This window comes from Burkholderia sp. FERM BP-3421, assembly GCF_028657905.1.
Lineage (GTDB): Bacteria > Pseudomonadota > Gammaproteobacteria > Burkholderiales > Burkholderiaceae > Burkholderia.
The window spans coordinates 1,438,036-1,494,850 of record NZ_CP117781.1 but is presented as its reverse complement, the minus strand read 5'-3'; the positions used below and the strand labels follow the sequence as shown (position 1 = coordinate 1,494,850).

The 56,815-nt window shown below is 68.0% G+C and carries 49 protein-coding genes and 3 pseudogenes (2 of these 52 running past the window's edge); 27 read left to right on the top strand and 25 right to left on the bottom strand.

The window, feature by feature from the left end; translation table 11 throughout:
• A protein-coding gene (locus Bsp3421_RS09570; protein ID WP_273998259.1) for a metallophosphoesterase crosses the window boundary here: on the top strand, positions 1–1,001 show its 3' portion. Its footprint begins 163 nt before the window's first position; 1,001 of the gene's 1,164 nt are visible here — the last part of the coding sequence; its start codon lies off the left edge, out of view; it ends in the stop codon at positions 999–1,001.
• 360 nt (positions 1,002–1,361) lie between these two features.
• On the top strand, positions 1,362–2,069 hold the full coding sequence (locus Bsp3421_RS09565) for an MgtC/SapB family protein (RefSeq protein WP_273998257.1): 708 nt from the start codon (positions 1,362–1,364) through the stop codon (positions 2,067–2,069).
• 19 nt (positions 2,070–2,088) lie between these two features.
• Here Bsp3421_RS09565 and Bsp3421_RS09560 read toward each other — a convergent pair whose 3' ends face one another.
• Entirely contained in the window at positions 2,089–2,808 is a 720-nt protein-coding gene (locus tag Bsp3421_RS09560; RefSeq protein ID WP_273998255.1) for an autoinducer binding domain-containing protein, read from the bottom strand.
• Positions 2,809–2,880: 72 nt separating this feature from the next.
• Here Bsp3421_RS09560 and Bsp3421_RS09555 point away from each other — a divergent pair, with 72 nt between their 5' ends.
• From Bsp3421_RS09555 to Bsp3421_RS09545, 3 genes are all read left to right on the top strand, one after another.
• Positions 2,881–3,324, top strand: a complete 444-nt coding sequence (locus Bsp3421_RS09555; protein ID WP_273998254.1) for a DUF4902 domain-containing protein — start codon at positions 2,881–2,883, stop codon at positions 3,322–3,324.
• Between the two features lie 206 nt (positions 3,325–3,530).
• Positions 3,531–4,142, top strand: coding sequence for an acyl-homoserine-lactone synthase (locus tag Bsp3421_RS09550; protein WP_273998253.1), 612 nt, complete (start codon positions 3,531–3,533; stop codon positions 4,140–4,142).
• Between the two features lie 44 nt (positions 4,143–4,186).
• Positions 4,187–4,966, top strand: coding sequence for a hydroxymethylglutaryl-coenzyme A reductase (locus Bsp3421_RS09545; protein WP_273998252.1), 780 nt, complete (start codon positions 4,187–4,189; stop codon positions 4,964–4,966).
• 5 nt (positions 4,967–4,971) lie between these two features.
• Here Bsp3421_RS09545 and ribA read toward each other — a convergent pair whose 3' ends face one another.
• The gene (gene ribA / locus Bsp3421_RS09540) at positions 4,972–5,631 is read right to left on the bottom strand and encodes a GTP cyclohydrolase II (protein WP_273998251.1); all 660 of its coding nucleotides are present in this window, start codon (positions 5,629–5,631) and stop codon (positions 4,972–4,974) included.
• 170 nt (positions 5,632–5,801) lie between these two features.
• On the opposite strand from ribA, the gene Bsp3421_RS09535 reads away from it, so the two are divergent.
• The gene (locus Bsp3421_RS09535) at positions 5,802–6,266 is read left to right on the top strand and encodes a CBS domain-containing protein (RefSeq protein WP_273998250.1); all 465 of its coding nucleotides are present in this window, start codon (positions 5,802–5,804) and stop codon (positions 6,264–6,266) included.
• 162 nt (positions 6,267–6,428) lie between these two features.
• Here Bsp3421_RS09535 and Bsp3421_RS09530 read toward each other — a convergent pair whose 3' ends face one another.
• Complete coding sequence (locus Bsp3421_RS09530) at positions 6,429–6,761, bottom strand: DUF4148 domain-containing protein (protein ID WP_273998249.1); 333 nt, start codon at positions 6,759–6,761, stop codon at positions 6,429–6,431.
• A 508-nt stretch (positions 6,762–7,269) separates the two neighbouring features.
• Between Bsp3421_RS09530 and Bsp3421_RS09525 the strand changes: the two genes are divergently transcribed.
• Together Bsp3421_RS09525 and Bsp3421_RS09520 are read left to right on the top strand one after the other, a co-directional pair.
• Positions 7,270–7,668: a GreA/GreB family elongation factor gene (locus Bsp3421_RS09525; RefSeq protein WP_273998248.1), complete on the top strand. Its 399-nt coding sequence runs from the start codon at positions 7,270–7,272 to the stop codon at positions 7,666–7,668.
• A gap of 287 nt (positions 7,669–7,955) precedes the next feature.
• A pseudogene (locus tag Bsp3421_RS09520) lies at positions 7,956–9,050 on the top strand (ISL3 family transposase).
• Positions 9,051–9,114: 64 nt separating this feature from the next.
• Here the strand turns inward: Bsp3421_RS09520 and Bsp3421_RS09515 are convergent.
• A complete protein-coding gene (locus Bsp3421_RS09515) occupies positions 9,115–10,203 on the bottom strand; it encodes a porin (RefSeq protein WP_273998247.1) in 1,089 nt (362 codons plus the stop codon).
• Positions 10,204–10,760: 557 nt separating this feature from the next.
• Here Bsp3421_RS09515 and Bsp3421_RS09510 point away from each other — a divergent pair.
• The 3 genes from Bsp3421_RS09510 (at position 10,761) to Bsp3421_RS09500 (ending at position 14,742) form a co-directional block, all read left to right on the top strand.
• Positions 10,761–11,111: a hypothetical protein gene (locus Bsp3421_RS09510; RefSeq protein WP_273998246.1), complete on the top strand. Its 351-nt coding sequence runs from the start codon at positions 10,761–10,763 to the stop codon at positions 11,109–11,111.
• Between the two features lie 1,479 nt (positions 11,112–12,590).
• A complete protein-coding gene (locus Bsp3421_RS09505) occupies positions 12,591–13,451 on the top strand; it encodes an MBL fold metallo-hydrolase (RefSeq protein ID WP_273998243.1) in 861 nt (286 codons plus the stop codon).
• 58 nt (positions 13,452–13,509) lie between these two features.
• A complete protein-coding gene (locus tag Bsp3421_RS09500) occupies positions 13,510–14,742 on the top strand; it encodes an NAD(P)/FAD-dependent oxidoreductase (RefSeq protein ID WP_273998242.1) in 1,233 nt (410 codons plus the stop codon).
• A gap of 19 nt (positions 14,743–14,761) precedes the next feature.
• On the opposite strand, the gene Bsp3421_RS09495 is transcribed toward Bsp3421_RS09500, so the two are convergent.
• Together Bsp3421_RS09495 and Bsp3421_RS09490 are read right to left on the bottom strand one after the other, a co-directional pair.
• Positions 14,762–15,202 carry a DUF2867 domain-containing protein gene (locus tag Bsp3421_RS09495; RefSeq protein ID WP_273998241.1) on the bottom strand — a complete coding sequence of 147 codons (441 nt, stop codon included), beginning with the start codon at positions 15,200–15,202 and terminating at the stop codon, positions 14,762–14,764.
• Positions 15,199–16,443, bottom strand: a complete 1,245-nt coding sequence (locus Bsp3421_RS09490; protein WP_273998239.1) for an MFS transporter — start codon at positions 16,441–16,443, stop codon at positions 15,199–15,201. Before Bsp3421_RS09490 ends, Bsp3421_RS09495 begins: the two co-directional genes overlap by 4 nt.
• Before the next feature lie 124 nt (positions 16,444–16,567).
• Here Bsp3421_RS09490 and Bsp3421_RS09485 point away from each other — a divergent pair, with 124 nt between their 5' ends.
• The 5 genes and pseudogenes from Bsp3421_RS09485 to Bsp3421_RS09465 all read left to right on the top strand — a co-directional run.
• A complete protein-coding gene (locus Bsp3421_RS09485; protein ID WP_273998236.1) occupies positions 16,568–17,527 on the top strand; it encodes a LysR family transcriptional regulator in 960 nt (319 codons plus the stop codon).
• A gap of 487 nt (positions 17,528–18,014) precedes the next feature.
• Positions 18,015–20,204, top strand: coding sequence for a glycoside hydrolase family 3 C-terminal domain-containing protein (locus Bsp3421_RS09480; protein WP_273998233.1), 2,190 nt, complete (start codon positions 18,015–18,017; stop codon positions 20,202–20,204).
• A gap of 502 nt (positions 20,205–20,706) precedes the next feature.
• On the top strand, positions 20,707–20,979 hold the full coding sequence (locus Bsp3421_RS09475; RefSeq protein WP_273998232.1) for a hypothetical protein: 273 nt from the start codon (positions 20,707–20,709) through the stop codon (positions 20,977–20,979).
• Between the two features lie 35 nt (positions 20,980–21,014).
• On the top strand, positions 21,015–22,412 hold the full coding sequence (locus tag Bsp3421_RS09470) for an MFS transporter (protein ID WP_273998230.1): 1,398 nt from the start codon (positions 21,015–21,017) through the stop codon (positions 22,410–22,412).
• 187 nt (positions 22,413–22,599) lie between these two features.
• A pseudogene (locus Bsp3421_RS09465) lies at positions 22,600–22,758 on the top strand (pirin family protein); the annotation flags it as partial.
• 269 nt (positions 22,759–23,027) lie between these two features.
• On the opposite strand, the gene Bsp3421_RS09460 reads toward Bsp3421_RS09465, so the two are convergent.
• The 11 genes from Bsp3421_RS09460 to Bsp3421_RS09410 are packed head-to-tail and all read right to left on the bottom strand — an operon-like array spanning position 23,028 to position 35,241.
• Complete coding sequence (locus tag Bsp3421_RS09460; protein ID WP_273998229.1) at positions 23,028–23,417, bottom strand: DUF4150 domain-containing protein; 390 nt, start codon at positions 23,415–23,417, stop codon at positions 23,028–23,030.
• Between the two features lie 11 nt (positions 23,418–23,428).
• On the bottom strand, positions 23,429–24,064 hold the full coding sequence (locus Bsp3421_RS09455) for a DUF3540 domain-containing protein (protein ID WP_273998228.1): 636 nt from the start codon (positions 24,062–24,064) through the stop codon (positions 23,429–23,431).
• A 49-nt stretch (positions 24,065–24,113) separates the two neighbouring features.
• Positions 24,114–25,193: a pentapeptide repeat-containing protein gene (locus Bsp3421_RS09450; protein WP_273998225.1), complete on the bottom strand. Its 1,080-nt coding sequence runs from the start codon at positions 25,191–25,193 to the stop codon at positions 24,114–24,116.
• Positions 25,190–27,610, bottom strand: a complete 2,421-nt coding sequence (locus Bsp3421_RS09445; protein ID WP_273998223.1) for a DUF2169 family type VI secretion system accessory protein — start codon at positions 27,608–27,610, stop codon at positions 25,190–25,192. Before Bsp3421_RS09445 ends, Bsp3421_RS09450 begins: the two co-directional genes overlap by 4 nt.
• 31 nt (positions 27,611–27,641) lie before the next feature.
• Positions 27,642–29,912, bottom strand: coding sequence for a type VI secretion system tip protein TssI/VgrG (gene tssI / locus Bsp3421_RS09440; RefSeq protein ID WP_273998222.1), 2,271 nt, complete (start codon positions 29,910–29,912; stop codon positions 27,642–27,644).
• A gap of 53 nt (positions 29,913–29,965) precedes the next feature.
• The gene (locus tag Bsp3421_RS09435) at positions 29,966–31,081 is read right to left on the bottom strand and encodes a type VI secretion system protein TssA (protein ID WP_273998220.1); all 1,116 of its coding nucleotides are present in this window, start codon (positions 31,079–31,081) and stop codon (positions 29,966–29,968) included.
• Complete coding sequence (gene tssG, locus Bsp3421_RS09430; protein ID WP_273998218.1) at positions 31,078–32,157, bottom strand: type VI secretion system baseplate subunit TssG; 1,080 nt, start codon at positions 32,155–32,157, stop codon at positions 31,078–31,080. The genes Bsp3421_RS09435 and tssG overlap by 4 nt, the downstream gene beginning before the upstream one ends.
• A complete protein-coding gene (gene tssF / locus Bsp3421_RS09425; protein ID WP_273998215.1) occupies positions 32,157–34,046 on the bottom strand; it encodes a type VI secretion system baseplate subunit TssF in 1,890 nt (629 codons plus the stop codon). Before tssF ends, tssG begins: the two co-directional genes overlap by 1 nt.
• 25 nt (positions 34,047–34,071) lie before the next feature.
• Positions 34,072–34,644: a type VI secretion system baseplate subunit TssE gene (gene tssE / locus Bsp3421_RS09420; protein ID WP_273998213.1), complete on the bottom strand. Its 573-nt coding sequence runs from the start codon at positions 34,642–34,644 to the stop codon at positions 34,072–34,074.
• Positions 34,631–34,783, bottom strand: a complete 153-nt coding sequence (locus Bsp3421_RS09415; protein ID WP_273998211.1) for a hypothetical protein — start codon at positions 34,781–34,783, stop codon at positions 34,631–34,633. Before Bsp3421_RS09415 ends, tssE begins: the two co-directional genes overlap by 14 nt.
• Complete coding sequence (locus Bsp3421_RS09410; RefSeq protein WP_273998210.1) at positions 34,780–35,241, bottom strand: TagK domain-containing protein; 462 nt, start codon at positions 35,239–35,241, stop codon at positions 34,780–34,782. Before Bsp3421_RS09410 ends, Bsp3421_RS09415 begins: the two co-directional genes overlap by 4 nt.
• A 649-nt stretch (positions 35,242–35,890) precedes the next feature.
• Here Bsp3421_RS09410 and tssH point away from each other — a divergent pair.
• The 10 genes from tssH to Bsp3421_RS09360 all read left to right on the top strand — a co-directional run bounded on the left by tssH (position 35,891) and on the right by Bsp3421_RS09360 (position 50,076).
• Positions 35,891–38,572, top strand: a complete 2,682-nt coding sequence (gene tssH / locus Bsp3421_RS09405; protein ID WP_273998208.1) for a type VI secretion system ATPase TssH — start codon at positions 35,891–35,893, stop codon at positions 38,570–38,572.
• Positions 38,573–38,608: 36 nt separating this feature from the next.
• Positions 38,609–39,151: a type VI secretion system contractile sheath small subunit gene (tssB, locus tag Bsp3421_RS09400; RefSeq protein WP_273998206.1), complete on the top strand. Its 543-nt coding sequence runs from the start codon at positions 38,609–38,611 to the stop codon at positions 39,149–39,151.
• Between the two features lie 38 nt (positions 39,152–39,189).
• Positions 39,190–40,686 (top strand): type VI secretion system contractile sheath large subunit, encoded by a 1,497-nt coding sequence (tssC, locus tag Bsp3421_RS09395; RefSeq protein WP_273998204.1) that lies wholly within the window; start codon positions 39,190–39,192, stop codon positions 40,684–40,686.
• A 105-nt stretch (positions 40,687–40,791) separates the two neighbouring features.
• Positions 40,792–41,277 carry an Hcp family type VI secretion system effector gene (locus Bsp3421_RS09390; RefSeq protein ID WP_273998202.1) on the top strand — a complete coding sequence of 162 codons (486 nt, stop codon included), beginning with the start codon at positions 40,792–40,794 and terminating at the stop codon, positions 41,275–41,277.
• A gap of 80 nt (positions 41,278–41,357) precedes the next feature.
• Positions 41,358–41,861, top strand: a complete 504-nt coding sequence (gene tssJ / locus Bsp3421_RS09385; RefSeq protein ID WP_273998201.1) for a type VI secretion system lipoprotein TssJ — start codon at positions 41,358–41,360, stop codon at positions 41,859–41,861.
• A 21-nt stretch (positions 41,862–41,882) separates the two neighbouring features.
• The gene (gene tssK / locus Bsp3421_RS09380) at positions 41,883–43,229 is read left to right on the top strand and encodes a type VI secretion system baseplate subunit TssK (RefSeq protein ID WP_273998199.1); all 1,347 of its coding nucleotides are present in this window, start codon (positions 41,883–41,885) and stop codon (positions 43,227–43,229) included.
• A gap of 47 nt (positions 43,230–43,276) precedes the next feature.
• Positions 43,277–44,563, top strand: coding sequence for a type VI secretion system protein TssL, long form (gene tssL / locus Bsp3421_RS09375; RefSeq protein WP_443111504.1), 1,287 nt, complete (start codon positions 43,277–43,279; stop codon positions 44,561–44,563).
• 30 nt (positions 44,564–44,593) lie between these two features.
• Entirely contained in the window at positions 44,594–48,520 is a 3,927-nt protein-coding gene (tssM, locus tag Bsp3421_RS09370; protein ID WP_273998194.1) for a type VI secretion system membrane subunit TssM, read from the top strand.
• Between the two features lie 132 nt (positions 48,521–48,652).
• Positions 48,653–48,955 (top strand): ArsR/SmtB family transcription factor, encoded by a 303-nt coding sequence (locus Bsp3421_RS09365; protein WP_273998193.1) that lies wholly within the window; start codon positions 48,653–48,655, stop codon positions 48,953–48,955.
• A 59-nt stretch (positions 48,956–49,014) separates the two neighbouring features.
• Positions 49,015–50,076 (top strand): alkene reductase, encoded by a 1,062-nt coding sequence (locus Bsp3421_RS09360; RefSeq protein WP_273998192.1) that lies wholly within the window; start codon positions 49,015–49,017, stop codon positions 50,074–50,076.
• Positions 50,077–50,085: 9 nt separating this feature from the next.
• Here Bsp3421_RS09360 and Bsp3421_RS09355 read toward each other — a convergent pair whose 3' ends face one another.
• Positions 50,086–50,571 (bottom strand): GNAT family N-acetyltransferase, encoded by a 486-nt coding sequence (locus tag Bsp3421_RS09355; protein ID WP_273998334.1) that lies wholly within the window; start codon positions 50,569–50,571, stop codon positions 50,086–50,088.
• A 201-nt stretch (positions 50,572–50,772) separates the two neighbouring features.
• On the opposite strand from Bsp3421_RS09355, the pseudogene Bsp3421_RS09350 reads away from it, so the two are divergent.
• Positions 50,773–51,146 (top strand): annotated as a pseudogene (locus Bsp3421_RS09350) (LysE family translocator); the annotation flags it as partial.
• Positions 51,147–51,414: 268 nt separating this feature from the next.
• Here the strand turns inward: Bsp3421_RS09350 and Bsp3421_RS09340 are convergent.
• From Bsp3421_RS09340 to Bsp3421_RS09310, 7 genes are all read right to left on the bottom strand, one after another.
• Positions 51,415–51,846, bottom strand: coding sequence for a hypothetical protein (locus tag Bsp3421_RS09340; RefSeq protein WP_273998191.1), 432 nt, complete (start codon positions 51,844–51,846; stop codon positions 51,415–51,417).
• 181 nt (positions 51,847–52,027) lie between these two features.
• The gene (locus Bsp3421_RS09335; protein ID WP_337995276.1) at positions 52,028–52,195 is read right to left on the bottom strand and encodes a hypothetical protein; all 168 of its coding nucleotides are present in this window, start codon (positions 52,193–52,195) and stop codon (positions 52,028–52,030) included.
• 209 nt (positions 52,196–52,404) lie between these two features.
• The gene (locus Bsp3421_RS09330; RefSeq protein WP_252986970.1) at positions 52,405–52,728 is read right to left on the bottom strand and encodes a hypothetical protein; all 324 of its coding nucleotides are present in this window, start codon (positions 52,726–52,728) and stop codon (positions 52,405–52,407) included.
• A gap of 161 nt (positions 52,729–52,889) precedes the next feature.
• The gene (locus Bsp3421_RS09325; protein WP_273998188.1) at positions 52,890–54,092 is read right to left on the bottom strand and encodes a porin; all 1,203 of its coding nucleotides are present in this window, start codon (positions 54,090–54,092) and stop codon (positions 52,890–52,892) included.
• Between the two features lie 131 nt (positions 54,093–54,223).
• Positions 54,224–55,168 (bottom strand): helix-turn-helix domain-containing protein, encoded by a 945-nt coding sequence (locus tag Bsp3421_RS09320; protein WP_273998186.1) that lies wholly within the window; start codon positions 55,166–55,168, stop codon positions 54,224–54,226.
• A gap of 79 nt (positions 55,169–55,247) precedes the next feature.
• Entirely contained in the window at positions 55,248–55,850 is a 603-nt protein-coding gene (locus Bsp3421_RS09315) for a DUF3156 family protein (protein ID WP_273998185.1), read from the bottom strand.
• Between the two features lie 8 nt (positions 55,851–55,858).
• Positions 55,859–56,815, bottom strand: partial view of an APC family permease gene (locus tag Bsp3421_RS09310; RefSeq protein ID WP_273998184.1) — the 3' portion only. Its footprint extends 540 nt past the window's final position; the window shows 957 of its 1,497 coding nt (coding positions 541–1,497); its start codon lies off the right edge, out of view; its stop codon occupies positions 55,859–55,861.

Sequence of the window (56,815 nt, the reverse complement as noted above, 5' to 3'; positions counted from 1 at the left end):
TGTCGCGCACCTTCGAGCGCCAGCCGCTCGGCGATCGCGTCGCCTGGATCGGCCTGCTCGCGATGGGTTTCTTCTCCTCGCTGCTGGTGCTGACGCTGGCGCGCGACGTGCTGCTCGCGTCGCTGCTGACGGTCGACACGTTCGCGCCCGGCACGCTCGCATTCGCGCATTGGCGCGCCGCCACCGCGACAGGCGTGCCGCTCGCGGCGCTGGCGGTCAGCGCGATCGGCTTCGTCAACGCACGCCGCCGCGCGCGCGTGGTCGACGTCGACGTGCCGATCGACGGCCTGCCCGCCGCGCTCGACGGTTTCACGATCGTGCAGATCAGCGACATCCACGTCGGGCCGACGATCAAGCGCGGCTATGTCGAGGCGATCGTCGAGGCGGTCAACCGGCTTCAGCCGGACCTGATCGCCGTGACGGGCGACGTCGTCGACGGCGCGGTCGAGCAGCTCGCGCATCACGCCGCCCCGCTCGGCGCGCTGCGCGCGCGGCACGGCGCGTACGTGGTCACCGGCAACCACGAGTACTACTCGGGCGCCGACGCGTGGATCGCGGAATTCCGGCGGCTGGGGCTCGACGTGCTGCTCAACGAGCATCGCACCCTCGTCCACGGCGACGGCCAGCTCGTGATCGCGGGCGTCACCGACTATTCGGCGGGCCACTTCGATCCCGCCCATCGCAGCGACCCGGACGCGGCGCTCGCGGGCGCGCCCGCCGACATCCGGATCCGCGTGCTGCTCGCCCATCAGCCGCGCAGCGCCGATGCGGCGGCGGACGCCGGCTTCACGCTGCAACTGTCGGGGCATACGCACGGCGGCCAGTTCTTCCCGTGGAATTTCTTCGTGCGGCTGCAGCAGCCGTTCACGGCCGGGCTCGCGCGACTGAACGGGCTGTGGGTCTACACGAGCCGCGGCACCGGCTACTGGGGGCCGCCGAAGCGCTTCGGCGCGCCGTCCGAGATCACCCGGGTGCGGCTGGTGCGCGCGCCCGGCGCCTGAATCCATCCCGCCGCTCACGCGGGCGCGAGGCACGCGTCCCTTTCCCGTATGCGGCCGCGCAGCCAGCCGCGCGGGTTGACGGCCGCGACGGGTCGCCCCTAGAATGCCGGCCATTCAATCATTCAGGAATCGTCGTGGACAGTAGCAGCGCAACGCCCACACGCTTCGCCGCCTGAACGCCCGCCTGCCGCAGCCGCCGCGCTGCCGCCGCCCGCGTTCCGTGCGCGCGGCGCGTGCTCCCTCCGTTTCACACAACCTGCCCCGTCCACGCGGTACATTGCTCGCGAGGACGTCGATGCGCGAGCCCCCGCGCCGCCGGTTGCTGGGAAACGGCGACGTCACATGTACGGCAGGACAACTATGACTCTCGATTTCGCACTTCGTCTTTTCACCGCGTTCGCCTGCGGCGTCGCGATCGGCCTGGAGCGGCAGATGCGCCAGCGCACCGCCGGCCTGCGCACGATCACGCTCGTCACGAGCGGCGCATGCCTGTTCGTCACGCTCGGCGTCCTGACCGGCAACGGCATCGCCGGCGTCACGCAGATCGCGGCCTATGTGGTGTCCGGCGTCGGCTTCCTCGGCGGCGGCGTGATCATGCGCGACAAAGGCTCCATCCAGGGCATCAACACGGCGGCGACCCTGTGGTGCTCGGCCGCGGTCGGCGTGCTGTCGGGCTCCGGCCACTTCCTGCCGGCCATCGCCGGCACCGGCGTCGTACTGCTCACCAATACGCTGCTGCGCGGCGTGAGCCAGGCGATCAACTCGACGCCCGTCTCCAACGCGGACCTGGTGCGCGAATACCAGATCACGGCGATCTGCCTCGCGTCCGACGAAGTGCATATCCGGACACTGCTGTCGAACTCGATGTACGCGAAGCCGCTGTCGTTCCAGAGCCTGACGAGCGAGGACGTGCCCGAGCAGCCCGAGCGGATCAAGGTGACCGCGACGCTCAAGCTGCACCCGAAGGATCAGCAGAAGCTCGAACAGATCGCGAGCCGGATGAGCATGGAGAAGAGCATCTCGAGCGTCAGCTGGACCGCCCGGGAAGCCGAACCGCTGATGGAATGACGCCGCGCGGCGCTCAGCCTCACGGCGCCTCGATCAGGCCCATCGCGATCGCCTTGACGACGGCCTGCACCTTGTTGGTCGCGGCGAGCTTGTCGAGGATGTTGTTGACGTGGAAGTTCACCGTGCGCTCGGAGATGCTCAGGATCTGGCCGATCTCGCACGCGGTCTTGCCTTCGCCCGTCCAGCACAGAACCTCGCGCTCGCGCTGGGTCAGCGTGACGCTCGCCTCCGGCGCGAGCTTCGGCACCAGGAAGCGGCTCATCAGCGAGTGCGACAGGTTCGCGAGCCAGTTGGTCTGCAAGGTCAGCATGTTGATTTCGGCGGGCGTGAGCCGATCCGCATGGCGCGCGATCGTCAGCAGACCGAACACGCCGCGCGCGGCCCAACTCGACTGCGCGACGCCGACGGCCAGCCCATGCTCGCGCGCATCGTTCCACAGGCGCGGCTGGTCGGCGGTGTCCGCGTCGGGCCAGACGATCATGTTGGTGGTGCGCGCGCCTTCGCGCACGGTCGAGTCGATGTCGAGATACGACATCTCCTGATAGCGCGCCATCCAACCTTCGGGATAGGTGTCGAAGATCGCGACGGCCGGCTTCGACACCGGCAGCGGCACCCGGATCCCATAGCAGCAATACTCGAAGCCTAGACGCTTGGTATAGGCCGCGATGAGTTGAAACAGCTGCTGCTCGTTTTCCGCAGCGCTAAATTGTTGATAGGCATCTTGCCAGCGCAGTTCCATTTGATCTCCGACAACTTCACGCTGTCATACTTGCTAGGTTTCAGCCTGCCCGCGGACTGATACATTCCGCGCATGAATTCACCACTGCTTCATCGCTTCTGCGGCCCATCCGCCGACGGCTACGTGCGCGTGCCGCTGCATACGCTCGCCGAGTTGCCGCTCGTCCATGTCTCGTCCGGCCTCGATCCCTCGCTGCTGGTCGAACTGCGCACCTCGTCGATCGACGCGCGCCTCGCCGGCTACACCGAATGGGAACGCGCGCTGCGAGCGGGTGCAGCACACATCACGGTCGGCTGGGATTGGTACATCGACAGTACCACGGGTGCGCTCGTCATCGCTTGGGGCGACGTGCGCAGCAACGTGATGGGCGTCGACCGCCTCGGCGCCGACATCGGCATGGAGCCGACGGCGGCAGCCCTGTCACGCCGCCTCGCCCAGCTCAACTGGCCGTCCGCCGTCGCCGCGGCCGCCCTCGGTCAATTCGACGCTTATCGCACCGGCTCCACCCTGCAGTGACGCGCGCTCAGGCCGCGCGTTTCCAATCGTCCGAAACATTGCTGATTTATAAGCAAATAATCCGATCTTTTCAATCTGAATCTTACAGCGACAACCCCGGCAACGGTCTTGTTTCGTACAAATTCATCCTGTAAGGGTTGACAGTTACTTGTCCTCGGGGCGCGCGATGTAATGCGCCCATCCAAAAGCATAAACACGAGGACATCATGCAGACTTTCGTTCACGGCGACGGCCGCCTACCCAGCGATCTAGCCGCTGATCTGGGCCTATATCGACACCGGATCTTCGTCGAGCAACTGGGCTGGAAGCTGCCGTCGGCGGACGAAGCATTCGAGCGGGATCAGTATGATCGCGATGATACTGTTTATGTGTTCGCGCGCGACGAAGCCGGCAGCATCTGCGGCTGCGCGCGGCTCTTGCCGACGACCCGCCCGTACCTGCTGAAGGAACTGTTCCCGGACCTGCTCGCCGCCGACATGCCGGCGCCGCAATCGACCGCAGTGTGGGAATTGTCGCGCTTCGCCGCGAACACCGACGATCCCGCGCACGCGGGCAATCTCATGTGGGCGGTGAAACCGATGCTGGCCGCGGTGGTCGAGTGCGCGGCGCGGCGCGGCGCGCGGCAACTGATCGGGGTGACCTTCATGAGCATGGAGCGCCTGTTCCGCCGGATCGGCGTGCACGCCCACCGGGCCGGCCCCGCGCAGTCGATCGACGGCCGCATGGTGGTCGCCTGCTGGATCGATCTCGATCGCCAGACCCTGGCCGCCCTCGACCTGGACCCGGAACTCTGCGCGCCGCCCGCCGCGGCCGCGTGAGCACGCCGGCCGACTTGCCCCTGCCCGCTTCTGAAGGATTTTCGATGGATCATTCGTCGCTGTTCCGCGCGATGATGCCCGGGCTCGACAGCGATCCTGGCACCCGCATCGCCGTCGCCTACCCCGGCTTCGCCAATCGCCTGCCGCTCGCCCGCATCGACCGGCACGGGCTCGTGTTCCGCGCGCACGCGCCCTTGCCCCAGCCGTGGGGCCTGCCGCGCGCCGCGACGCTGTTTTCCGGTGAAGCGCCGCTGTGCACGCTGCGCCTCGTGATCCGCCAGGCCGAGATGCTCGGCGCGGACGAGCACGACCTGACGATGCACCCCTCGACCGCGCACGGCGACACGTTGTTCTGGCACGCGCTGCGCACGCACCGCCAGCTGCGCCCGGCCGAGCCGCCGCTCGCGCCGACCAGCCGCGACGCAGCACCTGAGGCGACGCAACATCCCACGGCCGCGCCGCCGACGGCCGAGCCGGGCATGCGCCTGTCGCGCAGCGCGGCGTTCCGGCTCGCGGATCGCGGCGACGCGCTGTTTTTCGCCGACTGGCTCGAGTACCACTTCGACGAGCTGCGCGCGCTCGCCCAGACGCGCGCGCCGCGCCTGCACCTGAACCAGCTGGAACGCTGCCTGAGCGACGACGAGGTCGGCGTGCGGTTCGTGTACGACATCGACGGCCATGCCGACCGCCACGTGCTCACCGACTGCGCGCAATATGCCTGCGACTGGATCCAGGCCGAGATGCGGCGCCGCTTCGGCCTGCCGATCGCGCAGGAGCGCTTCGGGCCGTACCAGGTACGGCGCGCGGGCCAGCTGGGCGGGTAAACCGCTTATTCGTTCTCGTTGAGGTAGTGCCCGAACTTGCTTTGCTTGGTGCGGATGTAGCGCTCGTTTTCCTCGCGCACGGGCACCGCGAGCGCAACCCGTTCGCAGACGGGAATCCCGTGCCTCGCCAGCGTATCGAACTTGTTCGGGTTATTGCTCATCAAGCGCACGGACGTGACCTTCAGGATCCGCAGGATCGCGGCCGCGGAATCGTATTCGCGCGCATCGTCCGGCAAGCCGAGATCGAGGTTCGCCTCGACCGTGTCGCGCCCCTGCTCCTGCAGCGCATAGGCGCGGATCTTGTTGCTCAGGCCGATGCCGCGCCCTTCGTGGCCGCGCAGGTACAAGAGCACGCCGCGCCCCTCGGCCGCGATGTAGCGCAGCGCGAGGTCGAGCTGTTCACCGCAATCGCAGCGATACGAACCGAATACGTCGCCCGTCAGGCACTCGGAATGCAGCCGGGTGAGCACGGACGACTGCCCGGCGACGTCGCCCATCACCAGCGCCAGATGTTCGGCCTCGCTGCCGTCGACCCGGAACGCATACGACGTGAAGGTTCCGTAGCGGGTCGGCAGCGTGGCCGTGGCGATGAGCGCCACGCACTCGTCGGCGGGCGCGGCAGCGGGTTGGGGCGACGGGGAAGTCGGAGGCGTCAGCGAATGCATGGAGCGAATGAACTTTAAAGTGTGATCTGAGTGATCTTGTTCTGTATGGTAGCCCGGCAGATTTTACCGTCAATCTCTTGCCCAGACTGCGCCCGCGCCGTATGTGGATCTATACTTGACTTGCCGACGCGGATACGCGACGCGCCCACCCAGCCTAATGGAGACAGCGTATGAGCACCACCGTCGCACAGATTCTCAAATCCAAGCCTGATCACGGCAACACGATCCACCTCGTCGCGAAAACGGCCTCGGTCTACGACGCGATCAAGCTGATGGCGGAGAAAGGGATCGGCGCGCTGCTCGTCGTCGACGGCGACGACATCGCCGGCATCGTCACGGAACGCGATTACGCGCGCAAGGTCGTGTTGCTCGACCGCTCGTCGAAGGCCACGCGCGTCGAGGAGATCATGACGGCCAAGGTGCGCTACGTCGAACCGTCGCAGACCTCCGACGAATGCATGGCATTGATGACCACGCATCGGATGCGCCACCTGCCCGTGATCGATCAGGGCAAGCTCGTCGGCCTCGTCTCGATCGGCGATCTCGTGAAAAGCGTGATCGCCGACCAGCAGTTCACGATCAGCCAGCTCGAACACTACATCCACGGCACGCCGGCCACGTCGTCGACCGAGTAAGTCCGCCGCATTCCGCAAAAAATGCCCAAACGCAGGGCGTCTGGGCAAAGCCGCCGGAATGCGGCGACGGAGGTTCCGTTATCGGATTCGCGCATCCGTGCAGCCGTCGGCTGCGCGGATCGCACGCGGGCGGGCGTCGGACCGCGCTCGCCCGGCCGCTTCTCAATGACCGAAGTAGATCGAGTTCGGCGAGCTGGGCGCCACGACGATGCGACGGCCGGATTGCGTCTCGTTGACCGGCTGCACGCCATAGCCGCTGGTGTCGGCGTGGGTCAGGGTCTGCGGCGCCGACTGCGCGCGCCGCTCCGCGGCCTGGATGTTGTCGGGATACTGCGAATCGCTGGCTTCGGGCCGATAACCCTTCTGCTCCAGCTGGATCAGGTCGGCGCGCACTTCCGCGCGGGTGACGGGCTGCTGCGTGTCCGACTGGGCGAACGCCGCGAGCGGCGCGGCAAGGATCGAGGCGGCAACGGCGGCATAGACGAATGACTTCATGGTAATTCCCTCCGTGATCTTGTATTGACCTCGCCCCGGGCACCAATGTCTGAAGCGATTGAGTTGAGTCTAGTCAGCGCACGAACAAGGGGAAACCCCTAGTTTCGACATAGACTGTTGCACCAGTGGCAAATATAAATCGCCACACTCGGTATATAGCCCCTTCAATTAATTCATTTTGGCAACAATATGAAAGCTGGAGGAGGTGTCGAGGCGCCGTGCCCGCCTGAGATGTTGTATAGTCGTAAGGATCATCTGCCTTACAACTTAACGGCTTCGCTCATGCGCACCCCACCCGCTCACGCCTTCCAGCCGCGCCCGCCTGGCGCGGCGCGCGCGTGCGCGCTCGCGCATCCCCGTTTTCGACACACGGCCCCGGCACCGCTCGCCGCAGCCCGGCGCCCGACCTGACAGCCCTCTCCCCTGAACCGGAGCCGCGTCGGTCAGGCTCCGGGCGATCCTCGCTGGCCTGCCTTATCCGCCTTTGCCGATCCATTGGAGAACCGACATGAAAAAACGCATCTGCCAACTGACCGAACTCGACGTCGCCCGCCTCGAAAAGCACGCCGAACACCAACCCCGTTTCCAGGACATGCTGGACGCGCTGCTCGAACGCGCGGACATCGTCCAGCCGAGCGCGATCAAGCCGACCATCGTGACGATGAATTCGCAGATCACCTTGACCGACGAAACGACCCAGGACAGCATGACCTGGACCATCGAGTACCCTGACGCCGCCAACCTCGAAGCAGGCCGCCTGAACGTGTTTACGCCCGTCGGCATGGCATTGCTGGGCGCGCAGCACGGCGAACTCGTGAAAATCACGCTGCCGAACGGCGCGGACAAGACCATGAAGGTCGCGGAAATCGTGTTCCAGCCGGAAGCGAGCGGCGATTACACGCGCTGAGCGAACGCCGAAAGGGACGGATCAAGCAAGCAGAGAGGGCCAAGCGCCCTCTTTTTTATGCCCGGCGCGCGCGGGCATAAAAAAAGGTTCATCGCGGGAAACCGTGGAAGCTTTGGGTGCAGTTGGTAATCTGACGCCAGTGGAAACGGGCGTTGGAGGCCAAATTGCTGGATCGCAAAGCACTACAGGCATTGGGATGCTGGACGGGCTACCGGGTTGAGCGAGTGGAATGGCCGTCGGAGGCAAGCCGAACCCTGTCTCTGTATCTCAAGCCGGTCAGCAAAGTGATGGTCTGCGAGCAATGCGGCAAACGGTGCCAGCAGATTCACGAGACGACCGTTCGGCGGGTGCGGGATCTGCCCTTATTTGAATACCGGGTGGTGCTCCATGTGCCGCGCCGACGAGTCTGGTGCGACCACTGCGGCGGCCCTCGGTTGGAGAGGCTGGATTGGCTGGGGCGTTACCAACGGGTCACTGCCCGCTTTGCCAAGGCCTGCGAGATCTTGCTGAAGTCCGCCAGCGTACAGGCTGTTGCTGCGTTCTATGGTCTGAATTGGCACACTGTCAAATCGATCGACAAAGCCAGTTTGCAAGCCAGCATTGTTGAGCCGGATTGGGAACAGGTGCGGTATCTGGCCATGGACGAGTTTGCGCTCCACAAGGGCCATCGCTATGCCACCGTGGTTGTTGAGCCGATCAGCCGGCAAGTGCTATGGATCGGCCAGGGCCGCTCACGCGAAACCGCCCGAGCCTTCTTCGAGCAGCTTCCGAAGGCGTTGCCGAGCGCATCGAGGCGGTCGCCATCGATATGACGACCGCCTATGACGGAAATCAAGGCGAACTGCCCGCAGGCGGAAGTCGTCTATGACTTGTTCCACGTGGTGGCCAAGTACGGACGTGAAGTCATTGACCGGGTACGAGTCGATCAGGCCAATCAGCTTCGGCACGACCGTCCTGCGCGCAAAGTACTGAAGTCGAGCCGCTGGCTGCTGCTGCGCAATCGCCAGAACTTGCGGGCAGATCAGGCGGTACATCTGAATGAACTGCTGGAAGCCAACCAGCCGTTGCTGTGCGTCTATCTGCTACGCGATGAACTCAAGCGACTCTGGTTCTACCAGAGACCCGCCTGGGCTCAGAAGGCATGGGGACAATGGATCAGGCAGGCTCAGCAGAGCGGCATTACGCCGCTCAAACTGTTCGCTGAACGCCTGCAAAGCTACTGGCACGGCATTCTGGCTCGCTGCAAACACCCGCTCAATACCAGCGTCGTCGAAGGCATCAACAACACCATCAAGGTCATCAAGCGTCGGGCCTACGGCTACCGGGATGAGGAATACTTCTTCCTCAAGATCCGCGCTGCCTTCCCCGGTAATCCGCAATGAACCAAAAAAAAGCCGCCCGAAGGCGGCTTTTTCAAAGGCCGGACGAATCCGGCCGTCGTCATGCTTAGAAGCGGTGACGCAGACCAACCGTTGCTGCGGTTTGGTTGATCGACGAGCTGAACGGCGTGGTGACGTCGCCGTTGTAGATCGACGCGCCAGCGTTCTTCGACGAACGTTGGTACACAGCTTGCGCGTACACGTCGGTGCGCTTCGACAGCGAGTAGTCAGCCTGCAGGCCGAATTGGTTCCAGTGCGCGCTTTGCGAACCCAGCTTGGCGTTCGTGTAGGTGTAAGCAGCGCCCAGGCCCAGAGCCGGCGTCAGGTTGTACTTTGCGTTGACTTCGTAGTTGTCAGCGCGGATCGACTGTGCCAGGACCGTCGTGTTGTCCAGACGCGATTGCGTCCATGCTGCGCCGATTTGCGCCGGGCCGAATGCGTAGCCTGCTGCTGCACCGTACACGCGGGTGCGGCCTTGGCCTGCGAACAGCGAACCGGTGGTGATCGCGCCGTTGGTGTTCGCGTCGCCCGGGTTGTTCGCTTGCGAGTAAGCTGCTGCCAGCTTCAGGCCTTGGAACTGGTACGCTGCGCCTGCGCTGTACGCACGGTTGTCACCGAAGTTCGAGTTGTTCGAGAACGAGTACGTGCCGCCGAATTGCAGGCCAGCGTAGTTCGCGCTCGTGAACTTCACCGAGTTGTTCGGCGAGTAACCGTTGTTCGTGCTCAGGTTGTCGTTGTTCAGCGGGTGAGCGAAGTACGTGCCGCCCCAGCTGCCCGTTGCGGTCAGCGGTGCCAGGTAGTCTTGCACGGAGTCATACTGCTTACCCAGCGTGACGGTGCCGTAGTTGCTCGACAGGCCGACGAACGCTTGACGGTTGAACATCCCGCCACCGTTGCGGAATTGGCCGTTACCGATGTTGAAACCGCTTTCCAACGTGAAGATTGCCTTCAGGCCGCCACCCAGGTCTTCCGTACCACGCAGGCCGAAGCGGCTTTGATCAATACCCGTGCCCATCGACCACAGCGACTTGCTGGCGACATTGCTTTGGTACGTGATGCCCGCGTCCAGCACGCCGTACAGCGTGACGCTGCTTTGTGCGTGTGCGACGGTTGCGAACGATGCTGCAGCTGCTGCAACGATCAGAGTCTTTTTCATTCGTGGAGCTCCCTTTTAAAAAAGGCAGGCCTTGCGACCTCGTTTCGATAAACGGTCAGCAACCGCCCGGAAGCGCCATGTCGTACTGCTCTACTGCCTATGGCCGCGCCCGGATGGTTGCCCGTTCTGGGAACCGTGAGTTTAGGGGTGTACCCTAGGCGCGCCATTCGCAAATAAAGAAATAAGCTTTTCCAGAACTAGAAATAATAGCAATGCTAGTCTGTTATAAGTATTTGTTTTAACGGCTTTTTTTGACCTCTTGACGAGGTCTTTTTGATGGGTTCCAGCGTGCCATTCCTGTGTGTCACCGTCTTGACGGTTGCATAGAAACAACAAACGTAATGGAATGAAACAGCCAAATCAGCATTTTTTACCGACTCCCTTCGCTGCGCAAGCCCTTCTTCCGGGCGCCCCGCCGCCACGGACGGCCCGTTGCCGCCGCAACGGGCCGTCACGACATGCTGTAATGGCCGTAACCCGCGCCGTAACGTCCGGGCAGCCGCGCTGCGCGATGGTGAAGTCCATCCCCCTTCGCCTACCCATTCGCCGGGAATGCCATGAACCGTCGTCACTGCTTGCTCGCGCTGTGCGCGGCCGTCCTTGCCCTGCCGATCCGGCACGCCAACGCGCAGCGGCCGCCACCGCCCGACCATGGCCCTCGTCCCGGCCGGCCGCCGCATCCCAACCGCCCGAACCGCCCGCCACCGCCGCATCGCCATGACCGGCGTCCACCGCCGCCGCGCCACCACGGCTATCTCTGGACCGACGGCTACTGGCGCTGGCAGCACGGCCGCTATATATGGATACCCGGCCGCTGGATCGCCGTCCGCCCAGGTCATCGCTGGGTGCCCGGCTACTGGCGCCACCATGGATCCAGTTGGATCTACATCGACGGCCGCTGGCAATGATCCGTGCGGCGGACCGGCCGGCGGTCGGCCCGCCGGTCCGCGCAACGCGGGATGAACCGAAGCACGCGATCCTCGCCGTCGTCGCGGGTCGAATCGAATCCAGCTATATATAGGCAGTCCATTTCCCGCCCAGCCGGAAGTCCGCCGGCTCGCGCGAATCGACACGCCGACGGCGCACCGCTCGCGAACCCACGCGCAGCAGGTTTCGTCGAACGACGCGGCGACCGCCCGCGCGCCGTCGGAATCGCCGGGCCATACGCCCTACGCGAACACGCGTGCCTGAGTGGCGCACGACAGGGCATTCGCCACTCAGGCACGCACTCGCACCAGCCGCGCCGCGCACGAAATGCATCGGGCTCGGCCTACGTCGGCCCCGTTCCCGCGTCGCACACCCGATGCATCATGCCGATTGGGCGCTGCTGCACCCCAACCGTCCGTGCACGCCGTCGAGATCGCGCCAATAGGCCGCCAAACACATATGCCCTACGCGAGCACGCACGACTGACTCGCCCGTCACACCCGCCACCCCGTCCATGAAATGCATCGTGCGCCACCTGCCATCGATCCCATTCCCGCGTCGCGCGCTCGATGCATCATGCGGATCGGGCGCTCCCGCCCCAACCGCCCGCGCACGCTGCCGAAATCGCGCCAATAGGCTGCCAAACATATATGCCCTACGCGAGCACGCACGACTGACTCGCCCGTCACACCCGCCACCCCGCGTACGACATGCATCGTGCGACGCTCGCCACCGATCCCATTCCCGCATCGCATACCCGATGCATCATCCCGATCGAGCGCTGCCGCATTCCAACCGTCCGTGCACACCGTCGAGATCGCACCGATAGGCCGCAAGTCCATATGCCCTCCGCAAGCACGCACAACCGACTCGCCCGTCACACCCGCCACCCCGCGTACGACATGCATCGTGCGACGCTCGCCACCGATCCCATTCCCGCATCGCATACCCGATGCATCATCCCGATCGAACGCTGCCGCATTCCAACCGCCCGTGCACACCGCCGAGATCGCACCGATAGGCCGCCAAGTCCATATGCCCTCCGCAAGCACGCACGACCGACTCGCCCGTCACACCCGCCACCCCGCGTACGACATGCAACGTGCGACGCTCGCCACCGATCCCATTCCCGCATCGCATACCCGATGCATCATCCCGATCGAGCGCTGCCGCATTCCAACCGTCCGTGCACACCGTCGAGATCTCACCGATAGGCCGCCAAGTCCATATGCCCTCCGCAAGCACGCACGACCGACTCGCCCGTCAACCCCGTCACCCCGCCCATGAAATGCATCGTGCGCCGCCTGCCACCGATTCCATTCCCGCCTCGCACGCCCGATGCATCATCCCGATCGAGCGCTGCCGCATCCCCGCGCCACCTCGCGCTGAAACGGTTCCGCCCGCCGTTGCACACGGCGCGCGGTTGCACATTCCCCGCAATTGAGCGACCCTCTCGCCTCATGAAACCGACCATCGAAGCCTTCCACGATCCCGTCACCTCGACGCTCAGCTACGTCGTGCATGCCGGCCGCGCAACACCCTGCGCGATCGTCGACGCCGTGCTCGACTACGAGCCGCACGCGGGCCGCACCTCGACCCGCTCCGCCGACCGGATCGTCGATTACGTCCGCGCGCACGACCTGCGCGTCGAATGGCTGCTCGAAACGCACGCGCACGCCGACCACATCTCCGCCGCCCCGTATCTGCGCGCGCATCTCGGCGGCAAGATCGCGATCGGCGAGCAGATCCGCGCCGTGCAACGGATCTTCGGTCCGGTCTTCCACCTCGAACCGGCCTTCCTGCCCGACGGCTCGCAGTTCGACCACCTGTTCCACGAAGGCGAATGCTTCAGCGTCGGCGCGCTGCAAGCGAGCGTCATGCACGTGCCGGGCCATACGCCCGCCGACGTCGCGTACCACTTCGACGGCGTCGCGTTCGTCGGCGACACGCTGTTCATGCCCGACGTCGGCACCGCGCGCTGCGATTTCCCCGGCGGCGATGCGCATACGCTCTACCAGTCGATCCAGCGCCTGCTCGCGCTGCCCGACGAGACGCAGCTCTACATGTGCCACGACTATCCGCCCGACGGTCGCGCGCTGCGCTGGCACACGACGGTCGCCGAACAGCGCGCGGCCAACGTGCACGTCGGCGGCGCGATCGCAGAAGCGGACTTCATCGCGATGCGCACCGCCCGCGACCGCACGCTCGGCATGCCGACGCTGATCATCCCGTCGATCCAGCTCAACATCCAGGCCGGCAAGCTGCCCGAGCCGGACAGCAACGGCACCCGCTACCTCAAGATTCCGCTCGACGTCCTCTAGCCGCACGCCCGCGGACGGCCCGCGCGCCGCCCGCTTTCCCTATTCCATTCGATCGCCCATGACTTCTTCCTCCCTGACTTCCCGTTCATTCGACATCGTCGTGGTCGGCGGCGGCGCGGCCGGCATCGGCGTCACCGCCAGCCTGCTCAAGCGCCGCCGCGATCTGCGGATCGCCATCGTCGAACCCAGCGACCGCCATTACTATCAGCCGGCCTGGACCCTGGTCGGCGGCGGCGCCTACGACATCGACAAGACCGTACGCCCGACCGAATCCCTGATCCCGCGCGGCGCGCACTGGATCCGCGCCCGCGCCGCGCGCTTCGAGCCCGACCAGAACCACGTCGTGCTCGACGACGGCGCCGTGCTCGACTACCAGCAACTGATCGTCTGTCCCGGCCTGCAACTCGCATGGGATCGGATCGACGGCCTGGAGGCGACCCTCGGGCGCAACGGCGTGACCTCGAACTATCGTTTCGACCTCGCCCCCTATACGTGGGAATGCGTGCAGGCGCTCAAGCAGGGCCGCGCGCTGTTCACGCAGCCGGCGATGCCGATCAAGTGCGCGGGCGCGCCGCAAAAGGCCATGTATCTCGCGTGCGATCACTGGCGACGCACCGGCGTGCTCGATCGCATCGAGGTCGAATTCGACAACGCCGGCGCGGTGCTGTTCGGGGTCGCGGCCTTCGTGCCGCCGTTGATGGAATACGTCGAGCGCTATCGCGCGCAACTGGCGTTCAACTCGAATCTCGTCGCGGTCGACGGCCCGAAGCGCATCGCCACCTTCGACGTGAAGGACGCGAACGGCCAGGTCAGCCGCATCGACAAGCCGTTCGACCTGCTGCACGTGGTCCCGCCGCAGATCGCGCCGGACTTCGTGCGCGCAAGCCCGCTCGCGAATGCCGACGGCTGGTGCGAGGTCGACCAGGAGACGCTGCGGCACCCGCGCTATCCGAACGTGTTCGCGCTCGGCGATGTGTGCTCCGCGCCCAACGCGAAAACCGCCGCCGCCGCGCGCAAGCAGATCGTGATCGTCGCGCGCAACCTGCTCGCGGTCCGCGACGGCGCGCAGCCGGCCACGCGCTACGACGGCTACGGCGCCTGCCCGCTCACGGTCGAGAAAGGCCGCATCGTGCTCGCGGAATTCGGCTACGGCGGCAAGCTGCTGCCGACCTTCCCGCTCGATCCGCTGGTGCCGCGCCGCACCGCCTGGTACCTGAAGACCACCGTGCTGCCCTGGCTCTACTGGAACGGCATGCTGAAAGGCCACGAGTGGCTGACGCGGGTGCCGTGAGCCACGCGCCCCCGCGCCGTCACGCGCCGGACAAGCCGATCTGCGTGGCGACGTGCGCCGCGATCAGGCGGTGGAACGGCATGATCGCCGCCAGGTAGCCGCGCCCCAGCAGGTTGTGCGTGCGCACGATCGTCGTGATCGTCGCACGCCCGTCCGCAACGACGACCGCGACGCGGAAATCCAGGTGGTAGTCGTCGAAGCCCATCAACACCTCGCGCGGCGATTGCTGCAACACCGGAAAGCGCGCCCCGTGCGCGGGTTTCAACGCGACCAGCATCCCGAGCCGGTTGCGCAGCACGAGCAGCACGCGCAACCAGAGCGGGCTGTCCGCGAACATCCGGTCCGCCGCGGCAATCGCGTCGATACCGGCCGGCGCCGCCACCTGATAGGCGTCGGCGAAATCGAACCCGGGAAGGATGCGCGCGCAATCAATCTCGGGAACAACGGATCGGGCCTTCATTGAACGACTCCTGGATGATCGGTTTGACTGGCCGGCGCGCCGTTCCGCACGACGGCAAAACAGAGTAACGCAAGCGCCGCAAGCACGCCGCCCGTCATGCAGACGCCCGGCCAGCCCGCCCACGCGTACAGCCGCAGCGACAGCTGCGATCCCAGCGCGGCCCCGACGAAGTTGCAGGTCATCGCGCCCGCCGTCAGGCGGCTGCGCGCGTCGGGGCGGCGTCGATACAGCAGCCCGAGGCTGGTGACGTGCACGCCCTGGATCGCACAATCGAGCAGCACGATGCCGACCACGAGCGCCCATGGCGACACTGTGCCGCAGGCCAGCGGCAGCCATGACGCCAGCAACAGCGCGAGCCCGCCCCAGGTCGCGCGATCGCCGCGACCGCGATCGACGAGCCTGCCGAACCAGCCGACGCTCCACGCTCCGGCCGCGCCCGCGAGACCGAACAGGCCGATCGCCGCGCTCGAATAGCGATACGGCGGCGCGGACAGCAGGAACGTGAGCGGCGTCCACATCAGGCTGAACGAGGCGAACAGCATGACGCCGAGCAGCGAGCGCGTGCGCACGAGCGGCTCGTCGACATACAGCCGCAGCGTGGAAGCCAACAGGCGCGGATAGGAGGCGCCGCCCGTCGCGGCCACGCGCGGCAGCATGCGCCAGAGCGCGGCGGACAGCACGAGCATCGCCGCCGCCGCGATGCGGTACACGAGCCGCCAGTCGCCCAGATCGGCCAGGATGCCGGCGAACACGCGCGCGAGCAGGATGCCCAGCAGCAGGCCGCTCATCACCGTGCCGACGGCCTTGCCACGCGCGTCGGGCGCAGCCAGCGCCGACGCCAGCGGCAACAGCACTTGCGCCACCACCGACAGCCCCCCGGTCATCGCCGTGCCGAGCAGCATCACCGGCAGGCTCGGCGCATGCGCGGTCACGAGCAATCCCACGGCCGACAAGGCGGTCATCAGCACGACGAGGCCGCGCCGCCCGACCAGATCGCCGAGCGGCACGAGCAGCAGCAACCCCATCGCGTAGCTCAGTTGCGCAACGGTCACGATGCCGCCCGCCTCGGTGGCCGATACGCCGAAGTGCGCGCTGATCGCCTGCAGCAGCGGCTGTGCGTAGTAATTGCTCGCGACCGCGCATCCGACCGTGATCGCCATCAGCCGCACGACGGCCGCGCTCAAGTAGGCCTGGCCCTCGCCCGATGCAGGGCGGGCAGCGGGTTTCAGCTTGGATTTCATGACACTCCGTTCGTCGTGGTCGGGAGTGTCAAGTTAGAGCGGGCACGTAGGAAGCTCAATTCGCGGATATCGATATGCTTTATCTGCTTTTTCCTATAATGCCGATTTCCATTTCGAGGCCGCGATGCCGCGTCATGTCGCCCTGGAGCAGCTCGACTTCCGTTTGCTGAAGGTGTTCGTCACGTTGTATCGCGAACGTCACGTCGGCCGCGCGGCCGATCTGCTCGGCATGTCCCAGCCCGCGGTCTCGACGCTGCTCGCGCGCCTGCGGCAGATCGCCGGCGATCCGCTCTTCACGCGCAGCGCGCAGGGCATGCAGCCGAGCGCGCTCGCGTGCCAATGGGCCGATCCCATCGCGACCGCGCTCGGCGCGCTGGAATCCGCGCTCAACGTGCCGTCCGGTTTCGACCCGTCCACCTCGCGGCGCACGTTCTCGCTCTATATGACCGACGTCGGCCAGGCGCTGCTGCTCAACCGGATCGTCGCGCGCCTCGGCAAGCACGCGCCGGACGTGCGGATCCAGGTCGTCGGCGCCTGGGACGGCGCGCTCGCGGAACGCCTCGCCGACGGCCAGCTCGACGTCGCGTTCGGCTGGATTCCGCAGCTCAAGGCGAGCAAGACCAGCACGCTGTTGTTCAAGGATCGCTATGTCGGGGTTCAGGCCCCCCGCGCCCCGGCGGATGCCGCGCGGCGCTACGCGGTCGCGAACGTGCCGCACTCCGCCCATCAGATCGTGATCGAACGCATGCGCGCGCTGGGCATCCAGCCCTCGCTCGTCGTACCCAGCTTCTTCATGCTGCCGGAAGTGCTCGCGCATACCGCCCTCACCGCCGTGCTGCCGGAGCGGCTCGTCCAGCAACTCGCGCAGCAGCGCGGCGTGGCGCTGCGCGTCGTCGAATTGCCGTTCCGGCTGCCGCAGATCAGCATCCGCCTGCACTGGTCGGTCCGCACCTGGCGCGACGAAGGCATCGACTGGCTGCGCGACCAGATCGTCGCGAGCGCCGCCGCGCTTCCGCCATTGCGACGGCCGGGTGCGCGCGGCGCGACGCGCAGCGGGCCCCGGCGCGCCCGAAGCGCTCAGTAAGAATTGCCGGGCGCGTCGCCGCGGCAAAACGCCGTGCTCCGGCATGGCGATCTCGCGTCGCACCATCCTCGTCGGCGTCACGCCGCGCGCCTTCGCCGGATCGTCGATGCTGCGATCCAACATGAGCGCGTTCCGGTTGTTCCGGACTTCGATGCATTTCTCCCTCGTCAATGCATGCGCCGTTCGGTCGTACACGATCGGAAATTTTTTCATGCAAATAGTTGCGTACGCAACCTATTGATCCATTCCCGCTCCCATCCTCAATTTCCATCGACCAAGGGAAAACACCGATGCTGTAGTCAGACTACTTTCATACCATGACTCGCTATGGAGTCTGGCTATACCCACCTGAACGAGCCCGAGCCCCATCCCGCGCGCTGCGCGGCGCGCCATCCCGGCATCGACACCTCCGGCGAAGGACGTCCGCGTCCGCCGCCGGCCGCATCTCGCATCACCGCACCAGACGATCCCATTCATGGAGAGAGACATGAAGGTCAACCGTTGGCCGGCCGCCGCGTTGCTGGCGGCCGCACTCTCGAGCGCGCACGCGGACACCCCATCGAGCCCGGCCGGCTTCGACGCCGGCACGGCATCGGTCGCGCACCGGCGCGCCGCCGCGCTCGTCAAGCAGATGACGCTCGACGAGAAGCTGCGCTTCATCCATTCGCAATACGCGATGAGCGACGTCCCGGGCGGCGGCGCGGGCTATATCCAGGGCGTGCCGCGCCTCGGCATCCCCGACCTCAACATGGTCGACTCGGCAACCGGCTCGGGCAGCACCTCGCAGCCGAGCACGACCTTCCCCGCGACGCTCGCGCTCGCGGCCAGCTGGGATCGGCGCCTGTCGTTCGACTACGGCGCGCAGGTCGCCAGGCAGTTGCGCGCGCAAGGGTTCGCGATGGGGCTCGGCGGCGGCACGAACCTCGCCCGCGAACCGCGCGGCGGGCGCTTGTTCGAATACCTCGGCGAAGACCCGCAACTGGCCGGCGAGCTGCTCGCGGAACGCACCGAAGGCACGCAGCGCGAGCGCGTGATCGCGACCATCAAGCACTTCGCCGGCAACGAGCAGGAACACGGCCGCATGGGCGGCAACAGCCAGATCGACGAGCGCACGCTGCGCGAACTCTATCTGCTGCCGTTCGAGATCGCGGCGAAGCGCGCGCAGCCGGGCAGCGTGATGTGCAGCTACAACCGCCTGAACGGCGACTATGCGTGCGAGAACCCGCACCTGCTCAACGACATCCTGAAGAACGAATGGGGCTTCGAGGGCCAGGTGCAATCCGACTGGGGCGCGACGCACAGCACCGCCGCCGCGATCAATGCCGGGCTCGACGAGGAAGAGGACGTCGGGCCGACGGTCTACCTGACGCCGCAGGCGGTGCGCCAGGCCCTCGCGAGCCATGCGATCTCGTCCGCGCGCCTCGACGACATGGTGCGCCGCAAGCTCTACGTGATGATCCGCACCGGCGTGCTCGATCACCCGCCCAAGGGCGGCGCGGTCGATTTCGCCGCCGGCACCGCGTTCGCGCAAACGGTCGCCGAACAGTCGATCGTGCTGCTCAAGAACGACGGCGATCAACTGCCGCTCGCGGCATCCGCGTTGAAGCGGATCGCCGTGATCGGCGGCCATGCCGACACGGCCGTGCTGTCGGGCGGCGGCTCCGGCAACACGCGCGACCCGGTCAGCGGCGCTTTCGCGGGCTGCGGCGGGCTGAGCTTCGGCGCCGCCACCGGTTGCAGCTGGTGGCGCAATCCGTGGTTGAAGATCGACGTGCCGATCGTCGCCGCGCTCCAGGCGCTCGCGCCCGCCGCGCAGGTCGGGTTCGCCGGCAACCGCGACCAGCAGTCGCCGTTCCGCGCCTACACCGCGCAGGAAATCGCCGATGCCGTCGCGCTCGCGCGCAATGCCGACGTCGCGATCGTCGTCGTCGCGCAACCGGCCGGCGAGGACTTCGGCGATCTGTCGAGCCTCGGCCTCGCGAATCCATCGAACCAGGATGCGCTCGTCGACGCGGTCGCCCGGGCCAACCCGCGCACCGTGGTGATCGTCGAGAGCGGCAACCCCGTGTTGATGCCGTGGAAGGACCGCGTCGCGGCGATCGTCGAGGCGTGGTATCCGGGCGAGGCCGGCGGCAAGGCGATCGCGAACGTGCTGTTCGGCAAGGTCAACCCGTCGGGCAAGCTGCCCGTCACGTTCCCCGCGCGCGACCAGGACACGCCGACCTGGGGGCCGGACGGCGCGTTCCAGACCGACCCGGTTTACGCGGAGAAGCTCAATATCGGCTATCGCTGGTACGACGTGAAGAACATCGCGCCGCTCTATCCGTTCGGGCACGGGCTCTCCTATACGCGCTTCGGCTATTCGGGGCTGTCGGTGCGGCACGGGCCGGACGGCGCGCTCGAGGTCGCGTTCACCGTCCGCAACGACGGGCGCGTCGCCGGCGCGGAAGTGCCGCAGGTCTATCTCGCCGTGCCGTACAAGGACGAGCCGCCGCGCCGGCTGGTCGGCTGGGACAAGGTTGCCCTGAATCCGGGCGAGGCGCGCCGCGTGCGCATCCTCGTGACGCCGCGCATGCAAAGCGTCTGGGACGACACCCGGCGCACCTGGCGCCAGGTCCCGGGCGGAACCGTGTATGTCGGCGCGTCGTCGCGCGATATCCGGTTACAGGGAAAGTAAGCCCGCGCCGGGCGGCGCATCCGCCGCCCGGCGCGCATGAGCGCCGCAGCGCCCCTCATGCGATCGGCCCCCGCCGATCGCGGCATTCATTCCCCCGTCATCGACGTCACGCGCGTCGCGACATAGCCGCGCCCCCTCGTTTGACGTCCTTCGGATTGACCTCACATCGACACCTCCGTCGATTATCTTGCGGCTGATATCAGCACCAGGCTGACAAAGCGTAACTTCACCCAATATGCTGACGTCGAAGCAGCGTCGCGTCGAATTCCTCGGCGGGTTCGCGCCGCGCCATGCGCTGCGGGTCGCCGGGCGGTCGCGCTGATCGGAGCCGGCCTGCCGCGCCTCCCCGGGTCGGACGCCCGCTTCGACGCGGACGAGGCACGCGGCGGTGTCGTGCTCGACTCGACGCGCCTCGGCGGCGCGCCCCGATGCGCAGCGCCTGATCGACGCCCGCCCGCCGCAGCCGGGCCTGCATCGGGATCCGTCGCCGCTGCCGCGCCGCATGGCCGAGCGCGGCCTGTTCAGCCGCCTTCGCAACCACCGCGGCGACGCGCCGTTCGATACGGGCGCCATCGACGTCGCCGCCGCACCCTGCCGTCCACGCCCCGCGAACGGCGCGCCGAACAAAGGGCTGTACGTGCGCGGCATTCGCGCGGAACATACGCGCTGGCTCATGCCGATCGGCAACGGCCGCCTCGGCAAACGAGGCGACTTCACGCGCGACGCCGCCCCGATCGCCGCCGCTATCGCCAGCATGCGCGCCGCCCCGGAATGAGCGCGCCCACTTCGACCGACGAACCCACGAGGAACATGGACCGCTCCCGCTCACGCCCCGCCGCCTCTCTAACCTGGGTCACGCTCACCGCCAGCTTCGGCTTCTCGGTCGGACAGCTCGACGTGACCATCGTCAACGTCGCGCTGCCCCGCATCGGCCGTGAACTCGGGATGCCGCTGTCCGGCCTGCAATGGGTCGTCGACGCCTATGTGCTCGCGTTCGCCGTGGTGCTGTTGCTGGCCGGCACGCTGTGCGACCGGTTCGGCGCGCGACGCGCGTACCGTCTCGGGCTCGCGGGCTTCGCGCTGGCCTCGCTCGCGTGCGGCGCCGCGCAGGGCCCGTGGCAGTTGATCGCCGCGCGCGCCGCGCAAGGGCTCGCGGTCGCGCTGCTGGTGCCGCCATCGCTGAGCCTGATCAACCATGCCTGCGCGGGCCAGCCGCACCGCCGCGCCCGCGCGATCGCCGCCTGGACCGCGGCCGGCGGCATGTCGATCGCGCTCGGCCCCGTGCTCGGCGGCATGCTGCTGCAAGGCTTCGGCTGGCGCAGCATCTTCCTCGTCAATCTGCCGCTGTGCGCCGCCGGCCTCGCGATGACGCTGCGCGTGCCGGAAACGCCCCGCGCACACGGCCGCAGCCTCGACCTGCTCGGCCAGCTGCTCGCCATGCTGAGCCTCGGCGGCTGCATCGCCGCGGTGATCGAATGGCGCACGCTCGGCGCCGCGCATCCGCTGGTGTGGGGCGGCGCGCTCGTCGCCGTCGTCGCGGGCGTCGGTTTCGTCTGGAGCCAGACGCGCCTCGCGCAGCCCATGCTGTCGCTCGAACTGTTCCGCATTCCCGATTTCAGCACGGCGATCGCCTATGGAATGACGATGAACTTCACGTACTACGGGATGTTGTTCGTGCTGAGCCTGTTCCTGCAAAACGTGCACCACTACTCGGCGATGCAGGCAGGTTGGGCTTACCTGCCGCTCACCGGCATGCTGTTCATCGGCAATGTGCTGAGCGGGCGCGTGGTCGATCGCTTCGGGCTGCGCCTGCCGATGGCGCTGGGCGCGGCGCTCGACGCGCTCGGCTTCCTGCTGCTGGCGCAGCTCGATCAGGACAGCCGCTTCGCCGCGATGCTGCCCGCGTTCGTGCTGATCCCGGCGGGCATGGGCCTCGCGGTGCCCGCGATGACCACCGCGCTGCTCGGCAGCGTCGAACATACGCGCAGCGGCATGGCATCCGCCGCGCTCAATGCCGCGCGGCAAGCGGCGGGCGCGATCGGCGTCGCGCTGTTCGGCGCGCTCGCCGCCGGGAGCGGCGAGCAGTTCGTGCGCGGGATGCGCGGGGCCGCGCTCGTCTCCGTCGTGTTGCTGGCCGGTTCGGCCGTGCTGGCGTGGCGGATGATCGGCCGGCCGCTCGGCCACGGCGGCGCGCGGCGCGCCGATTGAACCGATTGAACCGATTGAACCGATTGAACCGATCGAACCGATCGAACCGATCGAACCGCGCGGCGCGCCCGGCCCGCGCGTCTCGGCAGCGCGCGTCTCAGTAGCGCGCGCCCGGCGGCGGCGCGGGGTGCGTCGCGGGCGTCGTCTTGCGCACCTTCGCCACCTGTGCGGCCGTCACCGGCGCCTCGGGGAACGCTTCATCGAATGGAATTTCGTCTCCAGCTCGCGCGACGCGATCGCGATCGCGAGCGCGCGGCAAGCCTGGGCCGCGCAGACCTTCGGCAAGGTTCCCGGCGAGGAACACGAGTGGACGCGCCAGCCGCCGGCCCGTTCGGGCCCGCGCTGAAGCGGCGACGGCGGCGCCCCGCGCCGCGGAGTCGGCCTGGAGGAAACGCTTCACCTCGCCCGCGAGCCCGACGGAAAGCAAGAACCCGTTATTGGGATGCCCCGCCCTTCCGCCAGCGTGCCTTCGTCGTACGTGGCGTTGCCGATCGAGGTCGCGCCGACGGCCGCCGCTTGCGCCAGGCCCGCGCGCTAATTGAGGCCGTCGTCGGCGCCGCCCACGCGGATGCGCGGCAAACGCCGGGCACCCGCGAACGAACCCATCCCGCCCGCTCACCGCGCCAGGGTCTGCACGGTCATCTGGCTCGGACTGATGCCCATGCCGATGGTGTTCCCGTTGTTCTGCTGGGTCGGATCGGTCATGCGCGTGGCCGGCATCCCCGCGATCAGCACCGTGTTCGCGCCGGCGACGTTGCGGGACATGCTCGAGACGGTGCCCGACACGACGCCGCCGAGCGCTCCCGCGCTGTCGCCGCTCGACTTCGGCACTCGCGTCGCGAGATTGTGGATCGTGCCGCCGCCGACGAAGATCGTCGGCACGTTGGGAATCGCCGCCGCACGCTCCGCGAGGTTCGGATAGGAACCCGGCGAGGACGTCGGTGGTGTCCAATTGATCGTGACAGCGAAATTCAGTCCGGCCGCGCCGGAGTTCGCCCATGGCATCGTGTCGCCCCCTAGCCCAGATGGATCTGCCCGGCGTCGATCTTCGCCAGTTGCTCGGCCGTGACCAGCGTGTGTTGCGCGTGCAGGCGCAGGCTGCTGCTTGCAGCATGATCGATATGCGCCGCGCGCAGGTGTTCGACGGTTTCCACGGTCCGAAAGCTGCTGCGGCATGCCTGGGCGACGTGATCCAGCACCATCTCCAGGCTCTTGCCGACCACGCGCAGCGCGCCGAAGCGGCTGCGCAGCACGCCGCCCGTCAGCGACGCCTCGTCCGCCCGCAGCGAGGCCTCCCGCGCCGCCAGCGAGACGCGCCCGGACTCGAGCGTCAGTTGGTCGGGGCTCGTCACGCGCACCGTCCGGGTCGCTTCCAGCACCAGGTCTCCGTCGACGCGAATATGCACGCCCTCCGCGCCGGGACGCGACAGGATCGCCGTCACATACGCGCAGCGCGGATCCGCCCCGGACAGCGCGACGCGGTCGCCCTCGCGCGGTTCGACCAGGCAGCTGAACGCGCGCCGGGCGCGCAGCGTCGCGCCGTCCGCCTCGACCACGAACACCGCGCCGCCCAGATCGCGCAGCACGGTCGCCAGACGCTCGGGGACGTCCGGCACACGCCCCTCGTGCAGTTGCTTGACTGTGGAATGCATTGCCCGCCTCCTCTTCGTGAAGATTCGATGCGCGGCGCGTCGCGCCGCCTCATGCGTCGTGCTCGCGCCGCCGATCCCGCTGCCTCGACCAGGCCTGCGCCTCGGCCAGCGCCGCATCGCGTTCAACCGCGCCCGGTTGTGCGCGCCAGTCGATGGCGGGCGCCCGCGCCCCGTGGAACGCGGTCAGCGCGAAGCCCGCCTGCTCGAAGGTCGCGCCGCTCAGCTCCGCATACGCGAAATCCGCGCCGTCGAGCCCGGCCCCCGCAAAACATGCGCCACGGCAGCGCGCGTGCTCGAACACCGCGCGTTCGAGCCGCGCGTGGGCGAAATCGGCGTCCGTGACGTCGGCCTGCGACCACACACTGCCCGGCATCGCCGCGTCGCGACACACGATGCCGCGTGCGTTCGCCTCATGAAAGATCGACAACGGCGCGTCCACGCCGTCCAGGCGCGCCGCCGTTAATGTCGCGCGCTGGAAATTGCACTGCGCGAGCCGCGCGCCGCTCAGGTCGACGCCGCTCAGATCCGCGCGTGTGAACTGGCAGCGCTGCATCCATTGTCCGCACAGGCGCTGGCCGGCCAGCGCCGATTCGGCGAACACCGCATCGGTCAACTTCGCCTCGGCGAACCGGACCTGCGTCAGATCGAGCCGGTAGAACACCGTCTTGCTCACGGCCGCGCACGTGAAATCAGCCCCCGCCAGCCGCGTGTCGCTGAACATCGTGCGCATGAGCCGCGCGCCGTCGAAGCGGCACGACGCGAGATCGCTGCCCAGGCAATTGAATCCGTCCGCGCGCGCGTCGATGAATTCGGTCCCCGCCGCGTGCGTCGCATGCAGCGTGCAACCGTCCAGCACGCTGCCCGACAGCACGACGCCCTCGAAGCGACATTGCTCGAACACGCTCTTCGTCAGATCGGCGTGCCGCAGGTCCACGCCCCGCAACAGGCAGTCGCGGAACACCGCCTCGCCCAGCCGCGCGCGCGGCAAGCTCGCGCCGACGAAATGCACCTGCTCGAAGGTCGCGCCGGCCAGGTCGGCATCCGCCAGATCGTGCGCCTCGATCAGCACGTTCCGCACGACCTGCCCGTCGCGCAGCGCGGCGCGCCATGCGGCGCCGGCCGCGCTCATGCGCGCGGCTCCGCGCGCGGAAAACGCATCGCGTCGACGAGGTAGGCGTCGTCCCAGCGCGTATCGGCATCGGTCAGGATCTGCGCGAGATTCGCGCGGAACAGGTTGGCCCGGCGCAGGTCGGCCCGGTCGAGCCGCGCGCCGCGCAGAAAGCCGCCCAGCAGATCGGCGTCGCGCAGATCCGCACCGGCGAGATCCGCGCGCGCGAAACCGCCGCCGTCGATCTTCGCGCCGCGCAACCGCGCGCGTGGCAGGCGCGCCCCCGTGAAATCGCAATCGTCGAGCCACGCATCGCTGAAATCGGCCGCTTGCAGATCCGCGCCGCGAAAATTGCTTTCGCGCACGATCGCGGCGGAGAAATCGACGCCGGCCAGCCCGCTCGATTCGACGAAGCACGCGTGGCTCACGCGCGCGCGATCGAAATGCAAGGGGCCGGGCCCACGCGCGCCGGAGACGCCCAGGCCGTCGATCTGCGCGCCCGAGAAACGGAGCACTGTGAGCGGGCATTGCATCAGCAGCAGCTTGCTGATCGTCGCCTCGGAAAAGTCGACGGTATCGAACGGCTGTTCGATGAAGACCAGGTTGCTCAGGTGAGCGCGGCTGAAATCCACGCGCAGGAATGCACAGGACTGAAAACGGGTATCCGCCAGCCGCGCCCCCGGCAACGCGCAGTCCTGAAAGCGCACGCGCTCCACGACGCACTCGCTCAGGTCCGCGCCCGAGAAGTCGGTCTGTTCGCACCTGGCCAACGACAGGTTCGCGCCGCGCAGATCCGCGTCCGCAAGCCGTGCACGCGCGAGATTCGCGCGCACCAGCACGGCGCGTCCCAGCGTCGCGCCCGTCAGGTCCGCGTCGCTCAGGTCGGCGTTTTCCAGCAGCGCGCCGGCCAAGCGCGCGCCGCGCAGGTTCATCCCGGCGAGATGCACGCCCGTCAGGTCCACGCCGTCGAGCGAGCCCCCGTCGGCCAACGCGGCGGCGACCCGCGCACGCTGCGCGCCCGATTCGACCGCGCTCAGCCGCGGCGGCGCGACCTGATGATGCGCCGCGTGCAGGTACAGCTTGCGCAATCCGTCCTGCGCATGACTGCCGCGCAGCGCAGGGTCCGCGCGCGTGGCGCGCGGCGGCCCGGACTGCGCGTGCGCGGATGTGGATGCCCCATCGTCCGGGGGCGCGTCCTCGAGCATGCGCGCCAGTTCGGCGCGCCGCGCGGCGGCCTCGGCCTCATGGCGTTCGACGAATTCGAGCAGCTGGTCCGCGCGCGGCGGCGTCTCGACCGTCGCGTTCGGGAACGCGCTCAGTTGCGCCCGCGCCCGTGCCTGCCGCACGCCCGGCGGCCCCATCTCCGGCGCGTCGACGTCGAGATACCGCGCGGGCAGCAGGTCCTGGTCGCGCAACGCATACAGCGCGGCCTTCTCGTGCCGTGTACGCCACGCGATGACCTGCCGATACCAGTCGTCGGGCCGCGCATGCCCGCTGTCTTCCGCGCCGAGCAGCAGCGCGTCGAGATCGCTCGCGTCGTATTCGCGCAGCGGCGCGACGCCGTGATAGATCAACACCGCACGCGCGCGATGCGGAATGAACCAGACGGTCGTCAGCCGCATCGGCACCGCTTCGGGCGCCTCGTCGCCGGCCCGCACCACGAACGCGCGCGCGCGCAAGGCCGGCAGGCGGCCCGCGATCAGCGCGTGGTCGGGATGCAGATGCCGCAATTCGTAGGACGCGCCGTCCGGGAACGCGGACGCGCCGGGCAATTGCTGATCGGCCGGCGCGATGTTGAAGTAGCGCGGATCGAGCGTGCGCGGAAAACCCGGACAGTCATGCTCCAGCCACTGCCGGTCGTACTCGCCGGACAGGCGCGCCCGCGCCGGCCAGGCCGCATCGAGCGGGCGAAATCCCGCGGGCACCGGCCGCGCCTCCGCGTCGCGGCCCGGCTCGGGCGGATAGACGATGACGGGCGGTACGCTCGCGCTGTCCGCAGGCGGGACGGCGCCGTGACCGAGCGGATTGTCGGCATGGTCCGCGCCGCCGCAGGCATAGGTCCAGTCGAGCGCCAGCCGCTCGAACGGGCGCGGCGCGCCGGTCGGTCCGTCCGGCCGCTCGCCGCATACGCGCAGGCGTTTGTGCAGGCCCGCGATGCCGACCTCGACGTCGCAGACCCCGCCGCCCGGCGTGGCCGCATGCTTGCCGTAGGCATAGCCGGACACGAGAAATTCCGGGTGCGGCTTCGGCAACGCCATATCCAGCGTATCGCCGCGCAGCTCGTCGGCGACGAGCCCCCACAATTCCTGTTCGGTCAGCAGCCGGGGGATTTCCTCCAGCGTCGCGCCGACGAGCGCCGCGATGCCGAAGTGCTCTCCGCCCAGCCTTCGGTAGGCGCGCGTCAGCAGGCTCATCCTGCATGGCTTGATGATCTTCATGAGCGATCCCGATTCGGGTTGTCAGGCAGGGTCAGTATGTGATCTTGATGCCGTCGATCAGGGTGCAATCCGTCGTCTTCCTCGCCACCGCCACGCTCGTTTCGGTGATGCTCGCGCCGGTCCACGTGACGCTGGCGCCGGTCGCCGACGTACTGAATCCCGTCGTGCTCGCGCTCGCGCCGACAACGCTGCCCTGGAAGCCGTTCAGCGACAGGTTGACCGGCGTGGCCGACGACGACGTCCCGTTGACCGTCGAATTCGAATTGCCGCCCGTCACCTGCGTGGTATTGCCGGCGTTCACGCTGAAGCTGTCGCCGAACACGACCGCGGTCGACATGCCCAGGTTGGTCGAGTTGGCGACGGTCGCCGACTTGTTGCTCAGGAGCGCCGCGATCGCCTGGAGCGCTTGCGCGACGTTGCCGGCCAGCGCGGCCAGCGGCCCCGCGCTTTGCATCTGCTGTTGCTGCTTCAGCGGTTGATAAGGCTGCTGTCGTTGCTGCTGCTGTTGCTGCTGCCGAAGCGGCTGCTGCCGGGCAGGCTCCGCCGCCGCGCCGCCCCCGCCCCCGCTCAGCAAGCGGATCAGGCGATCCAGCGGCGAGCGCGTCGACGGCACCGGAAACGGCTCCAGCCCTACCTGCACCAGATACTTTTTCCCGACCGCGAGCGTCGCGTCCTGTTCCACCGACACGTCGTAATTGCGCTCCGCGTGCAGCTTGATCTGCTCTTCCCCGGGCTTGTCCTCGAAGCGCAGCATGTTCGCGTTGTCGCCGCTGCCGGCCGGCGTGCGCGTCAGCATCCCGCTTTGCGTCGCATGGTCGGGCAAGGGCCACGGCGGCATGTGCAGCGCGTTGTACACCTGGCCCGTCACGATCGGCCGGTCCGGGTCGCCGTTCTCGAAATCGACGATCACCTCCGCCCCCACGCGCGGAATCTGGATGCCGCCGTAGTTGTTCCCCGCCCACGCATACGACACCCGCACCCAGCACGACGAATTCTGGTCGCGCCCCGGCGAGCGATCCCAATGGAACTTGAGCTTGACCCGCCCGTACTGGTCGGTCCAGATGTCCTGCCCCTGCGGCCCCGTCACGATCGCCGTCTGCGGCCCGCGCGTGCGCGGCCGGGGCGTCGTGCGCGGCGGGCGGAACACCGTCGTCGCCGGCTGCACGACGAACGACGTCTCGATCCGGTACGCGCCGCCGCCGCTCGCGCCGCTCGTCTCGGCGGCGGTCAGCGTCGCGCCGAGCACCAGATACGCGCGATTCGCGCTCAGTTGCGGATAGCCCGCCAGCCGGAAGGTCGTGCCGCACACGATGTCGCGGACCTTGCCGCGCCCCGACGCGCGCTCGCCCTGCGCGCGCAATTCTTCCATCCGTACCTGCGCGACATGCGCGCCGTGCGCCGGATCGGTATAGTCGCCCGGCCATTCGTAGCGTTCGAGGCCGTTGTGCGCGGTCTCGGCGGGCAATGCGTTCTCGACGCCCAGGCGCGCGTTCGGATGCTCGAAATCGAAATCGTCGGTGCGCCAGCGCCCCGGCTGCAAATGCTCCGAGGTATTGAACACGTCGATGTACTCGGCATCGATCTTGTGGCCGGGCGGAAAGTAATGCAGGGTCTGGTAGGCGACGCTGTCCACCGGCCGGTGCGCGCCGAGATGATCGACGAGCACCATCCTGTGCACCTGATTCGTGTGTTCGAAGAACCAGTAGATGCCGTGCTCCTGCATCAGCCGCTGGATGAACGCGAAATCCGTTTCGCCGTACTGCACCTGATAGCCGAGCACCGGATAACGCCGGCTGAGGCGCTTGTCGTAGGAATACGAGTACGTGCTCAGCACCTCGTCGATGATCTCGTCCACGGTGCGATTCTGGAAGATCCGGCTGTCCGAGCGCTGGTCGGCCAGATAGATCCACGGCTGCATCGTCAGCCGGTAGCGGCACTGCCGCGCCGTTTCGCCCTCGAAGCGCGCGCCGGTCACGATTCCGCTGATCTCGCGCTTGCCCCGGCCCACGTTCGAGGCCGTGGCGCGGCCCGCTTCGCCGGGCACGAAGGCCCCCATCCCGTCGAGCTGGATGGTCACGGTCAGCGCCTTGCCGATCATCGCCTTCAGGTCGAGATTGGCGGCGCGCAGGTCCGGCAGCGCGGGGTCAGGCGGCGTCACGCAGGTCAGCGTGTACGCGTAGATCTCCGACAGGCGCTCCGCGCCGCGGAGCGCGCTCAGTTCGAGCACGGGAACGCCGTCGGACGTGGTCGGCAACGCGGGACCGTTGACCGAAACCGTGCGATCGGGACGAAAGATCGGCATGTCTGCCCTCCCAGGAAACGATATGGATCGATGCCGCGCGTCGGCTGGCGCGCTCAGGATTCGTCGTTGCTCCACTGCGCGAGCAATTCGGCCGGAATCGCCCGCACCACCTCCGCGTAGCCTTTCCCGACGTAGTGCTCCGCGCGCCGCAGCAGCACCGGAATCGGGCTGCTCGGTTCGTGCTGTTCGAACCACAGGCGCGCGGCGCGGATCAAGTCGCGCGCCGCGAGCCGGTCCGCCGGCCCGTCGGACGCCGGGTGCGGCCACGCCGCCGCGACGACGGCCGGCGCGGCATGGGTCGGCGCCGCACCAGCCGGTGCGGCGACCTCGGACGGACCCGCCACGGGCGGCCGCGCCGGCACCCCATGCGCATCCGGCTCGGCCGGCGCGGCCTCGGGCGATCCGGCCTCCGCGCGTTCGCGACGGCCCGCGACATGGCGCAACAGGTTCGCGAGCGGCCTCAGGTCGGGCGTGAACGCGCCCAGATGTTCGAAGCTCCACAGCTCGATCGCGGTCACGCCCGCGAGCGCGTCGTCGAAACCGGCAAGCGCGGCACGCTGCTGCGCCTGTATTTCGTCGAGCTGGCGCGCGACCGATTCCGGCGCCAGCGCATCGCCGGGTCGCGGTTGGGCGAACGCGCGCTCGACATCGCGCACCTGGAGCCGCGCCGCGCTCGAACGCGTCAGTGCGATCTCGCGCACATCCGCGAGCAGGCCGTCGCCGTCGGTCAGCGCCTGCAACGCGTTCATGCGGATCTCCAGCGCGGCTTCGTGGTCCGCGTCGACGTCGGGACGCGGATGCAGCGTGTCCGGAAACGCCGTCAGCCATCCCGCCAGCAAGCCGATGCCTTCCGCGAGCCCGACCGCGCCGGCCAGCCGGGTCCGGCAACGCGTGAACAGCACGGCGACGCGCATGTCCTTGCTGCGCATCATCAGGCGCAGGCAGTCGCGCTCCGCGTCGCTCCAGCTCACCGGCTCCGGCGAGCCGACGAAGTCGCCGTACTGCGCATCCGGGCGCGGCGCGACCTTGGCCGACAGCACCACGAACTCCGGGTCGTATTCGAGATCGACGCCGCACGGCGCGGCCGGCTCGATCGGCGTCATCCAGTCGTGTCCCTTCGCCGTGCGGGCGGACGACGCCTTCGTCGCGGCTTTCTTCGTCTGGTTCATGGCGCGTCTCCTTGGTTCGGGCTCTCCGTGTCGCGCGCGAATCCGCGCGCGTAGCGCTCCGGCTCGAAGCGCATGCCGGTCACCGGCTCGTCCGACGGCGAATGGCCGAGCCATCCCGACCAGCCGAGCTGCTGCGGCCCGCCCACCACCGCGGGCGGCGCGCAGTTCGGCTTGATGCGCAGCTCCAGCTCCCATTCGAACTCGTAGCCGATGAACGCGCGCACCCATTCGACGAGCCGGGGCAAGGCCTCGCCCTGCGGCGTGAGACGCTGGTAGGCATCGATCTCCAGCGGACCGATCACGAGACGGAACTTGCACTGCCGGTCCGGCACGAACTCGCCGAGCATCGCGCTTGCCGCCATCACCGAGGCGTCGCCGGGCTTGCCGAGGTGGAAATGCTCGCCGGCGTCGACCTCGATCCAGTGGAAGACGTTTTCCTCGAGCGCCACCGGCACGCCGAAATAACGCGCGAGCGTCGCCCTGAGGCCGTCCGGGTTGCGCGCCTCGCGCACCAGATGCGGCGTGGCGGACAGGCGCGCATGCGCGGGCAGCGGCCCCGCGCCGATCTCGTCCGGGTCGAGGCCCGCGAGACTGGCGACATAGAACGAGAAGCGCTCGTCGGCAGGACGATCGAGCCCCGCCGCCGCCTGCGCGGACGCCCATGCGCGGTACAGCAGCGTCAGATAGCGGTGATGAAACAGGTCGAGAAAGTCCACCAGCGTCGCGTCGCGCCGGCTTTCCTCCCGATCGCGCGCGATCTCGGTCACATGGATCGGCAACGGTCCGTTCGGCCCGAGCATGCCCAGGCCGAACAGCCGCACCTTGAGCCGGCCGGCCGCGGCCCGCACACTCGCGATTTCGCGCGCCGCGAATGCCAGGCTCGGTTGCTGGCCGAGCCGGAACGGCTCCGCGTGCGGACGCCGTGCGGTCCCGATCGGGTCGATGCGCGGGTCCGCGCCGATGCGCCGCAACAAGGTCAGGAAATCGTAGCGCCACGGTTCGGCCCTCAGGCGCTCGACCAGTTGCGGCGACAGCGCGACGCCGCGCGCGTCGTCCGTGGCGGCGTGGTCGGCCATCACGCCCCTCCTCGCGCGCCCATCCGCGCCGGCCAGCGCGCAACCTGCCCGCGCTGGATCGAATGCAGTTCGGTCTGCGTAAATACATTGATCGATACGTGCCGCGCCAGATAGTGTTCGAGCACCAGGCCGAACAGATAGGGGCTCACGCCCGAGAATCCCGGCTCGTCGACCGTCAACGCACACTCGATGCCGCGTCCGAACACGAGCGGGCCCGCGCCCGGCAGCTTGCGCGTGACCGGCTGCGTCCTGACGCCGATCAGGCTTTCGATCTGGCGGCGGTTGTCGGCGTCGTCGCCGGTCAGGAACAGCCGCAGCAGATCGCGCAGGCCTTGTCCGCCGGTGCGGTGGTCGAGTGCGTCGAGCGGCAGGTAGTTGAAGTTCAGCTGGCGGATCAGCCGCCACGCGACGTCGCGCTCCGCATAGGGCGCCTTCGGCGCGCTCGGCGCGCGGATCAGGCCGACGCTCGCGAGCGGCGCCGATTCGGTGACCGTCAGGTCGTGCACGCCGTCACGCGGCACGAGGCTCGGCAGGTCGCGGTTCGTCACCAGCGCATCGACCGACAGGTAGCGGATCTCCTCGCCGTACGGCGCTTCGTTCTGGTCGACCAGCGACACGAACATCTCGGTGCCGACATAGGGCGTGCGCGTGCCGTACCGGCGTGCCGAGTCCGAGGTCAGGCGCTGCTCGCGGCGGGTCGAGAAATAGCGGCCGTGATTGCGCTCGTCGTCGTTGAGCGTCTGGTACAGCGGCCGGAACTCGAGTTCGGCGGAGGTCGCCGCGACCTGCCCGTGCATCGCCTCGACCGAGAACACCTCGTAGTCGAGCGGCGCGAGGCGCGCCGGCAGCAGGTGGAATTCGGTGCGCCCCACGCTCAGTTCGAGGCGGTCCGTGTGCCGGGGAAACAGATTGATCACGGGCGTGCAGAACAGCGCGAAGTGCGACGCATCGACGACGCTCTCCAGCCGCTCGGGCGACTGGTCCAGCAGCACGACGATCTCGACCTCCTGGCCGCGCACCCGGCTCAGTCCCGGCGCAAGGCCGGTCAGCGCGACAAAGTAGAAGCGCGCCGGACATGCGAAGTATTCGTGCAGCAGATTGTTGCCATGAAATTTCGACCAGCTCAGCGGCAGCAGGCCCTGGTCCGCGCCGAGCCCCTCGTGATCCACCGCGTTGACCGTCACCGCCGCGAGCGGCCCGCCCGGCCCGGCGAATTCGCCGGGCGCCGCGATCAGCGTCGCGACGCCCGCGACGTGCAGCAGTTCGAACAGATGCGAGGCCGTCTGGTCGTCGCCCGCGAGATACAGCGGCAGCCGGTCCAGCCCCTTCAGATCCCCGACCTGCGTATTGCCGGTGGTGCGCAGGCGCAGGCGCAACGCGCCGCGCACCTGCGCGCCGGCCGGCACGTAGCGGTCGAGCGCCGGGATGTCGGGTGGAATGCCCGTCAGCGCCGCGCCGACGATCTCCAGCGGATAGAGCACGACATCCTGGCTGCTGCGGAACCGGCAGGCGGTCTGCTCGCCGTCCGGCACGCGCGCGGTGAAGCTCGTTCCGCGCGCGACCCGGAAACCGTCGGCGAGATGGCCCTCGGTGCGGCTCGGATACAGGCGCGCGACCGCCATCGACGGCGTGGGCGCGACGTAATTCGGATACAGCACTTCCAGCAGCCGGCCGGTAAAGCGCGGGAATTCGGCATCGAGCTTGATCTGCATCCGGGCCGCCATGAAACAGAACGACTCGATCAGTCGTTCGACGTACGGATCGGCCACCTCGTCCGCCTGCATGCCGAGCCGTCGCGCAATCTTCGGATGCGCGCGCGCAAACTCGGCCGCGAGTTCGCGCATGTAGATCAGTTCCTGGTTGTAATAGTCGAGCAGTCGCGGGTCCACGGTTGGCGTCCGGTGTCGGCGTGCGTCAGCTGACGCGCATGCCGGTGATGTTGACCTGGCTCGTCTCGAGGTCGAGCGCGCTTTGCACCAGAAATTCGAGCGGATACGGATCCATGCGGATCAGGCCGCGCACCTCGAACGAGACGACGTTCGCGCGCGCGAGCGCCGTCTCGTCGCGCGTGGGCGCAATGACCAGCCGGTCCGGAACCAGACGCGGCTCGAAATCGGCGATCACACGCCGGATGACCTGCTCGATCTCGGCCCACCGGCGCGACGCGATGAACGCGCCCGCGAGCGGCGGCATGCCGAAATTCAGCGTCGATGCGGCCGCTTCGGGGTAACGCTCGCGATCGATGTGCTCGTCGATGTTGGTCGTGTTGAGCAGGAATGCGAGATCGCGCTGCACGATCGCGCGCATCTGCGCGCGCGTCACCGCGTATTCGGCCGGCGCTTCGGTCTGCCGGTGCGGCGCGTCGTCGCGCAGCCGGTCGAGCAGCGTCGGCAGCAGCCGGAGGTTCGTGCGACGCGGCCTGGCCATGCCCGTGCTGTCCGGGCGCGTCGGTTCGCCGCCGCCCGCGTCGTGATCACGCCGATTCATGCCGGCCTCCGGACAGTTTCACGCCGCGCGCCGCGCCGAACCCGCGCGGCGCGCGTCCGGGCAGGCTTTCGGCTTCGGCGCGAATGGTTGGGTACGCAACGAAGCGTCGACGTTCTCCGATCGCGGCATGGGCTTTCATGTGCGCGGCTCCGCTGCCGCGCGCGGCGTCGCGAGCGGGCTGTCGATCGCCAGCGCCTGGTGTTCGCGCCGCGCCAGGGCGGGCGGCAGGCTTGTCGTGCGGCGGCCCGCTTGGTGCTCGGCCGGCGCGAACAGCCTCAGGATGTCCGGAATGGGTTCGTCGGCCGCCGGGTCCGGCGCATCGGCCGGCCCGAGCAGGCCCAGCACCTCGTCGATCGTGCGCGCGCGGGACAGCAGGAGATCGATCGGATCGGCCGGCTCCTCGCCGCGCGCCGGCGGACTCGGGGCGAGCGGCGGCGGCAGAGGCGGCCGCGCCGTCTGCGCGGCCCATTCGTTCGCGAGCGACGCCAGCGGCGCGTCGAGCGCACCGCAGTATTGCTCGTAGAGCGTCTGCACGAGATCGCGCGGCGCATCCGACGCCGCATCCGACGCCATCGCCGGCCCGACCAGTTCGAACACCCCTTCGTCAACCGCGGCGACGCATTCCGCCGATGTCGTCCCGCGGCCCCGCCGCCCCGTATCGGGCTCGCGGGAATCCGCCTTGCTGCGCCGAAGCCATTTAAAGACGAGCATGGTCACCCCGATTAATCGTGGATATCAGTCGAAAATTCGAATCGGAACGAATTTCGATACATCCGCCCGATTACTTCTCGCGGTCGCGCAATCACCATCCAATAAGACGCATTACATTGGCCTCATTAGTTAATAAACAAAGCGCCTTCCAATGCCATCCAAAATCAGAATCGACACTTTATTTTATGCGGCGATGACGCATTCAAAGGATCGCCAAAAACCATTTGATACCAGCGCAATGCCTTTGTCCACCTACATTTCCCGGATATTGTCAAAATTTGACAATCGGCCGTTTCGATAAAATAAACACTCATCCAATTTCTTCAAATAAATAACCACCCATTTATGGTAGTTGACCGCCAATTAAGCGCGGCAAAATAATCCACTCCAATTCGATTCCCCAAAAATCAAAATCAAACACCGACCACTCCGGAAAAATTCAAACCGGAGCGCTTTAAAAAATAATCCACGGACCGATTCCAATACGCATCGCGCTGAAAATCGTGACGGGGTAACGCAGAGAGAAGGATTCTTCATGGCGATTTCACGTCAGGCGTTGTTCAGCAAGCTCGACGGCAGTCTCTTCAAGGCCATCGAGTCGGCGACCGCCTTTTGCAAGCTGCGCGCCAATCCCTACGTGGAGCTGGTTCACTGGCTCCACCAGATCCTCCAGCAAGCCGATTCCGACCTGCATCGGATCGTCCGGCACGCCGGCATCGAACGCGATGCGCTCGAGCGCGACATGGCGCGCGCGCTCGCGGCCCTGCCCGCCGGCGCCGGTGCGGTCAGCGATTTCTCGCACCACGTCGAAACGGCGGTCGAGCGCGCCTGGCTGCTGGCCACGCTGCAATTCGGCGACCGGCGCATCCGGGGCGCGTGGCTCGTCGCCGCGCTGGCGGGCACGCCGGAACTGCGCCGCGTGCTGCTGTCGATCTCGCCGACGTTCGCGAAGCTGCCGGCCGACGGGCTCGACGAACGGCTCGCCGGCTGGATCGACGGCTCGCCCGAAGCCGGCGCGCCCGACCTGACCGCGCCCGACGCCGCAGCCGCGGCCGGCGCATCGCCGGCGGGCACGCCGCTCGACCCGTTCTGCACGGATCTGGTTGCGCGCGCACGCAACGGCGAGATCGACACCGTGGTCGGACGCGAGCTGGAGATCCGCACGATGATCGACGTGCTGCTGCGCCGCCGCCAGAACAATCCGCTCCTCACCGGCGAGGCGGGCGTCGGCAAGACCGCCGTGGTGGAAGGACTCGCGCTGGCGATCGCGCAGGGCGACGTCCCGCCGAAGCTGGCCGACGTCCGCCTGATGAGCGTCGATGTCGGCGCCCTGCTCGCCGGCGCGAGCCTGAAGGGCGAATTCGAGGCCCGCCTGAAAGGCGTGCTGGAGGCGGCCGCGAAGTCGCCCTCGCCGGTGATCCTGTTCGTCGACGAGATCCATACGCTGATCGGCGCGGGCGGCCAGGCCGGCACCGGCGACGCGGCGAACCTGCTGAAGCCCGCGCTCGCGCGCGGCACGATCCGCACCATCGGCGCCACCACGTGGGCCGAGTACAAGCGTTACATCGAGAAGGATCCCGCGCTGACGCGCCGCTTCCAGGTGCTGCAGGTGCAGGAGCCCGAGGAAGCCGCGGCGATCCACATGGTGCGCGGGCTCGCGCCGATGTTCGCGCGGCACCACGGCGTCGTGGTGCGCGACGAGGCGATCCGCGCGGCGGTGGCGCTGTCGCATCGCTATATCCCGTCGCGCCAGTTGCCCGACAAGGCGATCAGCCTGCTCGACACCGCCTGTGCGCGGGTCGCGCTGTCGCAGCATGCCGCGCCGCGCGAATTGCAGCACCTGCGTCAGCGCCTGCACGCGGCGCGCGTCGAACTCGCGCTGCTCACGCAGGAAGCCCGCCTCGGTTTGGCCGCCGAACAGGCGGACGGCGACGCCCGGGCGCGCATCGCGGCCTTGAGCGCCGACGAGGCCGCGCTCGACGCGCGCTGGCAGGCCCAGGCCGAAGCGGCGCGAGCGTTGCTGGACGCCCGCGCCGCGGCGTTGGCGAACGAGCCCGGGCCGGGCGACGGCGAGGCGCTGCGCTCGCTCGAACGCCGCCTCGTCGCCGCCCAGGGCGAGCAGCCGCTCGTGTTCCCGGAAGTCAACGAGGCGATCGTCGCCGAGATCGTGTCCGACTGGACCGGCATTCCGCTCGGCCGCATGGTGACCGACGAGGTCGCGGCGGTGCGCACCCTGCCCGCGACCCTCGCCGCGCGCGTGATCGGCCAGACCGAGGCGCTGCGCCAGATCAGCGAACGCGTGCAGACCGCGCGCGCGCGGCTCACCGATCCGCGCAAGCCGCTCGGCGTGTTCCTGCTCGCCGGACCGTCCGGCGTCGGCAAGACCGAGACCGCGCTGGCGCTGGCCGAGGCGCTGTATGGCGGGGAGCAGAACCTGATCACGATCAATCTGAGCGAGTACCAGGAGGCGCACACGATTTCCGGGCTCAAGGGCGCGCCGCCCGGGTACGTCGGCTACGGCGAGGGCGGCGTGCTGACCGAGGCGGTGCGGCGACGCCCGTATTCGGTGGTGCTGCTCGACGAGATCGAGAAGGCCCACGGCGACGTGCACGAGATGTTCTTCCAGGTGTTCGACAAGGGCTACATGGAAGACGGCGACGGTCGCTTCATCGACTTCCGCAACACGACGATCCTGCTGACGAGCAACGCCGGCGCGGCGCTGTGCGCGGCCCTGTGCGCCGATCCGGCCTGCGCGCCCGACGCCGCGGGCCTGCGCGACGCGCTGCTGTCCGAACTGCTGAAGACGTTTCCCGCCGCCTTCCTCGGCCGCGTGAGCGTCGTGCCGTATCGGCCCCTCGACCCCGCCGCGCTGTCGCGCATCGTGCGCCTGCACCTCGATCGCGTGGTCGCGCGCATGGCGCAACAGCACCACATCGCGGTCGACTACGACGACGCCGTGCTCGCCTACATCGTCGAGCGCTGCCTCGTGCAGGAAACCGGCGCGCGGGTGCTGGTCGGTTTCATCGAGCAATACGTGCTGCCGCGCCTCGCCGCGCTGTGGCTCGACACGTTGGACACGCACGCCGTGCTCGCGCACATCGGGATTGGCGTAGCGGATCCAGCCGCGCCGGCACAGGACGCGCTCGTGTTCCGCCCGAGCCTCAAGGCTCCGGCGACGTCCGCACCGACGCCGGTTTCCGCCGGGCAGGCCGCCTAGCGCCTGCCCGCCTTTCCTTCGTTCATGGAGTCACGCATGTCCACATCCGGCAGTTCTCAGAAATTCATCGCGCGCAACCGCGCGCCGCGGGTGCAGATCGAATACGACGTCGAAGTCTACGGATCGGAGAAGAAGGTCGAGCTGCCGTTCGTGATGGGCGTGCTGGCCGACCTGTCGGGCAAACCGGTCACGCCGTTGCCGTCGGTGGCCGACCGGCGCTTCCTCGACATCGACATCGACAACTTCGACGAGCGCATGAAAGCGGTCGGGCCGCGCGTCGCATTCGCGGTGCCCAACACGCTGACGGGCGACGGGCAACTGATGGTCGACATGACGTTCGAGAGCATCGAGGATTTCTCGCCGGCCGCGATCGCGCGCAAGGTCGAGCCGTTGCGCCGGCTGCTCGAGGCGCGCACCCAGCTCGCGAACCTGCAGACCTACATGGACGGCAAGTCGGGAGCCGAGGCGCTCGTGAATCAGCTGCTGCAGGACACGGCGCTGCTCCAGGCGCTCGCGGCCGCGCCGAAACCGCCCGCCGACGACGCGGACGGCGCCGGCCGCGAGACCGACGCACGGTGACCGATCGCCATCCCATCTTCGTTTCCGAGGAAGCCATCATGAAGAAAACGCAAGCATCGACGGCGCTCGCCGACGCGCCGCAGACCGAGTCGGATTTCGCCCGCCTGCTCACGCACGAGTTCCGGCCCAAGACCGAACAGGCCCGCGAGGCAGTCGAGTACGCCGTGCGCACGCTCGCCGAGCAGGCGCTGCAACAGGCCGCGACGATCAGCGACGATGCGTACAAGAGCATCGCGTCGATCATCGCGCGGATCGACCAGAAGCTGTCCGAACAGATCAACCTGATCCTCCACGACGAGGATTTCCAGAAGATCGAATCCGCCTGGCGCGGGCTGCATCACATGGTGTCGAACACCGAGACCGACGAGCGCCTGAAGATCCGCTTCATGGATATCTCGAAGGAGGAGCTGCGCCGCGCGATGCGACGCTACAAGGGCCAGGCCTGGGACCAGAGCCCGCTGTTCAAGCAGATCTACGAGGAGGAATACGGCCAGCTCGGCGGCGAGCCGTATGGCTGCCTGATGGCCGACTACTACTTCGACCACACGCCGCCCGATGTCGACCTGCTGGGTTCGATCGCGAAAGTGGCGGCGGCGGCGCACACGCCGTTCATCTCGGGCGCGTCGCCGTCGGTGCTGCAGATGGAGTCGTGGCAGGAGCTGGCGAATCCGCGCGATCTCACCAAGATCTTCACGCAGAATCTCGAATACGCGTCGTGGAATTCGCTGCGCAACATGGACGACGCGCGCTACATCGGCCTCGCGATGCCGCGCTTCCTGTCGCGCCTGCCCTACGGCGTGCACACCAACCCGGTCGACGAATTCGACTTCGAGGAAGTCACGGACGGCGCCGATCACCGCCGCTATGCGTGGACCAACGCCGCCTATGCGATGGGCGTGAACATCAACCGCTCGTTCCGGCAGTACGGATGGTGCTCGCTGATCCGCGGCGTCGAATCGGGCGGCACGGTCGCCAACCTGCCGTGCCATACCTTCCCGACCGACGACGGCGGCGTCGACATGAAGTGTCCGACCGAGATCGCGATCTCCGACCGGCGCGAGGCCGAGCTGTCGAAGAACGGCTTCATTCCGCTCGTGCACCGCAAGAACACCGACAACGCGACCTTCATCGGCGCGCAATCGCTGCACAAGCCCGCGGAATACGACGATTCGGACGCCACGGCGAACGCGAACCTGTCGGCGCGCCTGCCCTATCTGTTCGCGTGTTCGCGCTTCGCGCACTACCTGAAGTGCATCGTGCGCGACAAGATCGGCGCGTTCAAGGAGCGCGAGGACATGCAGCGCTGGCTCAACGAATGGATCATGAACTACGTCGACGCCGATCCGGCCAATTCCTCGCAGGACACCAAGGCGCGCCGCCCGCTCGCGGCGGCCGAAGTGCTGGTCGAGGAAGCGGAAGGCAATCCCGGCTATTACCAGGCGAAGTTCTTCCTGCGGCCGCATTTCCAGCTGGAAGGCCTGACCGTGTCGCTGCGGCTGGTCGCGAAGCTGCCCTCGATCAAGGAGGCCGCCTGAGTCCACGCGGGGCGGCAGCCTCGGCCGGCCGGACGCGCGAACCCGACGCGCAGCGCCCCGCGCGTCCGGCCTTCTTCATTGTCATTCACCACAGAGAGCAAGCACATGGCTCAGGATATTTTCTTGAAGATCGACGGCATCAACGGCGAATCGCTCGATGAAAGCCACAAGGACGAAATCGAGGTATTGAGCTGGGACTGGCAGATCCTGCAGGAATCGTCGATGCATGCCGGCAGCGGCGGCGGCGCAGGCAAGGCGTCGGTCCGCGATCTCACGTTCGAGCACGCGATCGATCGCGCCAGCCCGAACCTCATGAAATACGCGCTGACCGGCAAGCATGTCGACCAGGCCGTGCTCGTGATGCGCAAGGCGGGCGGCAATCCGCTCGAATACCTGAAGCTCACGATGAGCGACGTGATCGTCACGCGCGTCCACCCGTCTGGCAACAGCATCGACCATGCACTCAGCCGCGAGACGGTGTCCCTGTCGTTCGCGCGCGTGAAGCAGGAGTACGTCGTGCAGAACGCGCAGGGCGGCAGCGGCGGCGCCGTCACGACCAGCTTCGACATCAAGGGCAACAAGGAAGCCTGAACGGCGGACCCGCGCATCCGGCGGCGGCTCCGAGCGCCGCCGGATGCGCCCGCCCCGATCCATTCCACCTGGTCACTGGCATGCGTCCGATCTCTCCTGTCTGCGGGTTCGCCTGCGCGCTCGCGCTCGCCGCGTGCGCGAACGGCGCACCCGCGGCGAAGCAAACGATCCGTCTCGACCTCGTCGTGAACGCCGCGCCGACCGTCAACCCGGACGACCGCAACCGCGCCGCGCCGATCGTCGTCAGCCTCTACCAGCTGAAGACCGACGGCGCCTTTCGCGCGGCCGATTTCTTCTCGCTGCAGGACAAGGACCGGACGGTGCTCGCGGACGATCTCGCGAGCCGCGACCGGTTCCAGCTGCGGCCCGGCGAGCACCGGACGATCCGCCGCGACCAGGACCCGGCCGCCACAGCGCTCGGCGTCGTCGCGGCTTACCGCGACCTGCCGCATTCGGTCTGGCGCGCGGTCTATCCGCTGCCCGCCGCGCCGGATGCGAAGTGGTATCGCTTCTCGTCGCCGCGCGTGAAACTGAACATCGACCTCGACACCCATGCGATCAACGTCACCGAAACCGCAAAATGACCCGAACGGCGGAACGCAATCATGAGCTGGACTAACAAGGTGGTCTGGAGCGAGGGCCTGTTCATGCGCCCGCAACTGTTCCAGCAGCAGGAACGCTACCTGGAGCAGTACGCGCACAAGCGCGCGGCGCCGCTCTCGCCGTTCTTCTTCGGCTTCAGTCACTACAGCCTCGACACCGAGGCGCCGGCGCTCGGCAAGATCATCGTCAAATCGGCGAGCGGCGTGTTCGCCGACGGCACGCCGTTCGACGCGCCGGGCAGCACCCCGCCGCCCGCGCCGCTGACGATCCGGCCCGAGCACCTGGACCAGCTGATCTATCTCGCCGTGCCGATCCGCGTGCCGAACCGCGAGGAAACCACGTTCGACCATGCGGCCGAATCGCTCGCGCGCTACGTCGTGTTCGACACCGACCTGCGCGACACGAACTCGATCGGCCAGGGTCCGAAAACGGTCCAGCTCGCGAACCTGCGCTTGCGGCTGCTCCCCGAGAAGGAGTTGACGGATGCGTGGATCGGCCTCGCGCTGACCCGCGTCAAGGCGATCCGCGCGGATGCCGGCATCGAGTTGGACGATACGCTGACGCCGCCGGTGATCGGCTACGGCGCGAGCGACATGCTGAGCAGCTGGCTCGCGAAGATCCTCGATCTCACGCGCCTGCGCGCGAGCGGGCTCGCGGAGCGGCTGACCGGCGCGGACGGCCGCCCCGGCACCACGGCCGAAGTCTCGGACTACCTGCTGCTGCAGGCGCTCAATCGCTACGAGCCGTTGCTGCGGCACCTGCAGCGCGTGCCGAGCACCTCGCCCGCCGATCTCTACGCGCTGCTCATCGGCATGGCGGGCGAACTGTCCACCTACGTGCGCGTCGACACGCGCCGGCCGCTCGATTCGCATCCGCCGTACCAGCACGACGCGCCGCACCTGTGCCTGAAGCCCGTCGTCGACGATACCCATCGGCTGCTGAACGCCGTGCTGGTGCGCAGCGCGCAGAGCATCCCGCTCGCGGACCAGGGGCACGGGATGCGCAATGCGGTGGTCGATCCCGTCGACATGCAGGGCTTCAGCGCGGTCGTGCTCGCCGTGCACGCGCAGATGCCGCCCGACGTGCTGCAGCAGCAGTTCGTCGCCCAGGCGAAGGCGGGGCCGTCCGAGCGCCTGCCCGACCTGGTGCGCAGCCACCTGTCCGGCATCGGGCTCCAGGCCCTGCCGGTGCCGCCCCGGCAGCTCCCCTTCAACGCGGGCTATGTGTACTACGAGCTCGTGCGCAACGGGCCGCTGTGGGAAGAAGTGGCGCGCCACGGCGGGCTCGCGCTGCACGTCGCGGGCGATTTTCCCGCCCTGAGGCTGGAACTGTGGGGCATCCGCGGCTAGCGGAGCCGTCACGAACGAACCGGAGAAGATCAGTGAGCCAAGAAGCCTTGCATCATCCGGACGCGGCCGCTCCGGAATCGCGCGATCCCGCCGCCGCGCCCTTCGCATGGTCGGGCGGCGCGAATGCCGCAGGATCGCCTGCCGCAGGATCGCCTGCCGCAGAATCCCCCGCCGCGCGCTTCGCCGCCGTCCAGGCCGCGCGCAATCCGCTGCTGGAGGCCGCGCGTCCGCTGCTGCGCGCGCTCGCGGACATGCCCGACGGGCTCGACCGCGACGGCATCCAGCAGTTGCGGCGGCTGCTCGAACAGGAGGTCCGCATGTTCCAGCGGCTGTGCGAGCAGGCGAACATCCGCCGCGACCACATGCTCGGCGCGCGCTACTGCCTGTGCACCGCGCTCGACGAGGCCGCGATGCAGACGAGCTGGGCGCGCACGGGCGACGGCAGCCTCGGCGCGTGGATCAGCGACGGTCTCGCGACCACCTTTCACGAGGACCGGCAAGGCGGCGACAAGGTCTACCTGCTGATCGGACGGCTGATGAATGCGCCGCACGAACACCTGGACCTGCTCGAAGTCGCGTACCGGCTGCTGAGCCTCGGGTTCGAGGGCCGTTACCGTTACGAAGCCGACGGCCAGCGCAAGCACGAGACGGTGCGGCAACGGATCTACAACGCGCTGGCCGCGCAACGCGGCCCGGTCTCGGTCGCGCTGTCGCCGCACTGGCAGCCCGGCGCGCGCGGCAAGCGCCTGTCGTTCCGTGACTTCCCGGTCTGGATCACGGTCGCGGCGCTGTCGCTGATCCTGCTCGCGCTGTTCGGCTACTTCAAGTACACGCTCTCCACCCGCGCGGCCGACCTGCAAAAGGAGATCGCCGAGCTGGGCCGCATGACGCCGCCCGCCGCCGCGCCCACGCTGCGCCTGAAGAACCTGCTCGCGAACGAGATCGCGAGCGGGCTCGTGCAGGTCGACGAAAACGACCATCGCAGCACGCTGGTCTTCCGCAGCGATGCGATGTTTCCCCCTGGCGCGGCCGCCGTGAATCCCGCGATGGCGCCGCTGATCGCGACGATTGCCCGCGAGATCGCCCGCGTGCCCGGCAAGGTGACGGTGCTCGGCTACACCGACAAGCAGCCGGTGCGCAACGGCGCCTTCGCGTCGAACGCCGCGTTGTCCGAGGAGCGGGCGACCCAGGTGATGCAGATGCTGCAGGCCGCCGGCGTGCCGCCGGGTCGGCTGGAGGCGCTCGGCAAGGGCGAGGCGGAGCCGGTCGGCGACAACGGAACCGTGTCCGGCCGCGCGCTGAACCGGCGCGTCGACATCACGGTCGAGCACTGACCCCTCGCCAGACGATCCGGGAATCCCGTCATGAACAAATTCCTTTCCTTCCTGATATCGCGCCCGTTTCTGGCCTTCGCCGCCCTGCTGACCGCGGCGCTGCTGGTGTGGTTCGTCGGACCGTTCGTCACGTTCGGGGGCCTGGCGCCGCTCGCGGGCGTCGGCATCCGCGTCCTCGTGATCGCGCTGCTGCTGGGCGGCGTGCTGCTGTGGCTCGCGGAGTGGTCGATCAGCGTGGTGCCGGTCGCGCTGCTGTGCGTCTTGATCTGGCATGCAGCGCCGCTGCTCGCGTTCGGCCAGAGCGCGCCGTTCGTCGCGGCGCCGGCCCGCGCGCTGGCGATCGCCGCCGTGATCGCGCTGTATCTGCTCTACCTGCTGGTCCGGCTGCTGCGCAGGATGCGCGCGGATCCCGCGCTCCTTCACAACCTGCTCGAGTTCGGCAAGCACAAGCCCGCGTCGCCCGCTGCGGGCCGCCTCGCCAAGGTCGATGCGACGCTCGTCGGCGCGCTCGCGCGCCTGAAAGCGGTGCGCACCGGCGTGCGCGGCCTCGCCCGCCTGTTCCAGGGCAAGCGCTATCTGTACGAACTGCCGTGGTACCTGACGCTCGGCCCGGCCGGCGCGGGCAAGACCACCGCGCTCCTGAACGCCGGGCTCTCGTTCCCGATCGCGGGGCAGATGCAGCGCGCCGCGGCGTTGCTCGCGAGCCAGGACGGCACGGCGGACTGGTGGCTGACCAACGACGCCGTGCTGATCGACACCGCGGGCCATTACACGCAGCACGGCTCGTCGCGTCATGCGCTGCCGCGTCAGCCTGCCCCCGACGAGCCCGCGGATCCGGCCGACGCCGACGACTCGTGGCGGCATCGGGTCGACGCGGACGAATGGCACGGCTTCCTGCGCCTGCTGCGCAAGCATCGTCCGCGCACGCCGATCAACGGCGCGCTGTTGACCCTCGATGTCGGCGAACTGGCCAGCGCCGACGAGCGCGCGCGCCACGCGCAGGCCGCCGCGTTGCGCGCCCGTCTCGCCGAGCTGCGCGCCGGGCTGGGCATCCGCTTCCCCGTCTACCTGCTGATCACCAAGATGGACCAGCTGCCCGGCTTCGTCGAGTACTTCGGTTCGCTGACCACGGAGGGCCGCGCGCAGCCGTGGGGCTTCACGCTGCCGTACGGCACCGAGACCATCGCGAACGACGGCCTCCACGCGCGCTGCGCGGACGAGCTGGACGCCCTGGCCGCGCGCGTCGCCGCGGGCGTCAACGCGCGCCTGCTGGAAGAGCACGACACGGCCCGGCGGCGCCGCCTGACCCTGCTGGCCGAGGAATTCCTCGTGCTGACGCGCCCACTCGCCGAGCTGATCGACCAGGTCTTCCTCGACTCGCGCTACGACGACACGCAACACCATTCGACGCTGCGCGGCGTGTATTTCACGAGCGCCGCGCAAACCGGCGAACAGGTCGCCGCCGATCCGCACACCGTCGCGCAGCGGCTCGCGGCCGCGCCCGGACGCGCGAGCGCCGCGCCCGCCCCGCCGCACGAAGGCAATCAGAGCTTTTTCCTGCACGATCTGCTGACCCGCCTGGTGGTGCCGGACGCGCATCTCGTGCAGCCGAACCTGCGCTGGGAATACCGGTTCCGCACACTCGGCATCGCGGGCCATGCGCTCGCGCTGCTGCTGTTCGTCTGGCTCGCGCTCGGCCTGCGCGTCAGCGCCGGCAACAACAGCGACTATCTCGATGCGATCGGCCGCAAGACCGCCGCGCTCACGGCACGCGTCAGCCAGCTGTACAAGACCCCGCATCCCGAAGCCGTGCCCGACGTGCTGAGCGACGCGGCCCGCCTGGCCGCCTATACCGGGCTCGACCTGTCGGCGCCGGACGGCGCATGGCGCTACGGCCTGTACACGCCGCCCGGGATCGTCGCGGAAAGCCGCCGCACCTACGATGCGCTCGAAGACAACCTGTTGATGCCGCAGATCGTGAAGCGGATCGAGACGGTTCTCGAACAGGGCATCGTCACCCGCGATCCCAAGCTCACCTACGGCGCGCTGCGCGTCTACCTGATGCTGTACGACAAGCAACGCTTCGACGCCGCGCAGGTGCAGGCCTGGGTGCTCGACGACTGGGCCGGCACCGACAGCGCCGCGGTCTACGGCAGCCGTGCGTCGATGATCACGCACGTCGGGCAGCTGTTTTCCGGCGGGCGCATCGTGCAATCGCCGCTGATCCGCAACGACGCGCTGATCCAGCAGGCGCGCACGCTCCTCAACGGCACCAACGCGACCGAACGGCTCTACGAACGGGCCAAATCGGCGATGCAGGCGAGCGCGCCGGACGATTTCACGCTGATCCGGGCCGTCGGGCCGCAAGCCGGGACCGTCTTCACGCGTGCGAGCGGCGCGCCGCTCGCGCACGGCGTGCCCGGGCTGTTCACCTACGACGGATACTGGCGCCTGTTCGACAAGCGCCTGCCCGAATTCGTGCAGATCGCGCGCGACGACGACGCCTGGGCGATGGGCCGCGCCGATCTGAACGACGCTCAAAAAAAAACGACGGCGTTCGCGCGCGCGGTCGCCGCACCGGATGATCCGCTGACCGAGGCCATCCGCCGGCAATACCTGCAGGAATATGTGCAGCAATGGGATGCGTTCCTCGCCGACATCCGCACCGTGAGCGGTACGAGCCTCGCCTTCAATCTGCTGGTGCTGCGCGGCTTCGTCGCGCCGGACTCGCCGCTCGTGCGGCTCGCGCGCGCGGCGGTGCGCGAGACCACCCTCACCCGGCCGGTCGTCGCGACCGAGCGCGACGCGCTGCAAAAAGCCGGCGGCGCGGCGGTGGTCAAGGCGCTCGACGCGCACGTCGACGCCCGCCTGGAACGCACGCTCGTCGACGACCATTTCGCCCTGCTGCGCGACCTCGTGACGGGTGACGCCGACCTGCCCGCGGGCATCCGCCCCGCGGCCGCGCCGGCCGGGAAAACCGGGCTCGACGGCGTGACGAGCCAGCTGAACGACTATTACACGGCCCTGACCGTTGCGAACGAAGCGCTGTCCAACAACAGCGTGCCGCCGCCGATCGATGCCGCGGCCAAACTGCAGATGACCGCCGACGCGATGCCCGCGCCGCTGCGCGCCGTGCTGCTCGAACTGACGCAGCAGGGATCGCGCGAGGTCAACCGGGGCATCGGGCTGCTGTTGTCGCGACAGCTGGAGGCGACGATCGGCGATACCTGCCGGCTCGCGATCGCCGGCAACTTTCCGTTCTCCGCCGACAGCCGCCGCGACGTCGGCATCGACGACTTCACGCGGGTCTTCGCGCAAGGCGGCCTCCTCGACGACTTCTTCGTGAAGACGCTCGCCCCGTTCGTCGACACGTCCACGCGACCGTGGCGCTACCGGACGCTGCCTGGCGCCACCGAGCCCGTACAGGGACCGGATCTCGAACCGTTCCAGCAGGCCAAGGCGATCCGCGACGTGTTCTTCAGCGATCCCGGCCAGAAGCAGCTTGCGTGGAAGATCGACCTGCGCGTGCCGGAACTCGATCCGTCGATCACGAGCCTCGCGATCGACGTCGACGGACAGACGATGCTCTACCAGCACGGCCCGGTCGCGCCACGCACGATGAACTGGCCGGGACCGCGCGGCGGCGCGCATGTGGACGTCACGGCCGAGCCGCGGATCCGGCCCGATACCTCGACGCTGTCGGCGGATGGTCCCTGGGCGCTGCTGCGGCTGCTGCAAAAGGGCCGCGTGATCGAGACCGCGACGCCCGGACGCACGCGCATCGCGCTCGATTTCGACGACCGGCGCGCCGTGCTCGATATCGCGAGCCCCGGCACCGCCGCGAATCCCCTGACGAGCCCCGTGCTGAAGGCATTCCACTGCCCGGCGTCGATGCCGACCTTCAGCCTGACGGATACCGGCCCCCCGCCGGGATTGCCGCGCGGCGGGCTGCGTTGAGCCCTTGACGGAAGCCGGCCGCGTCGAGGCCGGTATCCCTACCCCGACCAATGTCTTTCGACATATCGCGATATCCCGATATATGATTCGGAAACCAACGATACACGTATTCCAGCGATTGAACCTGTCCCCATGACGATCGACACCGACGCCATCCACAAAGCGCTTGCCAATCCGGTCCGCCGCGAGATTCTCGCGTGGCTGAAGGAACCCGAACGGTACTTCAACGCGCAGACGCATCCGTTTCACGACGGCGTTTGCGCGGGCCAGATCGACGCGCGCTGCGGCCTGTCGCAATCGACCGTGTCCGCCCATCTGGCCACGCTGCAGCGGGCCGGGCTGATCACGTCGACGCGCGTCGGCCAGTGGGCCTTCTTCAAACGCGACGAACCCGTGATCCAGGCGTTTCTCGACGAACTGCACCGCGGCCTGTGACGCCAGCCGGCCCCGCCTGTATGCGGGCGTGCCGTTCCACTTGATAAGAGGTCCTTACCATGCCGTCCCTGTTCGATCCCCTGACCGTCGGCGATCTCACGCTGCCGAACCGCATCATCATGGCGCCGCTGACGCGCGCCCGCGCCGGCGAGGCGCGCCTGCCCAACGCGCTGATGGCCCGCTACTACGCGGAGCGCGCGTCGGCCGGCCTGATCCTCAGCGAGGCCACTTCAGTCACGCCGCAAGGCGTCGGCTACGCCGAGACGCCCGGCATCTGGTCGCAAGAGCAGGTCGAAGGGTGGAAGCTCGTGACGGACGCCGTGCATCAGGCCGGCGGCCGGATCTTCCTGCAGCTGTGGCACGTCGGCCGGGTCTCCGACCCTGTGTTCCTCGACGGCGAACTGCCCGTCGCGCCGAGCGCGATCGCACCGAAGGGCCATGTGAGCCTCGTGCGTCCGGAGCGGCCGTACGTGACGCCGCGCGCGCTCGAACTCGACGAGATCCCGGGCGTGGTGGCCGCCTACCGGCGCGGCGCCGAGAATGCGAAGGCAGCCGGCTTCGACGGCGTCGAGGTGCACGGCGCGAACGGCTACCTGCTCGACCAATTCCTGCAGGACAGCACGAACCACCGCACCGACGCCTACGGCGGCTCGATCGAGAACCGCGCGCGGCTGCTGCTCGAAGTGGTCGACGCGGCGATCGACGTGTGGGGCGCGCAACGCGTTGGCGTGCACCTCGCGCCGCGCGGCGACGCGCACACGATGGGCGATTCCGATCCGCTCGCGACCTTCGGCTATGTCGCCCGCGAGCTGGGGCGCCGCAAGATCGCGTTCCTGTTCGCCCGCGAGTCGTTCGGCAACGAACCTATCGGTCCGCAGTTGAAGCAGGCGTTCGGCGGCCCGTTCATCGCGAACGAGAGCTTCACGCTCGACGGCGCGCAGCAGGCGCTCGCGTCCGGCGAAGCCGACGCGGTGGCCTGGGGCAAGCTGTTCATCGCGAATCCGGATCTGCCGCGCCGCTTCGAACTGAACGCGCCGCTCAACCAGCCGAACCCGGCGACCTTCTACGCGAAGGGCGAAACCGGCTACGTCGACTACCCGGCGCTCGACAGCGCCGCGTAACGGCGCGCGTCAGGCCGCGCGCGCGTCCAGCGCGCGGTGCATGAAGACCCGCCGCGATTCGTCGAGGCCGCCCGCGACATGCGCGGCGCGCACCGTGACGAGCAGCGGGTCGAGCGCATCGTCGGCCAGGATCGAGAAGCCGAGGCGGCTGTAGTACGGCGCGTTCCAGGGCGCGTCGCGGAACGTCGACAGCACCAGTGCCGACGCCCCCGTCCCGCGGCCACGCGCCGCGACCGCCTCGATCAGGTCCGCGCCGATGCGCCGGCCCGCGCAGGCGGGCAGCACATCCAGTTCCTCCAGATAAAGCCGCGCGGGGTCCAGCATCCGGTAGATCGCGAACGCGACGAGCGTGTCCGTTTCGTCGACGGCCGCCAGCGCGCGGCCGGCCTCGATGCGCGCGAGCAGGTCGGCGCGGCCGGTCGGCGGGCTCTCGGCGATGTGCGACATGCCGATCGCGTGGAAACGCTGCGCGGCGGCCGCCTCGACGGCGGCCATCGCGTCGGCTTCGCGCGGCAACGCGGCGCGGATGCGGATCGAGGGGGACAAGGGAAGCTCGGCCAAGGTGCGGTCATCCTGTGAGTCGGAACGGACGCACTATAATCAATTCCTTCGATCATTCGCAGCCCCGCGTCGCACATTTCGTCGCGCGCGCTGCGCGATGTCCTTCGTTTCCCGCCCACCGAGCCGCATGCCGCCATGGCCGCATCGAGCCTCGCCGCCCTCGCCTTCTCCTTCGCCCTCATCGCCATGGGCTGCACGCCCGGCCCGAGCATTGCCGCGCTGGCCGCGCGCGTGCTGACCAACGGTTTCGCGACGTGCTGCCGTTTCTCGCGGCGACGTGGATCGGCGAGGTGCTGTGGCTCACGCTCGCGGTGGCGGGTTTGTCGGTGTTCGCGCGCACGTTCTCGACGGGGCTGTTGGTGCTGAAGCTCGCGGGCGTCGGCTACCTGCTGTTCCTGGCCTGGAAGATGTGGTCGGCGCCGGCCGAGGCCGGCGCGGGCGACCTGCCGCAGGCGCGCTCGCCGTGGCGAATGTTCGTCGCGGGGATGCTGGTCACGCTCGGCAAGCCATGATCTGACGGCGGTGGTGGACTGGGCAAGCCGCAAGGTTCTCTCGCACCGGGTGGCGATCACGCTGGAAGCCGTACATGCCGTCGAAGCATTGGAAGAAGCGTTCGCCCGTGCGGGCTTTCGGTTTGCGTGACATAAACGCTCCTGTGTGGCGTCATGTTATGCCCGAAACACGAAATGTCGCGTCATACAGACGACGTTTCGTTACCGAACGACACGCAGTCCACATCTTTAGCATGAATTCAAAAAAAATTCAAAATCACCCAATCTACTTCAGTATGTTATAACGACCTGAATTCTGGCGAATATCTGGTTTGATAGCACCCTGCCACTGCGTGGTCACGAGAGTACCAGAAAAATCAGTCAAGCATACCAGCGTAACTGTATAATCAGAAATCTGCCCATCAAAATTTTCCTTCATTCTCAATTGACCGACATTGGGAGCCAAAGCACTGTATTGATAAGCCCCTCGAACGCTTTGTCCAGTCTGAAGAATCTTGAGATCATACACGCCATTACCAAAATCAACCTTCAAAACACTTCCGGCATTCGGGTTTTGTGGTGAGTACTGATCATCAACAACATTAACGAAAGTCCTTCCCGCCACCGTCATCGGCACCCTGCAGTCGGCTCCAGCGTTAGATACGACAACAAATGCAGCGAAACACAAAAACGGCTTGAATAAATTTTTTTCGCTCAATTTTCAATTCCAATTAACAAAAAATAAAATCACATCGAAAACATGATTTTTCGGCTTCATTACAACTCACAAAGAACAATATCGATATCCGGGTAAACCCTAAATCAATCCGTTCGCATGCCTAACACATCCGTCACTGCATCCCGCAGGAATCTACGCCCTGCGCCCGGTTACGGCGCGGTCATTTCATCGGGAAATATTCATTCTCGTAGCGCTCGATCAGGATCGCCAAGATCTCCAATTCGTCGCCTTCCCGGGTGCCAGGCGCCGGATCGGCATCGATGAGAACAGACACCGCCTTCAAAGCAGTATCGTAATCGGCCTCGTTTCGAATCGGGTGAATGTTCATCTCATGACTCCATGCGGTACCCATGAAACGCGCGCCACGGCAACGCCTGCATCACCCCGTGCGCCACATCAGGCAAATACCCCGCGAATCCGGAAATCCCGCCGGCTCAAGCTCGAACGGCATGCCTCGTTCGCAGGGCGCCCCAACGGCAACGATGAAGCGCACCGGTTGAAAAAAAACCGACACGCGCTCGTGCCAAGCCCCGTGCCTCAGGGCGTCAGCACGAGCCGATCCGGCGCGGACTGCGCGTTGAACGGCGTGGCCGGCGGATTGCCCTGAATCGTGCGCCGCGCATACTCCAGCGCGGCAAGCGCGCTTCCGGCCGCGTGCCCCAATCCGCGCTGACGGATCTGCTCGCGGGCGAAATCGTCGCGATCGAGCACGTTGACCATCGCGTCGAGATACCGCAACGCTTCGGGATCGGTCGTGGCGCTGTTGTACAAGGTGACTCGGCCGGCCAGGCCGAACACATGATCCAGATTGACGAATGCCGGATCGTTTGCAACGTGCGAAATATCGATGAACGGTCTCATGATCTCTCCAGGTAAGGATGCTGCCTGGAAAGCATAGGACCGCCGGGATCGCGCATGAACGAGGGAAAAGTCACGGCCGGCGTAACGGGTCGTACTGCGTGAGGCGGCGTGAGGCGGCGGGGGGCGCCGATTCGCCTCCCGCCGCCTCTCCCCCTTCACGCTCAGAAGTCCATCTTGATCCCCGCCATCAACGCCAGTTGCCGATTCGAATTGCTGTTGTTCAGCACCGGAATCTGCGCGTAGTCCGCCGGTTCGCCGTCCGCCCCCGTACCCAGCCCGCGTCCCGATGCGATCTGCCCGATCGCGACCGCATACAGCGCGGTCCGCTTCGACAGGCTGTAGTTCGCGCCGAGATTGACCTGATGGAAGCGCGTCGCCGCCACGCCGTCGGGTTTCGCGCGATTGAAGATGTACGCGAGGCCGCCGCGCAGCGCGGGCGTGAACGCATACGTCGCATTCAGCTCCGCGATGTCGAACACCACCGTGTCGCCGCGCGGCCGCGCGCTGCTCGCGAAGAACGCGCTGTCGCCGAGCCGCGTATGCGTATAGGTCAGCGCCACCGTGGCGCCGCCGAACGTGACGGAACCGCCCACGCCCAGCACCTTCAGCGACTGCGCGTCCTGCAGGCTGCAATACATCGCGCCCGGATTCGCGCACGAGAAATCGCCGATATAGCCGTTCGCGCCGCCCAGCGCCGCGTCGAGCGGCTGCCGCAGGTTCATGTAGCCGGCGCTCAGCGAGAACGGCGCGCGATTATAGGCGGCCGCCAGCGCATACCCGCGCTTCGCCGCGAAGTTGCCCGCCTGCCCGCCGAGACTGAACGTGCCGCCGAACGTGAACCCGTTGAAATCGACGCTCGTGAACTTCAGCGCGTTGTTGAAATTGAACGCGGCGTTCAGGTTGTCGACGTCGCCCAGATGCGAACCATAAGGCGTCGACCAGCTGTTGCTCGACACGTACGCGCCGAGGAAATCGGTATATGAATCGTACTGGCGCCCCAGCCCGAGCGTGCCGACCGCGTCGTTGCGCAACCCGACCCAGGCCTGCCGGCTGAACGCCGCGCCGCTCTGCAGTTCCTGCCCGCTCGCGGACAGGAACTGCTGCTCCAGCTGGAACGCCGCCTTCCAGCCGCCCCCCAGGTCCTCCGTGCCCTGCAGCCCCCAGCGCGACGGCACCAGATTGCCGCCGCCCATCTGCCACGCGGGGCCGCCGTGCGTCGAGCCGTCGGCCCGCGTGGTCTGCTGGCTGCTCGAATAGATGATGCCCGTGTCCACCGTGCCGTACAGCGTCACGCTGCTCTGCGCGTGCGCGGCCGTGGCCAACGCGCCCGCCATCCCGGCCGCGACCCATGCTCCGATCTTCATGTCCCATCCCCATTGAATCCGTTGCTTTGCAGTGCAAATCAACAGTGCTGATTGAAGGTGTGATGGGACTCTATCCAGCGAAAAAAACCCTCTATATCCCAAATCGGCAAATGCATGCGCGCGACGCGCCGTCACGCGGCGCGCAACGTTTGCGAGGGCAATTCGCCGAACAGGTCGCGGTATTCGCGCGCGAAATAGCCGAGATGGGTAAACCCCCAGCGCGCCGCGGCCTCGCCGACGCACAGATCTTCCACCCCGGTCGTGCGCAGCAGCCGGCGCACCGCGTTGAGGCGGATCGTGCGCAGGTACGTGACGGGCGTCACGTCGGCGACGCGCTGGAAGCTCGTCTGCAGCGTACGGCGGCTGCAGCGCAGCGCGCGGCACAGTTCGAGCACCGTCACCGGCTCCTCGGGCCGCTCGCGCAGGTAGCGCTCGCAGCGCCGCACGATGTCGCTGTAGGTGGCGTGCGTGATGTCGCGCCGCTCGTCGCCGACCGCGCCCGCGAGGAAGTCGAGGAACACACCGAGCATGGTGTCGCGGAACATGCGACGGGTGGCCGCGTATTCGAGCCAGGCCGGGCTGCGCTGCGCATCGTCGATGCACGACGACAGCCGGCCGCCCAGCGCCAGCCCCTGCTCTCCGGTCAGGCGGATCACGTGCCGCAGCCGGCGGCCCTCGCCCATGCCCATGCCCAGCTCGACCTCGCACTGCTCGTCGATCATGTCGGAGCCCGCGCTGATCCCGACGAGCCGCATCCCCTCCGGCGTATGGAATTCGAAATCCTCTCCCGCGCGCAGCGCCAGCAGCGCGTAGCCGTCGACCTGCTGCCCCTGGAAGGTGCCGATCAGCGGCGCGAGCAGCGGCACGGCGAGCGAGGTGCTCGACGCGGGCGCCGTGCCCGTCTGCGCGACGCGCCGGTTCAGGGTCTCGCGGAAGAAATGGAAGTCGTCGTACAGCACCTGCGTCACCGTGCCCTTGAAGCGCCCGGGCGTCATCTGACGATAGGTCTGGTGCCAGCCCGCGACCGCGAGCCCGTGGTCGTGGACGTCTTCGAGTGAGCGCGACTGGAACAGCATGGGTGTCTCCGGTGAGAGCCTCGCCCGCCGCGCGGGCGGGCGGCTTGCGCGGCATGCGTCACGCACGGCTTGAACCGCGTCAAATTTGCGCGAGCCCGGCGGCGAAGGCCTGGAACGCCGCCAGCAGCGCCGCGCGCTGCGCATCCGTCACGCGGATATAGCGCCGGAACGACGGCATCCGGCTCACCACTTCGCTGCCGCCGAACGGCACGACGCACAGCGTCCAGCCGTGCGCATCCGCGTCGATCGCACAGTATGTCAGATCGAGCGCCGCGAGCGCCCGCCCCAGTGCGGCGGTATCGAGCAGCGCGGCCACGCGGCGCGCGAACGCGTCGTCCGCATCGGGTCCGAGCCGCGCGGCGACGCCGGTACGCCGCCACCAGCCCTGCTGGCCGATCGTCGCGCGCCCGCGCGCGGCCGGCCCCGGTACCTTCAGGCTCAGGCGCACCAGCACCGTGTGCATCAGGAACTGGCGCTCGACGCACTCCTCCGCCGCCAGCGCGAGGCCGCCGTCCAGCGTCAACCGCCCGCGCGCGGCGACGACGCCGTCCGCTTCGCACGACGCCGCCTGCAGATCGCGCGCCACCCGTGCGAGCGTCGCGCCCGCGCGATAGCCCGGCGCCGGCCCCGGCGCGAACCAGCGCCGCCAGCCGCGCGGCTGCGCTGCGCCCGATTCGGACACGGCGGACCTCACGCGCGCGCCACGTGCTCGTTGCGCAGCACTTCCTCGACCGGCACCGGCCGGAACGGATGCTTGCGCTGCACGACCACGGTCCAGAACAGCGCGTAGAGCGCGGTCAGGCCGAGCATCGCGCCGAACGGCACGTAGATGTCGCGGCTGTTCATGCCGGGCGGCGCGATATACCAGATCGCCAATACGATCCCGACGCTCGACACGATCTGCGGCAACGGAAACCACGGCGACCGGTACGGCCGCGCGAGATCCGGCCGGCGGATCCGCAGCATCACGACCGACAGCGTGACGAGCAGGTAGGCGGTGCCCCAGGCGCAGGTCGCCGCGAGCACGAGGTGCAGGATGCTGTCGAGGTTGCCGCGGATCAGCCACGCATGCGTGATCGGCACCAGCGCCGCGACGACGATCCCGACCACCGGCGTGCGAAAGCGCGGATGCAGGTAGGCGAAGCACTTCGGCAGCGCGCCGTCGATCGCCATCCCGTACAGGATGCGCGGCAGGCCGGCCATCAGCGTGTTGATCGTCGCCGCGCCCGCGAACAGGAACGCGACGCCGAACCAGATCCGCCCGAACGGCCCGAGCACCTGCAGCGCGAACGCCGGGATCGCGCCCGGCGTGTCGAGCAGGTGCGTGAGCCCGTCCGCGCTGACCGCGACGTTCGGCACCTGGCGCTTGATCGCCGCGCCGTAGATGAACATGCACACCGCGACGCCGAGCAGCCCGAGCGCCATCGCGCGCGGGATGGTGCGGCCCGGCGCGCGCATTTCCGGCGCGAGCGGCGTGACGAATTCGCAGCCGACGAACATGAACATCGCCATGCCGACGAGCGACAGCACCGCGGGCGCCGACGCGCCGATCTCGGAGCGGCCGAACCAGCCGTCGAGCGGCACCGCCGGCGCGGCGACGAGCCCGAGCACGCCGAAGGTCAGCAGCGACAGCCACATGCCGGCCGT

What these genes read in the sequence shown, in the direction of transcription:
- Bsp3421_RS09500 (WP_273998242.1), top strand. Translation starts at nt 13,510, where the DNA reads ATGACTTCTTCCTCCCTGACTTCCCGTTCATTCGACATCGTCGTGGTC.
- Bsp3421_RS09560 (WP_273998255.1), bottom strand. Translation starts at nt 2,808, where the DNA reads ATGGAACTGCGCTGGCAAGATGCCTATCAACAATTTAGCGCTGCGGAA.
- Bsp3421_RS09390 (WP_273998202.1), top strand. Translation starts at nt 40,792, where the DNA reads ATGGCTCAGGATATTTTCTTGAAGATCGACGGCATCAACGGCGAATCG.
- tssC (WP_273998204.1), top strand. Translation starts at nt 39,190, where the DNA reads ATGAAGAAAACGCAAGCATCGACGGCGCTCGCCGACGCGCCGCAGACC.
- Bsp3421_RS09555 (WP_273998254.1), top strand. Translation starts at nt 2,881, where the DNA reads ATGAATTCACCACTGCTTCATCGCTTCTGCGGCCCATCCGCCGACGGC.
- Bsp3421_RS09530 (WP_273998249.1), bottom strand. Translation starts at nt 6,761, where the DNA reads ATGAAGTCATTCGTCTATGCCGCCGTTGCCGCCTCGATCCTTGCCGCG.
- Bsp3421_RS09355 (WP_273998334.1), bottom strand. Translation starts at nt 50,571, where the DNA reads ATGGCCGCCGTCGAGGCGGCCGCCGCGCAGCGTTTCCACGCGATCGGC.
- Bsp3421_RS09565 (WP_273998257.1), top strand. Translation starts at nt 1,362, where the DNA reads ATGACTCTCGATTTCGCACTTCGTCTTTTCACCGCGTTCGCCTGCGGC.
- Bsp3421_RS09365 (WP_273998193.1), top strand. Translation starts at nt 48,653, where the DNA reads ATGACGATCGACACCGACGCCATCCACAAAGCGCTTGCCAATCCGGTC.
- Bsp3421_RS09455 (WP_273998228.1), bottom strand. Translation starts at nt 24,064, where the DNA reads ATGCATTCCACAGTCAAGCAACTGCACGAGGGGCGTGTGCCGGACGTC.
- Bsp3421_RS09505 (WP_273998243.1), top strand. Translation starts at nt 12,591, where the DNA reads ATGAAACCGACCATCGAAGCCTTCCACGATCCCGTCACCTCGACGCTC.
- Bsp3421_RS09450 (WP_273998225.1), bottom strand. Translation starts at nt 25,193, where the DNA reads ATGAGCGCGGCCGGCGCCGCATGGCGCGCCGCGCTGCGCGACGGGCAG.
- Bsp3421_RS09510 (WP_273998246.1), top strand. Translation starts at nt 10,761, where the DNA reads ATGAACCGTCGTCACTGCTTGCTCGCGCTGTGCGCGGCCGTCCTTGCC.
- Bsp3421_RS09335 (WP_337995276.1), bottom strand. Translation starts at nt 52,195, where the DNA reads ATGAACATTCACCCGATTCGAAACGAGGCCGATTACGATACTGCTTTG.
- Bsp3421_RS09445 (WP_273998223.1), bottom strand. Translation starts at nt 27,610, where the DNA reads ATGAAGATCATCAAGCCATGCAGGATGAGCCTGCTGACGCGCGCCTAC.
- tssE (WP_273998213.1), bottom strand. Translation starts at nt 34,644, where the DNA reads ATGAATCGGCGTGATCACGACGCGGGCGGCGGCGAACCGACGCGCCCG.
- Bsp3421_RS09545 (WP_273998252.1), top strand. Translation starts at nt 4,187, where the DNA reads ATGGATCATTCGTCGCTGTTCCGCGCGATGATGCCCGGGCTCGACAGC.
- tssM (WP_273998194.1), top strand. Translation starts at nt 44,594, where the DNA reads ATGAACAAATTCCTTTCCTTCCTGATATCGCGCCCGTTTCTGGCCTTC.
- Bsp3421_RS09460 (WP_273998229.1), bottom strand. Translation starts at nt 23,417, where the DNA reads ATGCCATGGGCGAACTCCGGCGCGGCCGGACTGAATTTCGCTGTCACG.
- Bsp3421_RS09515 (WP_273998247.1), bottom strand. Translation starts at nt 10,203, where the DNA reads ATGAAAAAGACTCTGATCGTTGCAGCAGCTGCAGCATCGTTCGCAACC.
- Bsp3421_RS09525 (WP_273998248.1), top strand. Translation starts at nt 7,270, where the DNA reads ATGAAAAAACGCATCTGCCAACTGACCGAACTCGACGTCGCCCGCCTC.
- Bsp3421_RS09330 (WP_252986970.1), bottom strand. Translation starts at nt 52,728, where the DNA reads ATGAGACCGTTCATCGATATTTCGCACGTTGCAAACGATCCGGCATTC.
- Bsp3421_RS09470 (WP_273998230.1), top strand. Translation starts at nt 21,015, where the DNA reads ATGGACCGCTCCCGCTCACGCCCCGCCGCCTCTCTAACCTGGGTCACG.
- Bsp3421_RS09535 (WP_273998250.1), top strand. Translation starts at nt 5,802, where the DNA reads ATGAGCACCACCGTCGCACAGATTCTCAAATCCAAGCCTGATCACGGC.
- Bsp3421_RS09475 (WP_273998232.1), top strand. Translation starts at nt 20,707, where the DNA reads ATGGCCGAGCGCGGCCTGTTCAGCCGCCTTCGCAACCACCGCGGCGAC.
- Bsp3421_RS09320 (WP_273998186.1), bottom strand. Translation starts at nt 55,168, where the DNA reads ATGCTGTTCCAGTCGCGCTCACTCGAAGACGTCCACGACCACGGGCTC.
- Bsp3421_RS09480 (WP_273998233.1), top strand. Translation starts at nt 18,015, where the DNA reads ATGAAGGTCAACCGTTGGCCGGCCGCCGCGTTGCTGGCGGCCGCACTC.
- Bsp3421_RS09325 (WP_273998188.1), bottom strand. Translation starts at nt 54,092, where the DNA reads ATGAAGATCGGAGCATGGGTCGCGGCCGGGATGGCGGGCGCGTTGGCC.
- Bsp3421_RS09550 (WP_273998253.1), top strand. Translation starts at nt 3,531, where the DNA reads ATGCAGACTTTCGTTCACGGCGACGGCCGCCTACCCAGCGATCTAGCC.
- tssJ (WP_273998201.1), top strand. Translation starts at nt 41,358, where the DNA reads ATGCGTCCGATCTCTCCTGTCTGCGGGTTCGCCTGCGCGCTCGCGCTC.
- Bsp3421_RS09415 (WP_273998211.1), bottom strand. Translation starts at nt 34,783, where the DNA reads ATGAAAGCCCATGCCGCGATCGGAGAACGTCGACGCTTCGTTGCGTAC.
- tssB (WP_273998206.1), top strand. Translation starts at nt 38,609, where the DNA reads ATGTCCACATCCGGCAGTTCTCAGAAATTCATCGCGCGCAACCGCGCG.
- Bsp3421_RS09485 (WP_273998236.1), top strand. Translation starts at nt 16,568, where the DNA reads ATGCCGCGTCATGTCGCCCTGGAGCAGCTCGACTTCCGTTTGCTGAAG.
- tssI (WP_273998222.1), bottom strand. Translation starts at nt 29,912, where the DNA reads ATGCCGATCTTTCGTCCCGATCGCACGGTTTCGGTCAACGGTCCCGCG.
- tssK (WP_273998199.1), top strand. Translation starts at nt 41,883, where the DNA reads ATGAGCTGGACTAACAAGGTGGTCTGGAGCGAGGGCCTGTTCATGCGC.
- Bsp3421_RS09435 (WP_273998220.1), bottom strand. Translation starts at nt 31,081, where the DNA reads ATGAACCAGACGAAGAAAGCCGCGACGAAGGCGTCGTCCGCCCGCACG.
- Bsp3421_RS09490 (WP_273998239.1), bottom strand. Translation starts at nt 16,443, where the DNA reads ATGAAATCCAAGCTGAAACCCGCTGCCCGCCCTGCATCGGGCGAGGGC.
- Bsp3421_RS09495 (WP_273998241.1), bottom strand. Translation starts at nt 15,202, where the DNA reads ATGAAGGCCCGATCCGTTGTTCCCGAGATTGATTGCGCGCGCATCCTT.
- tssH (WP_273998208.1), top strand. Translation starts at nt 35,891, where the DNA reads ATGGCGATTTCACGTCAGGCGTTGTTCAGCAAGCTCGACGGCAGTCTC.
- Bsp3421_RS09360 (WP_273998192.1), top strand. Translation starts at nt 49,015, where the DNA reads ATGCCGTCCCTGTTCGATCCCCTGACCGTCGGCGATCTCACGCTGCCG.
- tssG (WP_273998218.1), bottom strand. Translation starts at nt 32,157, where the DNA reads ATGGCCGACCACGCCGCCACGGACGACGCGCGCGGCGTCGCGCTGTCG.
- ribA (WP_273998251.1), bottom strand. Translation starts at nt 5,631, where the DNA reads ATGCATTCGCTGACGCCTCCGACTTCCCCGTCGCCCCAACCCGCTGCC.